Here is a 56,629-nt window from a genome sequence, read left to right on the forward strand (position 1 = left end):
TTTCGGTGCGCGGCGGGCGGGCGGCTTGAGTGTGAATACATCCTCAAATCGAGGGCAGTATGTCTGAAATGTCCGGCCTGACGGCGGCTGACCTGTACTTTTCCGCTGTTCTCGCTGACTCTGGCGGACTTGCCCGCTAGTCTCCGAGCAGTGGGGGCACCTCCCGCGCCTCCGCAGGTAGTGGGGGAGAACGGGCAGCGTGTTGCTCGTGGCTCCCCAGGTGTGGGGCGACTAGGTTCCTCACCGGTCCGTATCCGACAGTTCGACATCCGAGGTGACGTAGGCGTGGCTCTTCCGCCCCTTACCCCTGAACAGCGCGCAGCCGCGCTCGAAAAGGCCGCCGCGGCTCGCCGGGAGCGGGCCGAGGTCAAGAATCGACTCAAGCACTCCGGCGCCTCCCTCCACGAGGTCATCAAGCAGGGCCAGGAGAACGACGTCATCGGCAAGATGAAGGTCTCCGCCCTGCTCGAGTCCCTGCCGGGCGTGGGCAAGGTCCGCGCCAAGCAGATCATGGAGCGTCTGGGCATCTCCGAGAGCCGCCGCGTGCGCGGTCTCGGCTCCAACCAGATCGCCTCCCTGGAGCGTGAGTTCGGCAGCACCGGCTCCTGAGTCCGGCTCCTGAGTCCGGCCCCCGCCGGACCGGGAGTCCCGGGCACTCCGGGATTGCTGGAATAATCGCTGCATGGCTGTAACACCCCGGGGGACGACCCCCGTGCCCCCGGACGCACGTCCGCGGCTGACCGTGCTCTCCGGCCCCTCCGGGGTCGGCAAGAGCACGGTCGTCGCCCATATGCGCAAGGAACATCCCGAGGTCTGGCTCTCGGTGTCCGCGACCACCCGCAAGCCCCGCCCCGGCGAGCAGCACGGAGTCCACTACTTCTTCGTCACCGACGACGAGATGGACAAGCTGATCGCCAACGGCGAGCTGCTGGAGTGGGCCGAGTTCGCCGGCAACCGCTACGGCACGCCCCGCGCGGCCGTGCAGGAGCGGCTGGAGAAGGGTGAGCCCGTGCTGCTGGAGATCGACCTCCAGGGCGCCCGGCAGGTCCGCGAGTCGATGTCCGACGCCCAGCTGGTGTTCCTGGCCCCGCCCTCCTGGGAGGAGCTGGTGCGCAGGCTGACCGGCCGGGGGACCGAGCCGCCCGAGGTCATCGAGCGCCGTCTGGACGCGGCGAAGACCGAGCTGGCGGCCGAGCCGGAGTTCGACGAGACCCTCGTCAACACCTCCGTCGAGGACGTGGCCCGCGAGCTGCTAGCCTTGATGGACGTTGTGTGATCGTGACCGCCGCACCCAGGTGCACGCGGCCCCTCGCACCGACTGATTCTTTCCCATCCATCGGAAGGTAGAGCGTGTCCTCTTCCATCACCGCGCCCGAGGGCATCATCAACCCGCCGATCGACGAGCTGCTCGAGGCCACTGACTCGAAGTACAGCCTCGTGATCTACGCGGCCAAGCGGGCCCGCCAGATCAACGCGTACTACTCGCAGCTCGGTGAGGGCCTGCTCGAGTACGTCGGTCCGCTCGTCGACACCCACGTCCACGAGAAGCCGCTGTCGATCGCCCTGCGTGAGATCAACGCCGGTCTGCTGACCTCCGAGGCCATCGAGGGCCCCGCCCAGTAGAACCGCGCGGTAGTACTTTCAGATCGCGGTTGACTTATCCACAGGCCCGGCAGTCAAGCTGCCGGGCCTGTGGTGTGTGATGGACCCGTACGTTGCCGAGCCCGGGAGAGATGGTGGACAAGCCGAGGGTCGTTCTGGGGGTCAGTGGCGGCATCGCCGCGTACAAGGCCTGTGAGCTGCTGAGAAGGTTCACCGAGTCGGGGCACGACGTGCGCGTGGTACCCACCGCCTCCGCGCTGCACTTCGTCGGCGCGGCCACCTGGTCCGCGCTCTCCGGCAACCCGGTCTCCACGGAGGTCTGGGACCACGTCGACGAGGTGCCGCACGTCCGCATCGGCCAGCACGCCGACCTGGTCGTGGTGGCCCCGGCCACCGCCGACATGCTCGCCAAGGCCGCCCACGGCCTCGCGGACGACCTGCTGACCAACACCCTCCTCACCGCACGCTGCCCGGTCGTCTTCGCGCCGGCCATGCACACGGAGATGTGGGAGCACCCCGCCACCCAGGAGAACGTGGCGACGCTGCGCCGCCGCGGCGCCGTCGTCATCGATCCCGCGGTGGGCAGGCTGACCGGGGTCGACACCGGAAAGGGCCGGCTGCCCGACCCGGTGGAGATCTTCGAGGTGTGCCGCCGGGTCCTGGCCCGGGGTGCCCAGGCGCCCGATCTCGAGGGACGGCACGTCGTGGTCTCGGCCGGCGGCACCCGCGAGCCGCTCGACCCGGTCCGCTTCCTGGGGAACCGTTCCTCCGGCAAGCAGGGCTACGCCCTCGCCCGCACGGCCGCCGCCCGCGGCGCCCGGGTCACGCTGATCGCCGCCAACACCGGGCTGACCGACCCGGCCGGGGTCGACGTCGTCCCGGTGGGCACCGCCGTCCAGCTGCGCGAGGCCGTCCTGAAGGCCGCGGCCGACGCCGACGCCGTGGTCATGGCCGCCGCCGTCGCCGACTTCCGTCCCGCCGTCTACGCGGCCGGGAAGATCAAGAAGAAGGACGACCAGGAGCCCGCCCCCATCACCCTGGTGCGGAATCCGGACATCCTCGCGGAGATCTCGGCCGAGCGCGCCCGGCCCGCGCAGGTCGTCGTCGGCTTCGCCGCGGAGACCGACGACGTGCTCGCCAACGGCCGCGCCAAGCTCGCCCGCAAGGGCTGCGACCTCCTCGTCGTCAACGAGGTGGGGGAGCGCAAGACCTTCGGCTCCGAGGAGAACGAGGCCGTGGTGCTGGGCGCAGACGGCAGCGAGACCCCCGTGCCGCACGGTCCCAAGGAGGCCCTCGCGGACATCGTCTGGGACCTGGTGGCCGCCCGTCTGGGCTGACCCCGCCGTCGTCGTTGCGCCGTCCGGGCACGGCCCGGTTCGGCCGTCCGGGCCGTTTTGACCGGGCCGTACGACGTCGGTTTTTCGCCGCACAATGTCGCATGGCGGGCCTGGCCAAGGGCGCTCGGCATTGTGCAGAATGCCCGTGCCGCAGGTCACAGCGCTCCCGAGTGGCGAGACACGTGGGCCGGCGGCCGAGTGCGACCGATAAACTGTTCTCGGACGACGTCGGGTGCAGCCCCCCGCGTCATCTGCCAATGATCAGCCAGCAGCCGCTGCAACCCCAGGGAGCGTTGTGTCCCGTCGCCTGTTCACCTCGGAGTCCGTGACCGAGGGTCACCCCGACAAGATCGCTGACCAGATCAGCGACACCATTCTCGACGCGCTGCTGCGCGAGGACCCCTCCTCGCGTGTCGCCGTCGAGACGCTGATCACCACCGGCCTGGTGCACGTCGCCGGCGAGGTGACGACCAAGGCCTACGCGGACATCGCGACCCTGGTCCGCAACAAGATCCTCGAAATCGGCTACGACTCCTCGAAGAAGGGCTTCGACGGAGCCTCCTGCGGCGTCTCGGTCTCGATCGGCGCGCAGTCCCCGGACATCGCGCAGGGCGTCGACACGGCCTACGAGTCCCGGGTCGAGGGCGACGAGGACGAGCTCGACAAGCAGGGCGCCGGCGACCAGGGCCTGATGTTCGGCTACGCCTCGGACGAGACACCGACGCTGATGCCGCTGCCGGTGTTCCTGGCGCACCGCCTGTCGAAGCGGCTCTCCGAGGTCCGCAAGAACGGCACCATCCCCTACCTGCGGCCCGACGGCAAGACGCAGGTCACCATCGAGTACGACGGCGACAAGGCCGTCCGCCTCGACACGGTCGTGGTCTCCTCCCAGCACGCCTCGGACATCGACCTCGAGTCGCTGCTCGCACCCGACATCCGCGAGTTCGTCGTCGAGCCCGAGCTGAAGGCCCTGCTGGAGGACGGCATCAAGCTGGACACCGAGGGCTACCGGCTGCTGGTCAACCCGACCGGCCGTTTCGAGATCGGCGGCCCCATGGGCGACGCCGGCCTGACCGGCCGCAAGATCATCATCGACACCTACGGCGGCATGGCCCGCCACGGTGGCGGCGCCTTCTCCGGCAAGGACCCGTCCAAGGTCGACCGCTCCGCCGCATACGCCATGCGCTGGGTCGCCAAGAACGTGGTGGCGGCGGGCCTGGCCTCCCGCTGCGAGGTCCAGGTCGCCTACGCCATCGGCAAGGCCGAGCCGGTGGGCCTGTTCGTGGAGACCTTCGGCACCGCCAAGATCGACCACGAGAAGATCGAGAAGGCGATCGACGAGGTCTTCGACCTCCGTCCGGCCGCCATCATCCGCGACCTCGACCTGCTCCGCCCGATCTACGCCCAGACCGCCGCGTACGGCCACTTCGGCCGTGAGCTGCCCGACTTCACCTGGGAGCGCACGGACCGCGTGGACGCCCTGCGTCAGGCCGCGGGCCTGTAGTCCCGTCCCGGTCGTCCCGCCGAGGCCCGGCTTCCCTTCGGGGGCCGGGCCTCGGCGCGTGTCCGGCGGATCCCGCAACGGCCCCGTCCACGCCTCCCGTCCCCGGGGGGATCCCGCTCGGGGCGCCGGTTGTCGGTGGCGTTTGGTAAGAATGCAAGCGTGAGCAGCGAGAACGGTTCGGGGGGCGGCGGGGCCGAGGGGGCGCCGCCGGAGCAGCTCGCGCTCATCCGGGAGAGCGTGCGGGGGGCCAGGGTGCCCCGGGCCAAGCCGCGTACCTGGCGGGGCGCCGCCCTGGCCGGGGAGCTGCCCGTGGCGCGGGTGCTCGTCGACAAGGGCGTACTCCACCTCGACCGGTACTTCGACTACGCGGTGCCCGAGGAACTGGACGCCGAGGCGCAGCCCGGGGTCAGGGTGCGGGTGCGGTTCGGCGCCGGCCGGGGGCGCGTGCGCGAGGGGCGGCGCGAGGGCGGCGGGCTCATCGACGGGTTCATCGTCGAGCGGCGGGCCGAGTCCGACTACTCGGGGCCGCTGGCCGCCCTCGCCCAGGTGGTCTCCCCGGAGCCCGTGCTCGGCGACGAGCTGCTCGGGCTGGCGCGGGCCGTCGCCGACCGGTACGCGGGAAGCCTCGCCGATGTGCTGCAGCTCGCCGTGCCGCCGCGCAGCGCGCGGGCCGAACGGCGCCCGTCGCCCGCCCCGCTGCCCCCGCCACCGGCGCCGGAGCCCGGCTCCTGGGCGCGGTACGAGCAGGGGGCCGCCTTTGTCGGCTCGCTGGCCGCCGGCGCCGCCCCGCGAGCCGTGTGGAACGCCCTGCCGGGCCCGCTGTGGAGTGACGAGCTGGCCCGGGCCGTCGCCGCCACGCTCGCCTCGGGACGAGGCGCGCTCGTCGTCGTACCGGACGGGCGGGCCGCCGCGCGCGTCGACGCCGCACTGACCGCGCTGCTCGGCGAGGGCCGGCATGTACTGCTCACCGCCGACGCCGGCCCCGAGAAGCGGTACGCGCAGTGGCTCGCGGTGCGGCGCGGGTCCGTGCGCGCCGTCGTCGGCACCCGGGCGGCGATGTTCGCTCCCGTGCGGGATCTCGGGCTCGTCGCCATCTGGGACGACGGGGACGGCAGCCACAGCGAGCAGCACGCCCCGCAGCCGCACGCGCGCGATGTGCTGCTGCTGCGCGCGTCGCTCGACAGGTGCGCGTTTCTGCTCGGCGGCTGGAGCTGCACGGTCGAGGCGGCCCAGCTCGTCGAGAGCGGCTGGGCGCGGCCCCTGGTCGCGGGCCGGGAGCAGGTACGGGGGGCCGCCCCCCTCGTGCGCACGGTCGGGGACGAGGATCTCGCCCGCGACGAGGCCGCCCGTGCCGCCCGGCTGCCCTCGCTCGCCTGGCAGGCGGTCCGGGAGGGGCTGCGGCACGGCCCGGTGCTGGTGCAGGTGCCCCGGCGTGGCTACGTGCCGCGCATGGCCTGTGCGCAGTGCCGGGCGCCCGCCCGGTGCCGGCACTGCGCCGGCCCGCTGGAGGCGCAGGACGCCGGTGCGCTGCGGTGCGGCTGGTGCGGGCGCGAGGAGGGCGCCTGGCACTGCCCGGAGTGCGGGAGCTTCCGGCTGCGGGCCCAGGTCGTGGGGGCGCGTCGGACCGCCGAGGAACTGGGGCGGGCCTTCCCCGCCGTACCGGTGCGCACCTCGGGACGCGAACACGTGCTGGACACGGTGCCGGACGCGCCCGCGCTGGTGGTGAGCACGCCGGGGGCCGAGCCCGTCGCCGAGGGCGGCTACGCGGCGGCCCTACTGCTGGACGGCTGGGCCATGCTCGGGCGGCCCGACCTGCGGGCCGGCGAGGAGGCGCTGCGCCGGTGGATCGCCGCCGGGGCGCTCGTCCGGCCGCAGGGCGAGCGGGGGACCGTGGTCGTGGTGGCCGAGCCGACCCTGCGTCCCGTGCAGGCGCTGGTGCGCTGGGACCCCGTGGGGCACGCGGTGCGGGAGCTGGCCGAGCGGGCCGAGCTGGGCTTCCCCCCGGTGTCCCGGATGGCGGCCGTGTCCGGGACGGCCGTGGCCGTCGCCGAGTTCCTCGGCACCGTCGAACTGCCCGCGGACGCCGAGGTGCTGGGGCCGGTGCCGGTGCCCCCCACGCTGCCGGGCCGGCCCCGCAGGCCCGGCGCGCCGCCACCCGGTGAGCACTGGGAACGGGCGCTGGTGAGGGTGCCGCCGGGCAGCGGGGCCGCCCTGGCGGCCGCCCTGAAGACGGCACAGGCCGCGCGGATGGCGCGGGGGAGCGAGGAACCGGTGCGGGTGCGGATCGATCCACCGGACATCGGCTGAGAGCCCGCCGGCCGCGGCCCGGGCGAGCCCCGCACCGGTCCCGGGCATACGTTTGCCCTCCCGGCGTCTCCCGGGAGGGCAGGGATGAGGCCGGGCCGGGCGGTGCGCTCAGCCGTTGCGCGGGCCCGGGAAGGCCGTCGGCCGGGCGTCGTCGCGGAGTGTCGGACTGCCCGCGGTCGGCTGCGTCGGCATCGAACGGGCGGCGGGCACCGTCGGCACCGCGGGCAGGGGGGAGTTCACGTCGAGCGTGCGGGTGCCGGACGGGTCCGTGGCCCGCTCGTTCTCGGCGGCCGCCTGCGCGGCGGCCCGGCGGGCGCCGTAACGGCGGTGCACCGCCTGCTTGGTGACGCCCAGGGCCGAGCCCACCGCGTCCCAGGAGAAGCCGAGCGAGCGGTCGAAGTCCACGGCGGCGGTGACCAGCGTCTCGACGCTGTCCCGGAGCTCCTGGGCGAGGCGGACCGTGGGGGCCGGGGCGCGTCCGTAGACGACGAAGCCCGTGGACGGGCCGGAACGGCGCGGACGGTAGACGTTGCCCAACTGGGCGGTGAGCGTGCGCAGCGCGTCCACCTGCCGGCGGACCCTCTCGATGTCCCGCACCAGCAAGTGCAGGCTGGCCCGGGCCTGGGCGTCGTGGGTTGCGTGGTCGGCCATGAACAAGCCTCTCGAACCGGCGTTGAAAGGAATTGGGCCGCTGGCGCGGTCCGATGTGGTCAACTCTCTCTTGACCAACGCGTAGACGCGCCGCTGGTCACGGGGTGGGGGCGTACGGGCATATGCGTACGCCGCCCCTAGACTGGTGCGCTGCCCGTCCGACCCCCGCCCGAGAGGCCCGATCCCGCCCATGAAGCTCGTCTTCGCCGGTACCCCCGAGGTCGCCGTTCCCGCCCTGGACGCTCTCCTCGCCTCCGGGCGGCACGAGGTGGCCGCCGTCGTCACACGGCCCGACGCGCCGGCCGGACGGGGGCGCAGGCTGGTCGCGTCCCCCGTGGCCGACCGGGCGGCGGAGGCCGGCATCGAGGTGCTGAAGCCGGCCAGGCCGCGCGACCCCGAGTTCCTGGAGCGGCTGCGGGAGATCGCCCCGGACTGCTGCCCCGTGGTCGCCTACGGCGCCCTGCTGCCCAGGGTCGCCCTGGACATCCCGGCGCACGGCTGGGTCAACCTGCACTTCTCCCTGCTTCCGGCATGGCGCGGGGCCGCACCCGTGCAGCACGCCCTCATGGCGGGCGACGAGATCACCGGGGCCTCCACCTTCCTCATCGAGGAGGGGCTCGACTCGGGACCGGTGTACGGCACCGTCACCGAGCAGGTCCGGCCCACCGACACCAGCGGCGATCTGCTCACCCGGCTCGCGTTCGCCGGCGCCGGGCTGCTGGCCGCGACCATGGACGGCATCGCGGACGGCACCCTGAAGGCCGTACCGCAGCCGGCCGAGGGCATCACCCTGGCACCCAAGATCACCGTCGAGGACGCCCAGGTGGACTGGGCGGCGCCCGCGCTCCGCGTCGACCGGGTGGTGCGCGGCTGCACGCCCGCCCCCGGCGCCTGGACCACGTTCCGCGGCGAGCGGCTCAAGCTCGTCCAGGTCACGCCCGTGCCCGAGCGCACCGGCCTCGCCCCGGGACAGCTCTCGGCCGGCAAGAACAGCGTGCACGTGGGCACCGGGTCGTACGCCGTCGAGCTGCTGTGGGTGCAGGCGCAGGGCAAGAAGCCGATGCGGGCCGCCGACTGGGCGCGCGGGGCGCGCATCGCGGAGGGGGAGACGCTCGGGGGCTGAGCCCCGAGCGGCGGGGGCACGGCCGCGGCGACGTACGCTGGGAACCGCACTCCCTCCATCACATCCGGAGCACCTTTTTCGTGAGCGAGCAGTCCCAGCGGCCGCGCAGGCCCGCCAAGCCGTACCGCCGTCCCCAGAAGGACCCCGTCCGCATCCTGGCCTTCGACGCGCTGCGCGCGGTGGACGAACGGGACGCGTACGCCAACCTGGTCCTGCCGCCGCTGCTGCGCAAGGCCCGCGAGAAGGGCGGCTTCGACGCGCGGGACGCCGCTCTCGCCACCGAGCTGGTGTACGGGACGCTGCGCCGGCAGGGCACCTACGACGCCGTCATCGCCGCCTGTGTCGACCGGCCGCTGCGCGAGGTCGACCCGCCGGTGCTCGACGTGCTCAGCCTGGGCGTGCACCAGCTCCTCGGAACCCGGATCCCGACCCACGCCGCCGTGTCCGCCTCCGTGGAGCTGGCGCGGGTGGTGCTCGGGGACGGGCGCGCCAAGTTCGTCAACGCGGTGCTGAGGAAGGTGGCCCAGAACGATCTCGACGGATGGATCGAGAAGGTCGCGCCTCCCTACGACGAGGACCCCGAGGAGCATCTCGCCGTCGTGCACTCGCATCCCCGCTGGGTCGTCTCCGCGCTGTGGGACTCCCTCGGCGGCGGCCGGGCCGGCATCGAGGAACTGCTGGCGGCCGACAACGAGCGGCCCGAGGTCACGCTCGTCGCGCGGCCGGGCCGGGCGACCACCGAGGAACTGCTGCGCGAGGACGCCGCCGTGCCGGGCCGCTGGTCGCCGTACGCCGTGCGGCTGGCCGAGGGCGGTGAACCGGGCGCGGTGCGGGCCGTGCACGAGGGGCGGGCCGGGGTGCAGGACGAGGGCAGCCAGCTGGTCGCCCTCGCGCTCGCGAACGCCCCGCTCGACGGTCCCGACGCCACCTGGCTCGACGGCTGCGCCGGTCCCGGCGGCAAGGCCGCCCTGCTGGGCGCCCTCGCCGCGGAGCGGGGGGCCGCGCTGCTGGCCGCCGAGAAGCAGCCGCACCGGGCCGGACTGGTGGCCAGGGCCCTCCAGGGCAACCCCGGGCCGTACCAGGTCGTCACCGCCGACGGGACCCGGCCGCCGTGGCGGGCCGGCTCCTTCGACCGGGTCCTGATGGACGTGCCCTGCACCGGGCTCGGCGCCCTGCGCCGCCGCCCCGAGGCACGGTGGCGGCGCCGCCCGGAGGACCTGGACACCTTCGGGCCGCTGCAGCGCTCCCTGCTGCGCACGGCGCTGGACTCGGTGCGGGTCGGCGGGGTCGTCGGCTACGCCACCTGCTCGCCGCATCTCGCAGAGACCCGGGCGGTCGTCACCGACGTGCTCAAGCAGCGCCCGGAGACCGAGCTGATCGACGCCCGTCCCCTGCTGCCCGGCCTCCCGGCGCTCGGTGAGGGACCGGACGTGCAGCTCTGGCCGCACCTGCACGGCACCGACGCGATGTACCTGGCCCTGATCCGCCGCACCGGCTGACACCGGCGCGCGGTTCCCCGGGGGCGCGGGGAACCGCGCGACCGACCCGTACCGGCCCGCGGCCGAGACACAACCGCGACGGACCGCCGTTACAGGCAGGCGCGGCGGCATGGCAGGCTTGGGTCATGGCCGCGCAGATCAACCCCAGCATTCTGTCCGCCGACTTCGCCCGCCTCGCGGACGAGGCCAAGGCGGTCGAGGGAGCCGACTGGCTCCATGTCGACGTCATGGACAACCATTTCGTCCCGAACCTCACGCTCGGTGTGCCGGTCGTGGAATCCCTCGCGCGCGCCACGGGCACCCCGCTGGACTGCCATCTGATGATCGAGGACCCCGACCGCTGGGCGCCGCAGTACGTCGAGGCGGGGGCCTCGTCGGTCACCTTCCACGTCGAGGCGGCCGCCGCGCCGGTGCGGCTCGCGCGCGAGATCCGCGCCAAGGGCGCCCGCGCCTCCATGGCGCTGAAGCCCGCGACGCCGATCGAGCCGTACGAGGACCTGCTGCCTGAACTCGACATGCTGCTGATCATGACCGTCGAGCCGGGCTTCGGCGGGCAGGCCTTCCTGGACATCATGCTCCCGAAGATCCGCCGCACCCGGGAGCTGATCGGCAAGCACGGTCTCCAGCTCTGGCTGCAGGTCGACGGCGGTGTCTCGGCCTCGACCATCGAGCGGTGCGCGGACGCGGGCGCGGACGTCTTCGTGGCCGGCTCGGCCGTGTACGGGGCCGAGGACCCGGCGGAGGCGGTGCGGGCGCTTCGCGCCCAGGCGGATTCCGCGACCGCCAAGGCGTCCTGGGCATGCGGCCACTGAGCCACGGCTGCGTGAACGCTTGAGTGAACGCCGCCCATGTGGGCGGATCAGCCGCGCCGGATCTGCAAGGATGAACGGCGAATCCAGAGTGTGAACAGCAGTGAGGAGATCGCCGTGTCGGGTATGTCGGCGGGCCGGTCAGCCATGCGGATGGGACCCGCTGAGCTGGTGCAGGCGGCGGCCATGGCCCGCCGCTTCTACCTCGAGGGCAAATCCAAGATCCAGATCGCGGAGGAGTTCGGCGTCAGCCGCTTCAAAGTGGCCCGGGTCCTGGAGACGGCCCTCGAACGGGATCTCGTGCGTATCGAGATCCGTGTGCCGGCCGAGCTGGACGCCGAGCGCTCCGACGCGCTCCGCGCCCGCTACGGCCTGAGGCACGCCGTCGTGGTCGAGTCCCCGGCCGAGGCGGAGGAGACCCCCGATCCCGAGAACCTCGGCGAGGTCGCCGCCGATCTGCTCGGTGAGCTCGTCAACGAGGGGGATGTGCTCGGGCTGGCCTGGGGCCGGTCCACCATTCACATGGCGGCCGCGCTCGACCGGCTGCCGCCGTGCACGGTGGTGCAGCTCACGGGCGTGTACGACGCCGGGACCTCCGAGCGCGGCTCGGTGGAGGCCGTGCGCCGCGCCGCCCAGGTGTCGGGCGGTGACGCCCACCCCATCTACGCGCCGATGCTGCTGCCGGACGCGGCCACCGCGGCCGCGCTGCGCAACCAGACGGGGATCGCCCGGGCCTTCGAGTACTTCGACAAGGTCACGGTCGCCTGTGTCTCCATCGGCTCCTGGGAACCCGGTATCTCGACGGTGCACGACATGCTCAGCGACGAGGAGCGCGCGCACTACGCCTCGCTCGGTGTCGCGGCCGAGATGGCCGCCCACCTGTTCGACGCCGAGGGGCGCCGGATCGGGCGGGACCTGGGGGAGCGGTGCATCACGGTCAAGGCCGACCAGCTCCGCCGCATCCCGGAGGTCGTGGCGATCGCCGGCGGGCAGCGCAAGGCGTCCGCGATCGACGCGGTGCTGCGCTCCGGGCTGGTCACCAGCCTGGTCACGGACACCTCGGCCGCCGACTACCTGATGACGGCCGGGCCGGCGCCGAAGCCCGCGCTCAGCCGCGCGGACCCCGACGGACACTGACGGGTCCCGACGGGTCCCGACGGGCCCCGGACGGACATGGACGGGACCTGACGCGTCCTGTCGGCGAACAGACGTGACCCGGCGGGCTCGACGGAGCCCGCCGGGCGCATGCCGGGCTCCGTCGGCGGGTCGCGGTGAGGACGTGACGGGACGGCCGTGACAGCATCGGCGGCATGCTGCTGCCGCGGTTCGTCCCCCATGTGTCCCCGAGGCCCGTCCTCAGCGCCGGGGCGCGGTGTGTGGCCGCCGTGCTCGCGGGTGCGCTGCTGGCGCTGGCGGTCCTGCTGACCGGCTGCTCGGGCACGGGCGGAGCGGCGCCGGCGGACACGAGCGCGTCCGCTCCGGGATGGGCCCGGGGCATGGCCACCGTCCAGGAGTCACGGCTGCCGGCCGAGGCACGCAGGACCCTCGCCCTCATCGACAAGGGCGGCCCCTTCCCGTACGCCAGGGACGGCGCCGTATTCGGGAACTTCGAGGAACACCTGCCGAAGCAGCCGCGCGGTCACTACCACGAGTACACGGTGCCCACCCCGGGTTCTCCGGACCGCGGGGCACGGCGGCTGGTCACCGGGCGGGACGGGGAGATCTACTACACCGATGATCACTACAACTCGTTCCGGGCGGTGCTGAGATGACCGAAGACCTGACCGGCCGGCTCGTGGTCGCCCTCGACCTCGGCGGGGTCACGGACAAGGCGGGCCTGATGGACCGCGCGGCCCGGGCCCTGGCGTTGCCCGGATGGTTCGGCCGCAACTGGGACGCGCTGGTGGACTCCCTGTCCGACCACACCGTCTGGCCCGAGGGCGCCGTCGAACGGGGGCTGCTGGTCGTCGTGCGGGGCTGGCGGGAGTACGCCCGGGCGAACCCCGCGGAGTGGCTGACCGCGCAGGACGTGTTCGAGGAGGCCGCGGACCGTACCCCCGCGCTCGGCGTCGTCCTGGCCCTTGGAGGATCCTCCCAGCCCCCTTCCGGCGGCCCTGGAGGTTCTGTGGGGGCATGACGGGCGGGCCGTCATGGGACACTGAAGTACGTGCTCTTTTCCCCCTGGCGCACCCGTCGGGGGGTCACCTCTGATCGACTGGGATGTGCGGCACGTGCGTTTCCTCAATGACATCCAGCCCGCGTACGACCTGACGTACGACGACGTTTTCATGGTGCCGAGCCGCTCCGCGGTGGGCTCGCGTCAGGGCGTGGACCTCGGCTCGCCGGACGGCACGGGCACCACCATCCCGCTCGTCGTCGCCAACATGACCGCCATCGCCGGCCGCCGCATGGCCGAGACGGTCGCCCGGCGCGGCGGCCTCGTGGTCATCCCGCAGGACATCCCGATCGACGTGGTCACCGACGTCGTCTCCTGGGTCAAGAGCCGCCACCTCGTGCTGGACACCCCGATCGTGCTGGCCCCGCACCAGACCGTCGCCGACGCCCTGGCCCTGCTGCCCAAGCGCGCGCACAACGCCGGTGTGGTCGTCGACGAGGGGCAGCGGCCGGTCGGCGTCGTCACCGACGCGGACCTCAGCGGCGTCGACCGCTTCACCCAGCTCGAAGTGGTCATGTCCAGGGACCTGCTGCTGCTGGACGCCGACATCGATCCGCGCGAGGCCTTCAACACCCTCGACACGCACAACCGCCGCTACGCCCCGGCCGTGGACGAGGACGGCCGGCTCGCCGGAATCCTGACCCGTAAGGGCGCCCTGCGGGCCACTCTGTACACCCCGGCCGTGGACAGGAACGGCAGGCTGCGCGTCGCCGCCGCCGTCGGCATCAACGGTGACGTGGCCGGCAAGGCCAAGCAGCTGCTCGACGCGGGCGTGGACACGCTTGTCATCGACACCGCGCACGGCCACCAGGAGTCGATGATCAGCGCGATCAAGGTGGTGCGCGCCCTCGACCCGCACGTGCCGATCGCGGCCGGCAACATCGTCTCCGCCGAGGGCGTCAAGGACCTGATCGACGCCGGCGCGGACATCATCAAGGTCGGCGTCGGCCCCGGCGCGATGTGCACGACCCGGATGATGACCGGCGTGGGCCGGCCGCAGTTCTCGGCGGTCCTGGAGTGCGCCGCCGAGGCGAGGAAGTACGGCAAGCACGTGTGGGCCGACGGCGGGGTGCGTCACCCGCGCGACGTGGCCATGGCGCTCGCGGCCGGCGCGTCCAACGTGATGGTCGGCTCCTGGTTCGCGGGCACCTACGAGTCCCCGGGCGACCTCCAGCAGGACGCGAACGGCCGCCTCTACAAGGAGTCGTTCGGCATGGCCTCCGCGCGCGCGGTGCGCAACCGCACCTCGGAGGAGTCCGCCTACGACCGCGCCCGCAAGGCACTGTTCGAGGAGGGCATCTCCACCTCCCGTATGTTCCTGGACCCGGCCCGCCCGGGCGTCGAGGACCTGATCGACTCGATCATCGCGGGCGTCCGCTCCTCCTGCACCTACGCCGGCGCCGGCTCCCTGGAGGAGTTCGCCGAGAAGGCAGTCGTCGGCATCCAGAGCGCCGCCGGCTACGCCGAGGGCAAGCCGCTGCACGCCAGCTGGAACTGACACGCCGGCCGCAGCCGGCCCCGGGCACCCCTTCCGTACGGCCCCCGCCGATCCCGCTCCCGGGACGGACGGGGGCCGTCGGCGTCCCGGCGGCGAACGCGCCGGCCGGGTGCGAACCTTCCGCACCCGGCCGGTCGTCAGGGCTTCTTGACTCGAGTCCCTCGCCGGTGGCGGTGACGAGCAGGCGCCGCCTGGGAGGCGCACGCGCGCTGGATCGACACCCAGGCCAAGGCGCACGGGAAGGCCGGGCAGGCCGGCTTCGACGTGGCCGACGAGGCGGAGGCGCGGGCCGTCGCGGGGGAGTCGGAGGAAGCGTGAGAAAAGGGACCGACGGGGCCGCCGCGCAACGGTTCGCGGTCCGGGCGCAACAAAAGGGCACCGGGTCCCGATCAACGCAATGATCATGCGGGTATACGCAACCTTGCTGCATTACGCCCGCGAAGCCGCGCCTCGTAAGGTGCTGCGCTGTAGGTGGCGTGGCGGGGACTCCGCTCGGCGGGTTCCTGCCCTGACGGGCTTCCGCCGGTCCTCGTCCGTCCAGACCGGCAGCGATAAGGAGCCAGCGCGTGCTCGACCAAGGCGCACCCACGCAAGAGCAGAGAACGGCCGCCCCCGCGTCCCCGGGCGTCGCCGCGCGCCTCATGCGTCGCAAGCCAGTGGAACGCTTGGTCGCGGAGGGCGGCCAGGGTGAGGGAGGGACGCTGCGGCGGTCCCTCGGGCTGTGGCAGCTGACCATGATCAGCATCGGTGCCACCCTGGGCACCGGCATCTTCGTCGTCCTCGGCGAGGCCGTCCCGAAGGCGGGTCCGGCCGTCACCCTCGCCTTCGTGATCGCCGGACTCACCGCGCTGTTCTCGGCCCTGTCCTACGCCGAGCTGGCGGGCACCATCCCGGTCTCCGGATCCTCGTACTCGTACGCATACGCAACCATGGGCGAACTGATCGCCTGGGTCTGCGGCTGGTGCCTGCTCCTGGAGTACGGCGTCTCGGTGGCCGCCGTCGCCGTCGGCTGGGGCGAGTACCTCAACGAACTGCTCGACGGCACCATCGGCGTCACCATCCCGGACGCCCTGTCCGCCCCGCCCGGCGACGGCGGCGTCTTCAACCTGCCCGCCCTGATCGTCGTGCTCCTCGCGATGGCGTTCCTGCTCGGCGGCGCCAAGGAGTCCGCGCGAGCCAACACGATCATGGTGTGCGTGAAGATCGCCGCCCTGATCATGTTCTGCGCCATCGGCTTCATGGGCTTCAAGTCCGGCAACTACGCGGACTTCATGCCGCTCGGCATGGGGGGCGTCAGCGCGGCCGGTGCCACGCTGTTCTTCTCGTACATCGGCTTCGACGCCGCTTCCACCGCCGGTGAGGAGGCGAAGAACGCCCAGCGGGACCTGCCGCGCGCGATCATGCTCTCCCTCGTCATCGTGACCACCCTGTACGTGCTGGTCGCGGCCGTGGCCGTCGGCGCGCGGCCCTGGCGGAGTTTCAACGACTCCGAGGCCGCGCTCGCCCAGATCATGAGGGACGTCACCGGACAGGGCTTCTGGGCCACCCTGCTGGCCTTCTGCGCCGTCATCGCCATCGCGAGCGTCGTCCTGACCGTGCTCTACGGCCAGACCCGCATTCTCTTCGCCATGTCCCGCGACGGACTGGTGCCCAAGGTCTTCGCCAGGGTCCACCCGAAGACCGGCGCCCCCCGCGCCAACACGGTGATCGTGTCGCTGTTCTGCGGTGTCCTCGCCGCCGCGATCCCGCTGGGCCAGCTTGCGGACGCCACCAGCATCGGCACGCTGTTCGCCTTCGCTCTGGTCAACGTGGCCGTGGTGGTGCTGCGCCGGACCCGCCCGGACATGAAGCGCACCTTCCGAGTTCCGCTGTCGTGGGTGCTGCCCGCGCTGGGCTTCGTCTGCTGCGCCTGGATGATGATCAGCCTCTCCGCCGTCACCTGGGTGGTCTTCGGTGTCTGGATGGCGGTCGGGCTCGTGTTCTACTTCGGGTACGGCTATCGCCGCTCCCGTCTCGCGACCGCTGAGGACGTCGCGGTGGCGGCGGAGAAGTGACCGACCCGGAGAAATGAACCACCCCTCGTGCTGAACGATCTCGACGAACGCATCGTGCACGCCCTCGCCGAGGACGCACGCCGCTCCTACGCGGACATCGGGCAGCTCGTCGGCCTGTCCGCGCCCGCCGTCAAACGGCGCGTGGACCGGCTGCGGGCCACCGGAGCCATCACCGGGTTCACCGTCCGGGTGGACCCGGCGGCGCTCGGCTGGGAGACCGAGGGGTTCGTCGAGATCTACTGCCGGCGCAACACCTCGCCGGAGACCATCCAGCGGGGCCTGGAGCGCTATCAGGAGGTCGTGGCCGCGTCGACCGTCACGGGTGACGCGGACGCGATCGTCCAGGTCTTCGCCTCCGACATGCGCCACTTCGAACGGGTCCTGGAACGCATCGCCGGTGAGCCGTTCGTGGAGCGGACCAAGTCGGTGCTGGTGCTGTCGCCGCTGCTGCGCAGGTTCTCCTCGGGGGCTCCGGGCTAGAGCCCGGAGTCCCATCGGTGGTCCCCCCCGAAACCGTCCCGGAGGTGACCCGGAGTTACCGCAGGTCACCATTGCGGTCCGGATGACCATCCCGTAGGTTGTGCCGGACTTTCTACTGACTGGTAACACCGGGGTGTAACCCATGCGCTGGCCCGTCGGCCGTCCCACCACCGTCCGTGCGCGGATCGTGGCGCTCGCCCTCGCCCCGGCCGTCGCGCTGATGGGCCTGTGGAGCTTCACCATGGTGTCCGTCACCGCCGAGCTACGCGCCCTCGTCCGGCTCCAAGGGGTGTACGAGGACTTCGGCACTCCGGTGGACACCGCGGTCGGCCAGATCCAGATCGAACGCCGGGTGTCCGCGGCCTACCTGGGCGCCCGCCTCGACACCGCCGTCGCCGGCGACCTGCTCCAGCAGCAGCGCCGTACCGACCGGGCCGTCGAGGCGATGCGGCGGGCGGTCCGCGACGGCGACCGCGGCCGGCTCACCGGCCGGCAGCGGCAGGTGGTGGACGCCATGGTCGCCGCCACCGGGAAGCTGGAGGGCCTGCGCGAACGCGTACTGACCCGGCGGGTCACCTGGGACCGGGCGGTCGAGGAGTACGGCGAGCTCGTCGAGCCCGGCTTCGACGTGCAGTCCACGCTCACCGCCCTCCAGGCCGGGCAGCTCGCCAGGGAGTCGCAGGTCGTCATCGAGCTGGTGCGGGTGCGGGAGTTCGTGTCCCGGGAGGACGCCATGGTGGCCGGGGCGCGGGCGGCGGGCACGCTGACGGACCGGCAGTACGACACCCTGACCGCGACCATCGAGGACCGGCGGGTCTTCGAGCGGACCTACGTACCGGACCTGCCCGCCGACTCGCGGCGCCTGTTCGAGGATTTCCGGAGCGCCGAGCCGCACCGCTCACTGGTGCGCGGGGAGGACGCCCTGCTGCGGGCCGGCGCCGCCGGGGCCGGGCGGGCCGTCGCGGCGGACACCTGGCGGTCGACCACCGACCGGGCCGTCGAGCGCTACATGCTGCTGTGCACCCGCTCCGCCGAGAACTCCGCCGCGCGCGGGCGGGCCTTCGCCTACCACGAGCTGACGAAGGCCGCCGTGGTCGGAGCGGCCGGGCTGGCCGCCGTGGCGCTGTCGCTGTGGCTCGCGGTGCGCGGAGCACGGCGCGTCTCACGCCGTCTGGAGACGCTCCGGGACGCGGCCGACGTCCTCGCCGTGCGGCAACTCCCCGACGTCATGCGGCGACTGAGCGCGGGCGAGGAGGTGGACGCGCTCGCCGAGGCGCCCCCGCTCGCCGCCGACGAGGTCCGCGACGACGAGATCGGCCAGGTCGGCCGGTCCTTCAACACCGCGCGCCTGGCCGCCGTGGAGGCCGCCGTCAGACAGGCCGGCCTGCGCCGGGGGCTGTTCGCGGTGCTGCTCACCATCGCGCGGCGCAACCAGGCACTGGTGCACCGCCAGCTCAAGCTCGTCGACACGCTGGAGCGGCGGACCGACGACCCGGAGATCCTGCGCCAGCTGTTCCGCATCGATCACCTGACCACCCGGATGCGCCGGCACGCGGAGAGCCTGATCATCCTCTCCGGCGCGGCGCCCGGCCGCCGCTGGCGTCGGCCCGTGCCCGTGGCGGACGTGGTCGCCTCGGCGGTGAGCGAGATCGAGGACTACCCGCGCGTGGCGGTGCCGCCGATGCCCGAGGTGGGCATCACGGCCGACGCGGTCGCCGACGTCGTCCACCTCCTCGCCGAGCTGCTGGAGAACGCGACGGTGTTCTCACCGCCGCACACCCAGGTCACGCTGCGGCCCGGGCGGGTCGGCGGTGGCTTCGTGCTGGAGATCGACGACCGCGGGCTCGGACTCGACGCCGAGCAGCGCGCCGAGGCGCACCGCACCCTCACCGACCCCGACGCCTTCGACCCCACCCGTCACGACCGACTCGGCCTGTACGTCGTCGGCCGCCTCGCCGCCCGGCACGGCATCGAGGTGAGCCTCGGGGATTCGCCCTACGGGGGTACGACGGCGGTGGTGCTGCTGCCTCCGGGGGTACTGGCGGACGGTGAACCCGCCGAGCCGCAGGCACGGCGACCGCGGACACCCGCCAGGACGCCGGCACCGGAACTTCCCTCCGGCGCGACCCCGGCACCGGAGCTGCCGTCCCGCACCCGGAGCACCCTCGCGGAAGCGCCCGCCCCGCAGGACACGCCCGCGGCCCCCGAGCCGCCGTCCCGGGCGGGGAGCACGCTCGCGTCGGCGCCCGAACCGCACAGCGCCCCGGTCCCCGGGCTGCCGTCCCGGACACGGAGCACCACCCCGAGGCAGGTGCCCGTGCCGCGGGGCACGCCCGCACGGACCTCCGAGCCGCGGGACGCCCCCGAGCCCGACCAGTTCCCCGCAGCCCCCGCGCCGCACGTCGCCCCCGCGCCCGAGCCGCCGTCCCGGACGGAAAGCGCCCCCGCGCCGGCACCCGAGGCGAACGGCACCCCCGCCCCGGCCCAGCCGCCCGCCCCGGGCCGGCCCCCCGCCCTGCCCACCCGGACCCGCCAGGCCTCCCTCGCTCGGGAGCTGCGGGACGAGCCGCCGGCCCCGGCCCCGGTGCGTGAGGTCGATGCCGAGGAGATGCGGCAGATCTTCGGGGCCTTCCAGCGGGGTCTGGACCGTGGCCGCCGGGAACTGCCCACGGCCGCCGCCCCGGACGCGGCGGCCATCCGTGAACCGGACGCAGCGACCACCCACGTCGACGAAGGGACGGACACCGACGATGCACGGTGACGACCAGACCCCCGCGAACCCGGCCACGCCGGCCGGTGCCCCCGGCACCGACCTCGGCTGGTTGCTGGACGACCTGGTGGCCCGCACCGACCATGTCCGCCAGGTCGTGCTGCTCACGGCCGACGGCCTGCCCCTGAGCTGCTCGGAGGGCATGCGGGCCCGGGACGTCGAGCACCTGGCCGCCGTCTGCTCCGGCTTCCACGGGCTGGCCCGCTCGGTGGGGGAGCGGTTCGAGGCGGGCGAGGTGCGGCAGACGATGGTCATGCTGGAGGACGCCTACCTCTTCGTCACCCCTGCCGGCCACGGCAGCCGGCTCGCCGTGCTGAGCGAGGCGAGCACCGACGTGGGACAGCTCGCCCACGAGATGGCCCTGCTGGTCCGCCGCCTCGGCCGCCACCTGGACGCCGCCGCCCGCTCGGCCACCTGACCCCGCGGTGAGCGACGAGCACTGGTACGAGGACGAGACCGGGTCGATGGTCCGCCCCTACACCGTGACCCGGGGCCGCACCCGCCCTTCGGACCGGCACGCCATCGACCTGATGTCCCGGGTCACCGCGCCGGAGCCGGACGGCGCGCCCCGGCCGGTGCTCGACCACGCCGCGGCTGCCCTGCTCGACCTGGTCCGGCGGGGCCCGCGCCCCGTGGCCGAACTGGCGGCGGACGCCGACCTGCCGCTGACCGTCGTTCGCGTCCTGCTCGGCGATCTGGCCGAGGCCGGCCTGGTCCGTATCGACGAGCCGGGCCGCCACCCCGTCACCGGCCCCGCCGCCGATCCGGGACTGCTCCGGGAGATCGTGGAGCGGCTGCGGGACCTCTAGCCCACCACCCTCCCGGCGGCGTGCCCCTCGGCACGTCGCTCCCGAGTGGCCCATCGCTCCCGAGGCGGCGTCCCGCCTCCCCGGTCCGGCGGGAAAACCCCGCCGTGACCTGCGTCCCAGCCCTCGCCATGACTGCGTACCCGCTCGTACGCGGGCTCGCCCGAGGGGCGCGCAACGAATCGCCGTCCGGCCCCCGCGCCACGCAACGAACCGCGCACCGGCGCGCAACGGCTCCTTCTTGTCCGGCCGAGCGCGCCGACCGTACCTTCTAACTGGCCCCCAAAACCCCTTCCCGGTGAGGACACGCATGCGCACCGCCCTGCTCCAGAGCTCCGGCCGCCCCGGCTCGATCGCCGAGAACCTCAAGGTTCTCGACGAGGCCGCGGGCCGGGCCGCCGCCGGGGGCGCCGCGCTGCTGGCCGCGCCGGAGATGTACCTCACCGGGTACGCGATCGGCGACGGTATCGCCCGCCTCGCCGAGCCCGCCGACGGCGACTCCGCGGACGCGATCGCCGAGATCGCCGGCCGGCACGGTCTGGCGATCGCCTACGGCTACCCCGAGCGCGACGGCGGGACCGTGTACAACTCCGCCCAGCTGATCTCCGCCGACGGCACCCGGCTCGCGAACTACCGCAAGACCCACCTCTTCGGCTGCTTCGAGCGGGACCACTTCGCGCCCGGCGAGCAGCCGGTCGTCCAGGCCGAGCTGAACGGGCTGACCGTGGGCCTGATGATCTGCTACGACGTCGAGTTCCCGGAGAACGTCCGGGCGCACGCCCTGGCCGGCACCGACCTCCTCGTCGTGCCGACGGCGCAGATGCACCCCTTCCAGTTCGTCGCCGAGTCCCTGGTGCCGGTGCGGGCCTGGGAGAACCAGATGTACGTGGCGTACGTCAACCGGGCCGGCCACGAGGGCGAGTTCGAGTTCGTGGGCCTGTCGGTCCTGGCCGGCCCCGACGGCGTCGCCCGCACCCGCGCCGGCCGCGAGGAGCAACTGGTCCTCGCCGACGCCGATCCGGGCTTCCTGGCCGCCTCCCGCGAGGCCAACCCGTACCTGAAGGACCGCCGCCCCGGTCTCTACCGGTCCCTCGTCTGATCCCCCCGAGCTTTCCCGGAACCACCCCCGCGCAAGGAGTCCGTACCCCATGACGTCCACCGTGCCCAACGCCGTCGAGCACGCAGACGAGCAGCAGCCGCCGATCACCATGTTCGGCCCGGACTTCCCCTACGCCTACGACGACTTCCTCGCCCACCCGGCGGGCCTGGGCCAGATCCCGGCGACCGAGCACGGCACCGAGGTCGCCGTCATCGGCGGCGGTCTGTCCGGCGTGGTGGCCGCATACGAGCTGATGAAGATGGGCCTCAAGCCCGTCGTCTACGAGGCCGACCAGCTCGGCGGCCGGCTGCGCACCATCGGGTTCGAGGGCTGCGACGAGTCGCTGACCGCCGAGATGGGCGCGATGCGCTTCCCGCCGTCCTCCACCGCGCTGCAGCACTACATCGACCTCGTGGACCTCGAGACCAGGCCGTTCCCGAACCCGCTCGCCGAGGCCACCCCGTCCACCGTCGTGGACCTCAAGGGCGAGTCGCACTACGCCGAGACCGTCGACGACCTGCCCCAGGTGTACCGGGACGTCGCCGACGCCTGGAACAAGTGCCTGGAGGACGGTGCCGACTTCTCCGACATGAACCGCGCGCTGCGCGAGCGGGACGTCCCGCGCATCCGCGAGATCTGGGCCAGGCTCGTCGAGAAGCTCGACAACCAGACCTTCTACGGCTTCCTCTGCGACTCCGAGGCCTTCAGGTCCTTCCGGCACCGGGAGATCTTCGGCCAGGTCGGCTTCGGCACCGGCGGCTGGGACACCGACTTCCCGAACTCCATCCTGGAGATCCTGCGCGTCGTCTACACCGAGGCCGACGACCACCACCGCGGCATCGTCGGCGGCTCCCAGCAGCTGCCGCTCCGGCTGTGGGAGCGCGAGCCGGAGAAGATCGTCCACTGGCCGTACGGCACCTCGCTGAAGTCGCTGCACGTGGACGGCGAGCCCCGCCCCGCCGTGACCCGGCTGCACCGCACCTCGGGCAACCGGATCACCGTCACCGACGCGAACGGCGACATCCGCACCTACCAGGCGGCCGTCTTCACCGCCCAGTCCTGGATGCTGCTGTCGAAGATCGCCTGCGACGACTCGCTCTTCCCGATCGACCACTGGACGGCGATCGAGCGCACCCACTACATGGAGTCCAGCAAGCTGTTCGTTCCCGTCGACCGGCCGTTCTGGCTGGACAAGGACGAGGAGACCGGCCGGGACGTCATGTCGATGACGCTCACCGACCGCATGACCCGCGGCACCTACCTGCTCGACGAGGGCCCGGACAAGCCCGCCGTCATCTGCCTCTCCTACACCTGGTGCGACGACAGCCTGAAGTGGCTGCCGCTGTCCGCGAACGAGCGGATGGAGGTTATGCTGAAGTCGCTCGGCGAGATCTACCCGAAGGTCGACATCAGGAAGCACATCATCGGCAACCCGGTGACCGTCTCCTGGGAGAACGAGCCCTACTTCATGGGCGCGTTCAAGGCCAACCTGCCCGGCCACTACCGCTACCAGCGGCGCCTGTTCACGCACTTCATGCAGGACCGGCTCCCCGAGGACAAGCGGGGCATCTTCCTCGCCGGTGACGACATCTCCTGGACGGCCGGCTGGGCCGAGGGCGCGATCCAGACCGCGCTGAACGCGGTCTGGGGCGTCATGCACCACTTCGGCGGCGAGACCGACCCGACCAACCCGGGCCCGGGCGACGTCTACGACGACATCGCCCCGGTGGAACTGCCCGAGGACTGACCGGGCCCGAGGGGGAGTGGACCGGGGCGCGGGCGGCTGGGATCAGACCCCGGCCGCCCGCGCCTTCTCGAAGACCTCGGCGGCGACGTCCTTGAACTCCTGGGCGTCGCGCGGGGTGCTCTGCAGGTCCACCAGGATCTCGTCCAGGCCGATCTCGGCGTGCCGGACCAGGTCCTCGACGATCTGGTCGGCGTCACCCTGGAACGGCCGCCGGCCGTCGCCCTCGTAGGGCTTGGCCGAGTGGACCGCGTTGACCCGCAGCACCGTCCGGATCGGTTCCTTGCGGCCGCGCTCGGCGGCCAGATCCTGCAATTCGGCCCACTGGGCGGCGATCTGCTCGACACCCATGCCCACCGGCAGCCAGCCGTCGGCGTGGTCCACCAGACGCCGCTGCGCGCGCCTGCCGCTCGCCGCGAGCAGGATCGGGATCGGCCGGGCCGGCTTGGGGCCGACCACCGCGGAGGAGATCCGGGAGATCCGCCCTTCGTGGACGACCGGATCCGGGCCCCACACCGCCCGGCACACGTCGATCAGCTCGTCCAGCACCTGCCCGCGCTCCTCGAAGGGCCGTACGCCCGTCGCCGCGTACTCGTCGTGGGACCAGCCGGTGCCGAAACCGGCGAGCACCCGGCCTCCGCTCGCCGCGTCCAGCGTGGCGAGGGCCTTGGCGAGCTGGAAGGGCAGGTGCAGCGGCGCGACCAGCACGCTGGAGCCCAGCTCGACCCGTTCGGTGACGGCCGCCGCGAGGGTCAGGGTGACCAGCGGCTCGGCGACGCCGCGGTAGGAGTCGGGCCAGGGGAGCCCCGGGATGCCGTACAGGCCCTGGCCCGCGGGTTCCGGGAAAAGGGCGCGCTCGTACACCCAGAGGCTGTCGTATCCGATCCGCTCCGCCGTGCGTGCCACGTCGGGCACGTCCCTGCCGAGGTCGTACTGCCGGTTCTGCGGGAGGCCGAGGCCGAGCCGAGTAGCCATGTGCCGTGAACTCCTTCGCGGTCGGTTTCGCGTTCAACCTACAGAGATCGCCGTGGAGTTCCAGGAGACCCGGCGGAGGTTGGCCGGAACGCCCCGGTTCACTCGCCGCACGGCGTCAGCAGCATCCGCCCCGCGAAGCCGACCGCCGCGTCCAGCCGTTCGGTGAGCTCCCCGGCGAGGTCGCCGCAGTGGCGCAGCGCCCACAGCGCCCGGGCCGCCGCCCAGGTGGCGTCCCGGGCCCGCTCCAGGCTCCAGGAGCCCAGCAGATGAGTGATCGGGTCGGCGATCTGGAGCAGGTCGGGACCCGGCATCAGATCCTCGCGGATGCGCTCCTCCAGCGAGGCGAGGAGGTCGCCCACGCGGTCGAACTCGTCCTCCAGATCGGCCGGTTCGCAGCCGAGCGTACGGCAGGCGTCCACCACGGCGAGCGCCAGATCGTGCCCGATGTGCGCGTTGATGCCCGCGAGCGCGAACTGCAGCGGGCGTACCCCGGGGTGGCGGCGTAACTGGAACAGGGGCCGCCAGCAGGCGGGCGGACGGCGGTCCCGGTCCGCCGTGTCGACCGCCGCCAGGTACCGCTCGGCGAACCGTACGTCCAGCGTGGCCGCCGCCCGCCGGTCCGCGAAGACGCCCGCGTCCAGGCGCCGGCCGACCTCCTCGGTGACGGCGAGGTAGACGCGGTTGAACACGGCGACCCCGTCCCGTTCGGGCAGCTCCGCGTCGAGGGCGCGCATCCGGGCCAGGACGGCGTCGACGGGAGCGGTGAAGTGTTCCAACTGCGCCATGGGGGAAGGGTCGCAGCCCGGGGACGGCCCGCGTGCCGACCGGCCCGCCGCTTCCCCGGAACGGGGGAACGGCGGGCCGGTCACAGGCCCGCCTACGAGGTGGCGCGCCGGTCGTTCTCGTCGTAGCTGGACGTGCCCTCGTCCAGCAGCGGCTCCTGCGTCTTGAGGTGGGCGGGTGCGAAGGCGCGCAGCGCGTGGTAGCCGGTGATGACGACCAGGGTGCCGAGCGCGATGCCGCTGAGCGAGAAGGTGTCGGTGAACTTCATGGTGACGTTGCCGACGCCGATGATGATGCCCGCGGCGGCCGGCACCAGGTTCAGCGGGTTGCGCAGGTCGACCTTGGCGTTGATCCAGATCTGCGCGCCCAGCAGGCCGATCATGCCGTAGAGGATGACGGTGATGCCGCCGAGCACCCCGCCCGGGATCGCGGCGACGACCGCGCCGAACTTGGGGCAGACGCCGAAGAGCAGGGCGAAGCAGGCCGCGGCCCAGTAGGCGGCGGTGGAGTAGACGCGGGTCGCGGCCATCACGCCGATGTTCTCGGAGTAGGTGGTGGTGGGCGGCCCGCCCACCGCGGTCGACAGCATCGAGCCGACGCCGTCCGCGGAGATCGCCGTGCCGAGCTTGTCGTCCAGCGGATCGCCGGTCATCTCCCCGACCGCCTTGACGTGCCCCGCGTTCTCCGCGATCAGCGCGATGACGACCGGCAGGGCGACCAGGATCGCCGACCACTGGAACGAGGGTCCGTGGAAGGACGGCAGGCCGATCCAGTCGGCCTTGGAGACGCCGGAGAGGTCCAGCCGCCAGTGATCGGTGAGCTTGCCGCTCGCGTCCACCGAGTGGATCTTCCCGAAGATCCGGTCGAAGGCCCAGGAGATCCCGTACCCGAAGACCAGCCCCAGGAAGATCGCGATCCGCGACCAGAAACCGCGCAGACAGACGACCGCCAGTCCGGTGAACAGCATCACCAGCAGGGCCGTCCACTGGTCCTGCGGCCAGTACGTCGACGCGGTCACCGGAGCCAGGTTGAAGCCGATCAGCATCACGACCGCGCCGGTGACGATCGGCGGCATGGCCGCGTGGATGATCCGCGCGCCGAAGCGCTGCACCGCGAGTCCCACCAGGAACAGCACGGCGGCGACCACCAGGACCGCGCCGGTCACGGTGGCGCTCGTGCCGCCCTGTGCCCGGATCACCGCCGCCACGCCGACGAAGGACAGGGAGCAGCCCAGATAGCTCGGGACCCGGCCCTGGGTGGCGAGCAGGAAGATCACGGTAGCCACGCCCGACATCATGATCGCCAGGTTCGGGTTCAGGCCCATGAGCACGGGGGCCACGAAGGAGGCTCCGAACATCGCCACGACGTGCTGGGCGCCCAGGCCCACCGTGCGCGGCCAGGAGAGCCGTTCGTCGGGGCGTACCACCGCTCCGGGTGCGGGCGTGCGCCCGTCACCGTGCAGCTTCCAGCGCACGCCGAGGTCCATGGTGGGGTTTCGCTTTCTCTGTACGTGAAGACTGTTCCAGACCATTGTCGGGGGTACCTGGTGGCTTCACGCGCACCCGACCCCGCTCGTGGACCGCGTTCAGGGGGCTGACCTGCGGTGACCGGCCGACCCTGCTGAGCGGTCGCTTAGTATGGAGTGGTCCACGCCGTCCCCGCACCGTCGCCCAGGAGCACCTCCGTGACCGCCGAAGCCCCGATCGCCCCCGCCGTCGCCCACGGCCGGCTGATCCCCGTCACCGTCCACTTCGACGACCTGGACGCGCTCGGGCTGCTGCACAACGCGCGCTACCCCCTGATGGTCGAGCGCGCCTGGACCGAGCTGTGGAACGAGCACGGCGTCCGCTTCGACGGCGACTGGCACGCCGCCGGCGACGCCTGCAACGCCGTCCGCGAACTGAGCATCGGCTACGAGGCACCCGTGACCCGCCCGGGCACCTACGCCGTCCACCTCTGGCTGGAGCGGCTCGGCACCACGGGCCTCACCTACGGTTTCCGCTTCTGCTCGGCCGACGGCTCCCAGACCTACGCGCGCGGCACCCGGGTCCTGGTCCGGCTGGACGCGACGACGCTGCGCCCGGCGCCGTGGAGCGACGCCTTCAGGGCCGTGGGCCGGGAACTTCTGCGACCCGCGGACTGACCTCGGCGCGGCCGCCGCGCTCGGCGGTGCGCAGCACACCCGCGAACAGCGCGAGACCGCAGGCCAGCACGGTCACCACGCAGAACGAGACCATCAGGCTGGTCGCCTGCGCCACCCCGCCGATCAGACTGGGCGCGATCAGCCCTGAGGTGTACGTGATGGTCGCCACGCCCGCGATGGCCTGACTGGGGTTGGGGCCGGCGTGCCCGGCCGCCGCGAAGCACAGCGGTACGACGACGGCGATGCCGAGACCCATCAGCGCGAACCCGGCCATAGCCAGTGCCGGATGCCCGGCGAGGACGATCAGCACGCCGCCGAGCCCGGCCAGCACTCCGCCGGCCCGCACGGTCCGGACCGCCCCGAAGCGGTTCACCACCGCGTCACCGGCGATCCGGGCCACCGCCATGGTCAGCATGAACCCGGTGGTGCAGGCGGCCGCGACCCCGGCCGAGCTGTCCAGCCGGTCCCGCAGGAACACCGCCGACCAGTCCAGGCTCGCCCCTTCCGCGAACACCGCGCAGAACCCGACCGCACCGATGAGCAGCGCCGAGCGGGGCGGCAGCGCGAACCGCGGGGGCGGCTCCCCGTCCTCGGCGGGCTGCACATCCAGTACCCCCGCGCAGGCCACCAGGCCGAGCACGGTGAGAACGGCCGAGGCCAGGGCGAAGTGCAGGCGCGCGTCGGCACCCAGGTGCGCGGCGAGCGTGCCGGCCGCCGAGCCGGTCAGCGCGCCCGCACTCCACATCCCGTGCAGGCCCGACATGATCGATTTGCCGAGCAGCCGCTCCACCTCGACACCCAGGGCGTTCATCGCGACGTCGGCCATGCCCGCGCTCGCGCCGTAGGCGAACATCGCCAGGCACAGCGTGTACATGTTCGGCGCGAGGGACGGCAGGACCAGCGACAGCGTCCACAGCGCGAGCAGCCCGCGCAGAGCCGTACGGCTGCCGAAGGAGTGGCTGATCCGGCCCGCCAGCGGCATCGCGCACGAGGCGCCGAACGCCGTGAACGCCAGGGCGAAGCCGAGCTGCCCCGCGCTGAGCGAGGCATGCTCCTGCACCCAGGGCACCCGGGTGGCGAAGGAACCGGTCACGGCGCCGTGCACGGTGAACACGGCCGCCACGGCGTACCGGGCGCGCCTCACCTCGTCATCGCTCACGTCACCCATGGTCCAGTCCCTCCCCGGGGTTCCCCGCAGCGCCGTCGCTGCACCGCCGTAAACTATCAGGGACCCTGCCTGATAGATAGTGGAAAACTCGGCCGCGCCCGTCTGGGAGGATGCCCGTCATGCCCGCATCACCGAGCACCGCCCGGGCCATCAACGACCGGCTCGCCCTGCGTCTGCTGCAGCGGGAAGGTCCGTTGACGGCAGGGCAGTTGAAGCAGCTGACCGGACTGTCCCGGCCCACGGTCGCCGACCTCGTCGAGCGGCTCAGCGCCTCGGGTCTGATCACGGTGGTGGGGGAGTCCGGCGAGCAGCGCCGCGGCCCCAACGCCCGGCTGTACGGCATCGTCGCCGACCGCGCCCACCTGGCCGCGCTCGACGTGCGCACCGAGGGTGTCCTCGTGCTGGTCTCCGATCTGGTGGGGCGCGTGCTGGCCGAGGGTTCGGTGCCCATCGGCGGGAACACCGGGACCGGACCCGCCGTGGAGCAGGCGGTGGCCGCGGTGCAGCGGACGGTCGAGGAGGCCGGGGGTCGGCGGCTCCACACCGTCGGGATCGGGGCGCCGGGCCTCGTCGACCCCGCCACCGGCGATCTCCGCGACTCCGGGGGGCTGCCGGCCTGGCACCGCCGGCTCGCCGCGGCCCTGCAGGAACGGCTGCCCGGGGCCCGGGTGACCGTGGAGAACGAGACCAATCTGGCCGCCCTGGCCGAGCAGCGCGAGGGTGCCGCCCGTGACCGGGACACCTTCGTCCTGCTCTGGCTGGGCCATGGCGTCGGCGCCGCGGTCGTCCTCGACGGCGCCCTGCGCCGCGGTGCCTCCGGCGGTACGGGCGAGATCGGCTTCCTGCCGGTCCCGGGCACGCCGTCCCTGCCGTCGGCGACGGACTGCGACGGCGGCTTCCACTCCCTGGCCGGAGCGGCGGCGATCACCCGGCTGGCCGGGGAGCACGGTCTGCCGGGGGCGGAGGCGGCCGACGGGCCGGGCGTGGCGATGGTGGTGCGCGCGGCCGTGGCGCGGGTGACGGCCCCGCCCGGCGAGGCGGCCGGGGCCGGCCCCGCCGAACGCTTCCTCGACGCCCTCGCCGACCGCATCGCCATCGGGGCCGCCTCCGTGGTCTCCATCCTCGACCCGGGCTGCGTGGTCCTCGGCGGGGAGATCGGGCAGGCCGGGGGAGCGGTGCTCGCCGAGCGCGTCGCCGAGCGGCTGCGCCGGATGTCCCCGCTGGTCACCGAGGTCCGGGCCGGCCGCCTCGGCGGCTCCGCGGTCCTGCGCGGCGCCCTGCTGACGGCCCGGGACCGGGCCCAGGACGAACTGTTCGCCCCGGCCGACCGCCAGGACCCGTCCGGGAGGGGCCGGCCCGGCCCTCCTCCCCGGTGACCGGGTCTTCGTCCCTGGCCGACCGCCGGCCCCTCCGGGCGGAGCCGCCCGCCCGGTTACCGCCGGAGCCCCGGCCGCCGTGCCAGGTAGTCCTCGAAGGTGCCCTTGCCCACCGCCTGCTCCGGCGCCAGATGGCCGCCCGCGCGGAAGGCGCGGTACGTGCCGCCGAGCAGCGGTACGTTCACCAGCGCCCGGCGCCGCCCGGCCGCCCCGAGCCAGGCGCGGGCCAGCGACTCGAACGACCGCACCTGCGGGCCGCCCATGTCGGAGACTCGCCCGGCCGGCGGCGCGACGGCCAACCCGGCCAGCCGGTCCGCGACTTCGGCCACCTCGATGGGCTGGTCCGACACCCCCGCCGGGAGCGGCAGGACAGGTGACCTGGACAGTCCCCGCAGCACCGAGGCCACCAGGTCGTGGAACTGCGTCGCCCGCAGCACGGTCCAGCCGAGCCCCGACTCCTCGATCCGCCGCTCCACCGCGAGCTTCGACCTGTAGTAGCCGAGCGGCACCCGGTCGACGCCCACGATGGAGATGTAGAGCAGGTGGCCCACGCCGGCCCGCCGTGCCGCCGCGATCAGGTGGTCCGCCGCCCGTTCGTCCCCGCCGCGCGGGCTGCTCGCGCAGTGCACGACCGTCTCCACGCCCGCTAGGGCCGTGTCCAGGGCGGGCCCGCCCTCGCGCAGGTCGACGGCGTGCGGCCGGGTGTGGCGGCTGAGCACCCGCACCTCGTGCCCGTCCGCCCGCAGCCGTTCGGTGACGAGCCGGCCGAGCGTGCCGGTCCCACCGGTCACCAGGATCGTGGTCATGCTGTCTCCGTCCCTCCGGACACCGGAGCACTCCCGAGTGAAGTGCCCTTCGTCCGCTGGGACAAGGCGGCCCCGTGAAATGTGACAGCCGCGCGGCGGCGGCCGCGTCCGCCCTGGCGGCCCGGCGGCGGGCAAGGGCCGTCGTCACCGCCGCCGGGCCCGCCCGCACCCTAAAAGGACTAGACCAGTGTGGTCAATGGTCCGGACCAATCGGCCGCTCGCGGAAGCCCGGACGGGCCGTCTGTGAGTCACTCCACATCATTCACCCGCATGGACCCCTACCGGCCGTGGCACACTGGCCCTGTACCAGAAGCAGCGCACTCCGGGGTCGGTGAAAGTCCGAACCGGCGGTTACAGTCCGCGACCCGGTCGCTTCCAGCGGCCGGTTGACCAGGTGAAACTCCTGGACCGACGGTTAAAGTCCGGATGGGAGGCAGTGCGCGGCGGGCGGGCATGCTCTCATGCGCGTCGCCGTATCTGGGCTCGTCCGCGGGCGGACGGGTCCCTGTTCGGCGTCGTCCCGGAGCTGTCTTCCCGTTCATTCTGTCGTCTTCGACAGGCCCCGGAGTCCGTGCCCCTTGAGGCAGGAGGACCCGGGAAGTGTTCACCGGAATCGTCGAAGAGCTGGGTGAGGTCACCGCCGTCGAGAATCTCGGCGACGCCTCCCGTTTCCGGCTCCGCGGCCCCATCGTGACCGAGGGCGCGCAGCACGGCGACTCCATCGCCGTGAACGGGGTCTGTCTCACCGTCGTCGACCACGAGGGCGACGAGTTCACCGCCGACGTCATGGCCGAGACGCTGGACCGCTCCAGCCTGGGCGCGCTCGGTGTCGGCTCCCGCGTCAACCTCGAGCGCCCCACCGCCGTGGGCGCGCGCCTCGGCGGGCACATCGTGCAGGGGCACGTGGACGGCACCGGACAGGTCCTGGAGCGCAAGCCGTCCGACAACTGGGAGATCGTGAAGGTCTCGCTGCCCGCGGACCTCGCCCGCTACGTCGTCGAGAAGGGCTCCATCACCGTCGACGGCATCAGCCTCACCGTCGTCGACGCCGGCCCCGACCACTTCACGGTCAGCCTCATCCCGACCACCCTCGCCCTGACCACGCTCGGCCACAAGCAGCCCGGCGACCCGGTCAACCTCGAGGTCGACGTCATCGCCAAGTACGTGGAGCGGCTGCTCGCGGCCGGACAGGGGGACGGCAAGTGAACTGGATGAACTCCGAGGCCTTCACCCTCTTCGGGCAGCACATCATCTGGTCCGACATGACCGGCAACATCCTCGGCCTCATCACCCTGGCCCTCGGCTGGCGCCGCTCGCTGTGGACCTGGCCCGTGCAGTTCCTGTCCGGCCTGGTCCTCTTCGGGGCCTTCTACGGCCACCTGGCCGGCAGCGCCGGCAAGCAGGCCGTCGTCATGGTCGTCGCGCTGTACGGCTGGTGGCAGTGGCAGCGCCGCAAGGACCGGGCCCTGGACGGCCACATCACCCCCCGGTTCGCCAACTGGACCGAGCGGGCGGTGATGCTCGCGGCCGCTGCCGCCGGCACCGTCGCCGTCGCCCTGCTGTTCACGGCGTACCCGAGCCTCTCCTGGGACCCCTGGCCCGACGCCTACATCTTCGTCGGCACCATCGTCGCCATGTACGCCCAGGCCAAGGGCATGGTCGAGTTCTGGATCGCCTGGCTGCTCGTCGACCTCGTCGGCGTGCCCCTCAACTTCGCCAACGGCTACGCCTTCTCCGGCTTCGTCTACGTCATCTACGGCGCGCTCGTCCTGTGGGGCATGCGCGACTGGTGGCTGCGCTCCCGCAAGGACGCGCGGCCCGTTCTGGAAGGAGCGCCGGCATGACCTCGGCACCTCTGCTCCACAGCACCGAACGCATCGAGGACTTCGGGCTCGACCCCGTCGAGCAGGCCATCGCCGACATCGCGGCCGGCCGCCCGATCGTCGTCGTCGACGACGAGGACCGGGAGAACGAGGGCGACCTCGTCATCGCCGCCGAGAAGGCCACCCCCGAGATCGTCGCCTTCATGATGAGCGAGTGCCGGGGCCTGATCTGCGCCCCCATGGAGGGGGAGGAACTGGACCGGCTGCGGCTGCCGCAGATGGTCGAGGACAACACCGAGTCGATGAAGACCGCCTTCACCGTCTCCGTGGACGCCACCGCCGCGCACGGTGTGAGCACCGGCATCTCGGCCGCCGACCGCGCCACCACGCTCCAGCTGCTGGCGAGCGGCACCGCCGAGCCCACCGACCTGGTCCGCCCGGGCCATGTCTTCCCGCTGCGCGCCAGGCCCGGCGGCGTGCTGACCCGCAACGGCCACACCGAGGCCGCCGTGGACCTCGCCCGGCTCGCGGGCCTGCGCCCGGCCGGCGCCATCGTGGAGATCGCCGGCGAGGACGGCCGGATGCTGCGGCTGCCCGAACTGATCCCGTTCGCCCGCAAGCACGGCCTGACGATCATCTCCATCGAGGACCTGATCGCCTACCGCCGCGGCAGCGAGCCCACCGTCCGCCGCGAGGCCGAGACCCGACTGCCCACCAGGCACGGCACCTTCACCGCCTACGGCTACCGCTCCACCGTCGACGGCGTCGAGCACGTCGCCCTCGTCCACGGCGAGATCGGCGACGGCGAGGACGTCCTGGTCCGCGTCCACTCCGAATGCCTCACCGGCGACGTCTTCGCCTCCCTGCGCTGCGACTGCGGGCCCCAGCTCGACGCCGCCCTGGAACGCATCCAGGCCGAGGGCCGGGGTGTCGTGGTCTACCTGCGCGGGCACGAGGGGCGCGGCATCGGCCTGCTGTCCAAGCTGCGCGCCTATCAACTGCAGGAGCAGGGCCACGACACCCTCGACGCCAACCTCGAGCTCGGCCTGCCCGCCGACGCCCGCGACTACGGCGCCGGCGCGCGGATCCTCGCCGACCTCGGCGTGCGCGGCGTCCGCCTGATGACCAACAACCCCGACAAGACCGACGCGTTGCTGCGCCACGGCCTGAAGGTCACCGGCCGCGAGCCGATGCCCGTCCAGGCGGGCGAGCACAACCTCCGGTACCTGCGCACCAAGCGGGACCGGATGGGGCACGACCTGCCCTGGCTGGACACCCCGGCCGTGGCCGCCTCCGCGGCCGCGCCCGGGTCCACCTGCGGCAACCAGTAAGCGAACAGCACTGAGGAGAGATGTGAGCGGCAAGGGTGCACCGGAGCTGTCCGTACGGGGCGCGAGCGACCTCAGGGTCGCCGTCATCGCGGCCCAGTGGCACGAGAAGGTGATGGACGGTCTGGTGAACGGCGCCCTGCGCGCCCTGCACGAACTGGGGATCGACGAGCCGACCCTGATCAGGGTCCCCGGCAGCTTCGAGCTCCCGGTCGCCGCCAAGGTCCTCGCGAGCCGCGGCTACGACGCCGTGGTCGCCCTCGGCGTCGTGATCCGCGGCGGAACCCCCCACTTCGACTATGTGTGCCAGGGGGTCACCCAGGGCCTCACCCAGGTCTCCGTGGAGACCGGCGTCCCGGTCGGCTTCGGCGTGCTCACCTGCGACACCGAGGAACAGGCCCTGGACCGGGCCGGCATCGAGGGCTCCAGCGAGGACAAGGGCCACGAGGCGGTCACCGCCGCGGTCGCCACCGCGGCCACACTCCGCTCGGTATCCGAACCCTGGCACTGAGGAGTCGCCCACACCGCGTAGGGTGGGCATCACCATGTCCAAGAAGACTTTCGAGGAGCTCTTCACCGAGCTCCAGCACAAGGCCGCCCAGGGCGATCCCGCCACTTCCCGCACCGCAGAGCTGGTCGGCAAGGGGGTCCATGCCATCGGCAAGAAGGTCGTCGAGGAGGCCGCCGAGGTGTGGATGGCCGCCGAGTACGAGGGCAAGGAGGCGGCCGCCGAGGAGATCTCGCAGCTGCTGTACCACGTCCAGGTGATGATGGTCGCCCGCGGCATCTCCCTGGACGACGTCTACGCCCACCTCTGAGCCGCGCCGGCTCACGATCCCCCTCTCCCTGAACGCAAAGGAAGCCGACCTCATGCTGCGCATCGCCGTCCCCAACAAGGGTTCCCTGTCCGGCCCTGCGGCGGAGATGCTGCATGAGGCCGGCTACCAGCAGCGCCGGGAGTCCAAGGAGCTGCGGATCGTCGACCCGGTGAACGAGGTCGAGTTCTTCTACCTCCGCCCCCGGGACATCGCGATCTACGTCTCCTCCGGCCGGCTCGACATCGGCATCACCGGCCGCGACCTGCTGGTCGACTCCGGTGCCGACGCCGAGGAGATCCTGCCGCTCGGGTTCGCCCGCTCGACGTTCCGCTTCGCCGCCAAGCCCGGCACCGCGGCGGGCGTGGCGGACCTCAAGGGCCGGACGGTCGCCACCTCCTACGAGGGCATCGTCGCCGGGCACCTCGCCGACAGCGGGGTCGACGCCTCGGTCGTCCACCTCGACGGCGCCGTCGAGACCGCCATCGAGCTGGGCGTCGCCGAGGTCATCGCCGACGTCGTGGAGACCGGCACCAGCCTGCGCAACGCGGGTCTCGAGGTCTTCGGCGAGCCCATCATGAAGTCCGAGGCCGTCGTCATCCGCCGTACCGGCGCCGACGGCGAGGAGCCGAAGGTCCAGCAGTTCCTGCGGCGCCTCCAGGGCGTCCTGGTCGCCCGGACGTACGTGATGATGGACTACGACTGCCGCGTCGAGCAGCTCGAGAAGGCCGTCGCGCTCACCCCCGGCCTGGAGTCGCCGACCGTCTCCCCGCTGCACAACGAGGGCTGGGTCGCCGTCCGCGCCATGGTCCCCGCCAAGGAGGCGCAGCGGATCATGGACGACCTCTACGAGATCGGCGCCCGGGCCATCCTGACCACCGCCATCCACGCCTGCCGCCTGTAAGAGGTACGCGAACAGATGTCCGAGCTTCCCGCCCTCCCCGTGACCTTCCGGCCGGGCCACACGCGGGTGATCCTGCTCACCGCCGGTGTGGCGATCTTCCTGGTCATCTCAGGTGTCGCCATGCTGCTGGACCTGGGTCCGGGTGAGCGGGCCAGCTTCTTCGTCACCGGAGCGCTCATCTTCTGGGCGCTGGCGCAGCTTGCCCGGGTCAAGGTGGTCGCCGACGAGTCCGGCGTCACCGTGGTCAACATCGTGAGCAAACGGCGCCTGGCCTGGGCGGAAATCCTTCAGGTGAACCTCCGTCCGGGCGATCCGTGGGTGTTCCTCAACCTCAGCGACGGCACCAGCCTGCCCGCGCTCGGCATCCAGCCGGGCCTCGCCAAGCAGCGCGCCATCGCCGACGCGCGGGCGCTCCGGGCGCTCACCGAGGCCCGCTCGACGGCCCCGGCCGGCGAAGATCAGGGATGAATCGGTGACGTCCGCCCTGCCGCACCGGGCCGTGTCTTGATTAATCTGGAGGTGGAGGCGTTTTTCGTCGCGCCTCCACCCCTGTGGCACCGCGCCCGGTGCACAGGGGTTCCTGCTACCCGAGGAGTGACCCCCTCCGGCGATGGACGGATCGTCCTGTAGTACCTGCGCCGCCCCCTCCCCCCACCACATGGAGGCGGCGGCATCATGACCACCCCCCTGCTGCTCCTCGCAGCGGCTTTCCTGTTGATCCTGGCCAACGGCTTCTTCGTGGCGGCCGAGTTCGGCCTGGTGACGGTCGAGCGCCCGGACGCCGAGAAGGCCGCCGCCGACGGCGACAAGCGCGCCGGCACGGTCGTGGAGTCGCTGAAGGAGCTCTCCTTCCAGCTCTCCGGCACCCAGCTCGGCATCACCATCACCTCCCTGGTCGTCGGCATGCTCGCCGAACCGGCCCTGGCCGCGCTGCTGCGCGGCCCGTTCACCGCGATCGGCATCCCCAGGGGCGCCGTCTCCGGTGTGGCCGTGGTCACCGGCATGCTGCTGGCCTCGGCGATCCAGATGGTGATCGGCGAACTCGTGCCCAAGAACTGGGCGGTGTCGCGGCCCCTGCAGGTCGCCCGCTTCGTCGCGGGCCCCCAGCACCTCTTCTCCCGGCTGTTCCGCCCGGTGATCTCCGCGCTGAACACGGTCGCCAACCGGCTGGTGCGCGCCCTCGGCGTCGAGCCCGCCGACGAGCTGGCCTCCGCCCGCACCCCGGGCGAACTGGTGTCCCTGGCCCGGCACTCCGCGCAGGCCGGCGCCCTGGAACAGGACACGGCCGACCTGTTCGTACGCACCCTGTCCCTGGGCGACCTGACCGCGCAGCACGTCATGACCCCGCGAGTCAAGGTCAGCGCCCTGCAGGACTCGGCCACCGCCGAGGACGTGGTCAACCTGACCCGGGCCACCGGGCTGTCCCGCTTCCCGGTCTACCGGGAGAAGATCGACGACGTGGTCGGCATGGCCCACCTCAAGGACGCGCTGGCGGTCCCCGTGAACGACCGGCTGCGTACCCCGGTCGGCCGTATCGCGCGCAGGGCGCTGCTCGTGCCCGAGACGCTGCCCGTCCAGCCCCTCCTCGCCCGGCTGCGCAGCGAGCAGCCCATCGCGGTCGTCGTGGACGAGTACGGCGGCACGGCCGGCGTGGTCACCCTGGAGGACATCGTCGAGGAACTCGTCGGCGAGGTCCGCGACGAGCACGACGCCAAGGACGCGCCCGAGCTGGCCCCCGCCCCGCCGGAGGACGGCCGGCCCGCCTGGGACGTGGACGGCGGTTGCCGTGTCGACGTCCTGAAGCGCATAGGCCTCGACGTGCCCGAGGGCCCGTACGAGACCGTCGCCGGACTCGTCGCCGACCTGCTCGGCCGCATCCCGGCCCCCGGCGACCGGGCCGAACTGCCCGGCTGGCGGCTCTCCGTGCGCCAGGTGGGCCACTACCGCGCCGAACGGGTCCGCCTGGTCCGCACGGCCCCGGCCGTGAACGTCATGGAGGCCGTGCGATGAGCGTCCTCCAACTGGTCTTCGCCGCGCTGCTCGTACTCGCCAACGGCTTCTTCGTCGGCGCCGAGTTCGCGCTCGTCTCCGTCCGCCGCAGCCAGATCGAGCCGCTGGGCACGGCCCGGGCCCGGCAGGTGCTGTACGGCCTGGAGCGGCTGCCGCAGATGATGGCCGCCGCCCAGTTCGGCATCACCGTCTGCTCGCTGACCCTCGGCGCGGTCGCCGAGCCCACGGTCGCGCACCTGCTGGAGCCGGTCTTCGAGTGGATCCACCTGCCGGCCGGCATGATCCACCCGCTCGGATACGTCATCGCCCTCGCCGCGGTGGTCTTCTTCCACCTCGTCATCGGTGAGATGGTGCCGAAGAACCTCGCCATGGCGGCCCCCGAGAAGGCCGCGCTGTGGCTCAGCCCGGGGCTGGTCGCCTTCGCCCGGGTGTGCCGGCCGATCACGGTGGCCCTCGGCGCCTGTGCCCAGGGCATCCTGCGGCTCTTCCGGGTCGAGCCCAAGGACGAGGTCGAGGCCGTCGTCACCAGTGAGCAGCTCAACCGCCTGCTGGAGGACTCCGGCCAGGCGGGCCTGCTGGATCCCGAGGAGCAGGAGCGCCTGGAGGACGCGCTGGAACTGGGCTCCCGCCCGGTGACGGACGTCCTGCTGCGGCGCGAGTCCCTGATCACCGTGCCGCCCTCGGTCACCCCGGGCGAGATCGTCCAGCTCACGGCCCGCACGGGCTACTCCCGCTTCCCGGTCGCGGCGGCGGACAAGGGTCCCTTCATGGGATACGTCCATGTGAAGGACGTCCTGGACCTGGAGGACTCCGACCGGGCCGTCCCCCAGCACGTCTGGCGCCCCATGACCACGCTCCGCTCGGAGCTCCCGCTGGACGACGCCCTGACGGTCATGCGTCGGGCGGCCACCCACCTGGCCCAGGTCGCGGATGCGTCGGGCCGGATCCTGGGTCTGGTGGCCCTTGAGGACGTTCTGGAACTCCTGGTCGGCGAGGTCCGCGACCCGGCCCACCGCAGGCTCCCGGACATAAAACTCACCGAACCCAGAGCAACCGAGAACCCGGAACAGGCCATGGCCTGACCGCCGGCCCCCCTCCGCACCACCGCCCACCCAGCCGCGAAGCCGGGTGGGCGGTGCCGCACAGCCGCGGGCACCCTGGCGGCCCGCACGGCGACGGGCATCGAGCCCGCACAGCCGCGGGCCTTGCGACCCCAGGCAGAGCACCCCCGGCAGACGCCAGTCACCGGCGCCTAGAGAGCCGAGGGATCCTGCGGCCCCCGCCCCGACAGCACTTCCCCGTACGCCTGCATCAGATCCGGCAGCCGCAACGTCGCGAGGTCCCCCCGGGACAGCGCCCCGGGATACCCCGACAACCGCAGATCCCGGTAGGCGCAGCTCTTCTCGTACAGCGTCCGCAGGAACCGCCCGTTCCCCAGCTCGTCGATCCACCCCTGGTCGACGACGTGCCCGGCGATGGACCGCAGCTCCTCCAGCGCCTCCTCGTCCCACTGGTCCCCGTTCTCCGCCGCGAGCACCCTGCCGATCTCGGTGAGCTCCAGCGGCCGGTAGGAGGGGAAGTCGACCCGGGAGGTGAAGCGGGAGGAGAGCCCGGGGTTCGCGGTGAGCAGCCGGTCCATGCCCTCCGGATAGCCGGCCAGGATCACGACCAGGTGGTCCCGGTTGTCCTCGGCCCGCTTCAGCAGTACCTGCAGCGCCTCGTCGCCGTACGCGTCCCCCTTGCCGTACCCCGAGTTGGACAGCGAGTACGCCTCATCCACGAACAGCACCCCGCCGATCGCGGAGTCGATCAGCTCGTTGGCCTTCACCGCCGTCTGCCCGAGGTACTCCCCGACCAGGTCGGCCCGCTGTGCCTCCACCAGATGGTCGCCGCCGAGCAGCCCCAGCGCGTAGAACACGCGCCCGAGGATCCGGGCGACCGTGGTCTTCCCGGTCCCCGAGGGCCCGGAGAACACGAAGTGCCGCTTGGGCGGCTGCACCGGCAGCCCCTGCCCGGCCCGCAGCCGCGCCATGTTCAACTGCGCGGACAGCGCCTTGACCTGGCGCTTGACCGGCTCGAGCCCCACCATCCGCTCCAGCTCGGCGAGCGCCTCCTCGAGTAACGCGGGATCCGTCGGCCCGGCCGGCAGGACGGAGGAGGCCACTCCGCTCCTCACGCGCACCAGCGGGTCGGAGCCCGACGGCAGCGGACCGGTCGGCAGGTCCGGCTCGGTCAGCCGCAGATCGCGGCCCTCCGCGCCGAAGAGCGGATCGAGCGTGTCCGGCCCGTCCATGGCGTCCGCCCCGGCACCGGTCAGGGTGATCGCCGCGAGGTCGGCCGGATCGTCGTACCCGTCGCCCTCGGCGATCGCGGCCAGCCGGGCCGAGGTGTCCATGAAGGCCGGATCGATCCGGTGCACCGCCCGGTACAGGGGGAGCGCCGCGGCGCTGCGCCCGGTGCCCTCGTGCGCCCGCGCCAGCCAGTACCGCAGCTCCTTGCGCTGCGGCTGCTCGCTGCGGCAGCGCATCAGGGCCGCCGCGAGCAGCGGCTCGGCCTGGCCGTACATCTCCAGACGCACCCGGGCCATCCCGCCGAAGAGGCCAGCCTCGATGCCGAGGAGGGGATCGTCGAGCAGAGGGTCGGTGTGCCGCACCAGCTGGTCCCAGTCCTTGACCAGATAGGCGCGGCAGGCGTGCAGGAAGCGGACCTGCGGATCGGTGTCCACCGGGGGCAGCCCGGCGAGCGCCCGGTCCAGCTCGGGCACGTGCCGGCCGTCCAGCCAGTGCGAGGCGTGCGCCAGCAGCAGATCGCGCGGGCTCTCCAGCACCGGCTGCACCCACCAGCCGAGCCAGTACCAGGAGTTGAGGGTGCGGCGGTGCCGGGCGCGCTGCTCCCCGAAGCGCTCCCGGTGCCGGAACATCCGCAGCAGCGCGGTGGTCGTGTCGACCCGCAGCGCGTGCAGTCCGAGCCAGGCGTCCGCCATCCCCGGGTCCATCCGGACGGCGACCCGGAACTCCTCCTCCGCCTGGGGATAGGCGCCCATCGTGTAGGCGTCCACACCTCGCAGCCAGGCGAGGTCGGCCGGGGCCTCCGGGCCCTGCGTGCCGAAGTCCATCACGTCCCCCACAGACCGTGCCCCCGTTGGTTCACCGCCGGGCAGTCGCCCGACGGCCGCCGCGGACGAACCGCTGTACCGCGGACCGGAGTTGCAGGTGCGCGAGGCAGTCGCTCGAAGGTCGCACCGAGGGCATCGTACCCGGGGTACGACCGCGTGCCGAAGGGTGCCGCACGGCCCGTTCGGCGAGGTGGGAGCAGACGGGGCGCACACGAAATGGTGACCGACGGTGAGCGTTTCGGTGCGCGAGGCGGCCGGAAGGACGGTCCGCGGGCAGAACGAAGCCCCCGATCACGGGGGAACAACCGGGGGCTTCGCGTCTGTGGGCGGCTCCGAGGCCGCACATTCAGAACGTAAGACCTGCAAGGCTCCCCGGTCAAGCGGACCTGGAGCACTCAAGGAAGTTCCCCCGCACGGGTCTTGGGTGCGCTCACCGCACCGCGGACGGTCCGTCACCGTGAGTGACGTTCTGGTCCGGTCCGGGGATGCCCGCCGGTCCCGTCAGCACCTCGTATCCCTCCCGTGTCTGCCGCACCAGGAGATCCGCATGGGGGCGCGAGGGGTCGGCGGCGAAGTGCGCGTGCTCCGCCTCGACCCACCCGGACCAGAACTCGCGCTGCTCCTCCCCGTCCCGCAGCCGGCCGCGCGCCCAGGACTCCTCGCGCGGCAGTTCCATCCACAGCAGCCGCGCCAGATGCGGCCGCAGTGCCCGGCGTCCGGCGCCGACCCCCTCGACGACGACCACGGGCGCGGGCGGCAGCGGCCGCGGCGGGCCGAACGCCCGGGCACGCCAGTCGTAGGGGGTGTACCGCGCGATCTCGCCCCGGGACAGTGGGCCGATCACCTGGGCCGTGAGCCGCTCGGTCCAGTCGAAGAGCCGCTCGTGGCTGGCGATGTCGTCCAGGTGCAGCACCGGCGCCCCGCCGAGTGCGGCGGCCAGCCGCCCGGCGAAGGTGGACTTCCCGGACCCCGCGTGCCCGTCGACAGCGATCAGACGGACCGGCCCCAGTGAAGGGGGCAGCCCGCGCAGCCGGGCGGCGAGGTCGTGAATGGTGATTCCCGAGGTGTGGTGCGGTGTGGGGTGTTTTCCGGAAACAGTGTAGTAGCGGTGCATAGCGTCAGGTGCCGGTGTGGCGGCGCCGGGACCGGAGTGGCGAGAAAACGTCACTTCTTGAACCACTGGCTGAGCGCCGGTCAATCAAACGGATTATCCATCCAAATCCGTTGACCGATATGTGAAATTCGGCGTTCCAGGCGCGCCGACTGCTGAGTAAGGTGCTTCCTGCGCGAGTGCGGCGCGTCGTAACGGGGACGGACAGGAGAACATGGCCGCGGAGTTATTCGAAGGGCAGTATGTGTGGCATCCGGCGGCCGACGACCGCGTCCTGGCGCGCGTATGCGTCGATGTGCGCGCCGGCCGTTATCGAAGCGCCGGTGAAGCCCTCGCCGAGACGCGTTCCGACTTCGCCCTGCGCGCCCACCGCTCGCTCGTGCTGGCCTCCGAGGCGGCCGGCACCGACCTCGTCGAACGCTGGCTGGCCGAGGATCCGACGCCCGAGGCGGCGCTGCTGTGGGCCCGGGTGGCCGTGCAGCGCGCGATGCGGGCCGCCGACGCGCGCGACGAACGGGCCGAGGCACTGGAGCGGATAGCGCTCACCGCCTGCGACCGGGCCGCCGCGCTGGCCCCCGGCGACCCCACTCCCTGGGTCGCCAAGCTCACCATGGCGCGGCTGCACCGGCTGCGCGATCCCGCCCCGCAGGGGCTGCTCACCGCCCCGCCCGGCCCGTGGCGGCTGTTCGCGCACGTCCTGACCCTGGACCCGTGGAACCGCGAGGGCCACCACCGCTTCCTGTCCTGCTTCTTCACCCGTTACGGCGGTTCGGTCAACGCGGCCTGGGACGTGGCCGCCTTCCTCAGCCAGCGCGCGCCCACGGACTCCGCCCTCCGGCTGCTGCCGCTGGTCGCCCTGGTCGAGAGCTACAACCCCACCCAACTGCTCGCCGACCGGGTCTGGGAGCAGCCCCAGTGGCGCTCCACCGCGCTCGCGGTCTACCACAACTGGCTGCCCGCGGTGGCCGGCTACCGCTTCACCCCGGTGCTCGACCTGGCCTACCTCGCGCACGCGCTGGTCATGGCCCAGTGCGGGTTCGAGGCCCGGGCGGTCTTCACGGCGATGGGCCCGTACGCCTCGCGCATGCCCTGGAGTGCCTTCGGCGAGCCCGCCGAACAGCTCTCCCGGGCCCGGCGCGGCTGCGGCCTGCCCGTCCCGGGACCCGCCTGACCCGTACCTGCTCCGCCCCCCACCAAGAGAAAGGTCGATCTGTGTCGGAACGGATATCGGCTCCACGGGCGAACGCCCGCGGGGGAGAGGACGCGGTCGTGCTCGACGACGACGCGACCCTGCACGCGATGGGTTATCCGCGGAAACTCACCCGGCGCTTCAAGGCGTTCGACAATTTCGCGATCTCCTTCACCATCATCAATATCCTCTCGGGCATTTTCTCGTCCTTCGGATTCGGTATGAACGCGGGTGGTCCCCGTGTTCTCGTGTTCGGCTGGATCGGCGTCTCCGTCATGGTGCTGTTCATCGGCGCAGCGATGGCGGAGGTCGCTTCGGCATATCCGACGAGCGGTGCGCTCTATTTCTCGGCGGGCAAACTCGCCAAGCGGCACAAGGGCGCCTGGTCCTGGTTCACCGGCTGGCTGAACTTCGTGGGCCAGATCGGCGGCACCGCCGCCACCGGGTACGCGGCGGCCACGTTCATCCAGGCCTTCGTCGCCCTGCAGTGGTCCTCGTACCAGCCGACCGCGCACCAGACCGTCCTGATCACGGCAGTGATCATCGTGGCGCAGGGGCTCGCCAACACCTTCACGGTCCAGCTCGTCGCCGTACTGAACCGCGTTTCCGTGTGGTGGCTGCTGATCGGACTCGTGGTGATCGTGACCGCACTCATCGTGATGCCCGACCATCATCAGTCCGCGTCCTTCGTGACGCATTTCGAGAACAACACCGGCTTCACCAACGGACTTTACGGCGGCATGCTCGGCCTGCTGGTCACCAGCTGGACCTTCACCGGCTTCGACGGCAGCTTCCACATGTCCGAGGAAACGGTCCAGGCGACGGTCAACGCGCCGAAGGGCATCACCCGTGCCATCGGCTATTCGGCGATCACCGGTCTGATCCTTATGCTCGCGCTGGTCTACAGCATTAGCGACTACGGCAAGGTGGCCGGTTCGGCCGCGCCGCCCGTCCAGATTCTCATCGACGGCCTCGGCCTCGGCGCCGCCAAGGTGATGCTGCTCATCGTCATCGGCGCCATGCTCTTCTGCGGTCTGGCCAACCTCACCAGCAACACCCGGCAGATCTTCGCCTTCTCCCGGGACGGCGCCATGCCCGGCTCCCGCTGGTGGCACACGGTCTCGCTGCGCACCCGGACGCCGGTCAAGGCGGTGTGGCTCGCGGTGGGCTGCTCGCTCGCCCTGGTGATCCCGGGCTGGTGGTCGCACACGGCGTTCACCGCCATCGTGAGCGTCAACGTGGTGGGGCTGTTCCTCGCCTACGCCGTGCCGGTCTTCCTGCGGCTGCGGCTCGGCGACGAGTTCCAGCCCGGCCCCTGGCACCTGGGCCGCTGGGGCAAGCCGATCGGCTGGGTCGCGGTGACCTGGATCCTGCTCAGCAGCGTGCTGTTCATGCTGCCGCAGGCCTCGCCCATCACCGCCGACTCCTTCAACTACGCGCCGATCGCGCTGGCCGTCGTCCTGCTCGTGGCCACGGTCTGGTGGTTCGCCACCGCTCGCCGCCGCTTCCAGGGACCGGTCAGCTACGGCCGCCCCGACGAGGTCGCCGCGATGGATCTCATCTGACCCGCTCGACGCCACGGCCCCGGCGCACAGCACAACGCCCGCGCGGGGGCCGCGGCGCACTACCCGGCGCGCACTCCCCAGGTCCCATCACTGTTCTAGACCAATATTGGTAGCGCGCCATACGGCGGAAGTGCTGGCAGGGGCATGCCGTCTCCGTTCATAGTTGGCGCACCAACCGCACCAGCCCCGACCCGGACACCTGGGGGTAACCGCGCCCATGAGCAGAGCCCAGCAGCCCTCCCGCAGAACCGTTCTCGCCGCCGCGGTGGTCGCCGCGGTCGCCTCGGGAACCATGCCCGCGGCCGCGGCCACCGCGTCGGCGCCCGCCGGCACGGGCACCGCCGCAGCGCCGGGCCGCCCCGTCGACTACCGCGCCTGGACCTCGTACCGCGACTGGCGCCGCGGTACCGCGGAGGGCGTCCGGGCCGTCCCGGGCCGCCGGCCCGGCGCCGAGATCGGGGCCGCCGCCGGCCGCACCGACTACACCGACCCGCACACCGGCCGTACGGCCACCTGGGAGTACGCGATCTGGACCTCCCCGGTCCACCGGCTCGCCGTGCCCGCGACCGAGGTCATCGCCTCCTGGAACGCGCACACCCCCGAGGGCACCTGGCTCCAGGTCGAGCTGCGCGGCACGTACTCCGACGGTACGGACACCCCCTGGTACGTGATGGGCCGCTGGGCCGCGGGCGACCAGGACATCAAGCGCACCTCGGTGGACGACCAGACCGACGGCAAGAGCACGATCTGGACCGACACCTTCGCCATCGACGACGCGAGCACCGGTCTGCGCCTGGCCTCCTACCGGCTGCGCCTCACCCTCTACCGCACCCCCGGCACGCGTCTCACCCCGACCGTCTGGCGGCTCGGCGCCATGGGTTCCGACATCCCCGACCGCTTCACCGTCCCCGCGTCCGCCCCCGCCCTCTCCGGCGAACTGGCCGTCCCCCGCTACTCGCAGGAGATCCACAAGGGCCAGTACCCGGAGTACGACAACGGCGGCGAGGCCTGGTGCAGCCCGACCTCCTCGCAGATGATCATCGAGTACTGGGGCGGCCGGCTCACCCCCGAGCAGCTTTCCTGGGTCGACCCGTCCTACGCCGACCCGCAGGTGGACCACGCGGCCCGGTACACGTACGACAACCAGTACGAGGGCTGCGGCAACTGGCCGTTCAACGCCGCCTACGCGGCCACGTTCGACGGCATCCAGGGGGTGGTCACCCGGCTCGCCTCGCTCACCGACCTGGAGACCCTGGTCGCGGCCGGCATCCCGGCCATAACGTCCCAGTCCTTCCTCAAGACCGAGCTGACCGGCGCCGGATACGGCACCTCCGGCCACCTCATGACCGTGATCGGCTTCACGGCCGACGGCGACGTGATCGCCAACGACCCGGCCTCGCCGAGCGACGAGGCGGTACGGCGGGTGTACCTGCGGCGGGAGTTCGAGAACATCTGGCTCAGGACCAAGCGGTACGACGCGAACGGCAAGGTCAGAAGCGGCACGGGCGGGGTCTGCTACCTCTACTTCCCGGACCGCCCGACCGCGCGTCAGCGCAAGGCGCTCGCGGCGGTGGGAGTGTGCTGATGCGGACCGTGTGAGCAACGTCTCCGCCGCAAATGCCGTCGCGGGTGGCAAAGTGGACGAACGGGTGGGGGGATTCCGCTTCGTACGTCCGACCTCTGTGAGAACACCATGACCGCACACTCGGCCACCGCCACCCGCGTCGGCACCGGCGGCCCCAAGGAAGACGGCCCGGAGATCCTCGAACACGTCATGGGCTGGGTGCTCGTCGTGGTGGTCGCGATGCTGGTGACCCGGCTCGGTCTGCTCTGAACCGGGCCGGCCCCGCGCCGGGCCGGCATGTTCTGACATACTGCGGATGTCCCGCCGACCTCCTAGACCAGGGTCGAAAGTGAATATGCGTCCACAGCGTGCCGCCGTCCGTCCCCGGACGCGCGGCACCGAGCGTTCCGAGGCGCGTCGCGCCGAACTCATCGCCATCGGACGGAAGTTGTTCGCCGACACGTCCTACGACGCACTGTCCATGGACGACATCGCCCGGCAGGCGCACGTCGCCAAGGGGCTGATCTACTACTACTTCCAGTCCAAGCGCGGCTACTACCTGGCCATCATCCACGCCTCCGTCGCCGACCTGGTCGACTTCGCCGCGAGCGGCCTAGAACTGCCCGCCGTGGACCGTGTCCACCGCACCATCGACACCTACCTGCGCTTCGCCGAGCACCACCAGGCCGCCTACCGCACCATCGTCAGCGGCGGGGTCGGCTTCGACACCGAGGTGCACGCCATCCGGGACGGCGTCCGCGAGGCCATCGTCGCCACGATCGCCGAAGGGGCCTACGGCCGCCGGGACATCGCCCCGCTGGCCCGCATGGGGCTGCTCTCCTGGGTGTGCAGCGTGGAGGGTGCCACCCTCGACTGGATCGACCGCCCCGAACTGCCCCGGGACACCATGCGCGACCTGCTGGTGAAGACCCTCGGCGGGGCGCTGCGCGCCGTCGAGGAACTGGACCCGTCCTACCCCGCACCGCCGCCCGCGCGCCGCGACGCGTAGCGGGCGTGGAGCGGAGGCTCGCGCTCCTCCACACCACGCCCGAACGCCACTTCCCGAAGAGCTAGTTGATCGCCTTGATCAGCTCACCGTTCGCGGTGTCGCCGCTCAGCTCCCAGAAGAACGTACCGCCGAGTCCCTGCTGGTTCTTGTACGCCATCTTCGTGCCGATGGTCGCCGGGGTGTCGTAACTCCACCAGTTGCTGCCGCACTTGGCATAGGCCGTGCCGCCCACGGTGCCGGTGGCCGGGCACTTGGTCTTCAGCACCTTGTAGTCCTCGATGCCCTGCTCGTACGTGCCCGCCGCAGGGCCGGTCGCCGTGCCGCCGGGCGCCGCCTGGGTGACGCCGGTCCAGCCGCGGCCGTAGAAGCCGATGCCGAGCAGCAGCTTCGAGGCCGGGACGCCGAGGCCCCTGAGCTTGGCGATGGTCGCCGAGGTGTGGAAGCCGGCCTTCGGGATGCCCGAGTAGGAGGTCAGGGGGGAGTGCGGGGCGGTCGGGCCGGCCGCGTCCCAGGCGCCGAAGTAGTCGTAGGTCATCGGGTTGTACCAGTCGACGTACTGCGCCGCGCCCGCGTAGTCCGCCGCGTCGATCTTGCCGCCGCTGGTGGCGTCCGCGGTGATGGCCGCGGTGACCAGGCTGCCGGAGCCGAACTTGGACCGCAGTGCGGCCATGACGTTCCTGAAGGCCTCCCGGCCGCTGGTGTCGCAGGTGTTGCCGCAGGCGTTCGGGTACTCCCAGTCGATGTCGATGCCGTCGAAGACACCCGCCCACTTGGAGTTCTTCACCAGGTCGTAGCAGGACTGGGCGAAGGCGGACGGGTTCCTGGCGGCCTCTCCGAAGCCGCCGGACCAGGTCCAGCCGCCGAACGACCACAGCACCTTCAGGCCGGGGTGCTTCTTCTTCAGCTTCAGCAGCTGGTTGAAGTTGCCGCGCAGCGGCTGGTCCCAGGTGTCGGCCACGCCGTCGACGGACTCGGTTGCGGTGTAGGCGCGGTCGGTCGCCGCATAGGAGTCGCCCATCGCGCACTTGCCGCCGGTGACGTTGCCGAAGGCGTAGTTGACGTGGGTGAGCTTGGCGGCGGAGCCCGAGGTCTCGATGTTCTTCACGTAGTACTTGCGGTCGTAGGTGCCCCATTCGGTGAAGTAGCCGACGACCTTGGAACCGGCCTTGACGTGCGGGGCCGCGGGGGTGGCCGGGGCGGCGGCGGTCGCGGTGCCGGCGCCGGCCAGCAGTCCGGCGCCGAGAACGGCGGAACACGCGGCGGCGACCAGCGCCCGGAACCGGGCGCGGGGGCGGTGGGGAGTGTGCATCGGGGTGGCTCCTCGTGGGGGAGAGGGGAACGCGCGCCGATTGGCATGAACGCGGTAAAGCGTTGGTCATGCACAGTAGGAGGACTAGACCAATAGGTCAATGGTTCGGACCAATCTCGAGGGTGGATAACGCTTCGGCTGGATTCTTGGAGTAAGCGGTCGTTAACTGGTGACGGGAGGTCGCTGATCGGGCATACTCACGGCACACAGCCGCTGGTCAGCAGCTTCCGAGACCCGGAGGCGGGTGCCTCGGCCGGACCGGAACGATCAGGCGGAGCCGCCCCACCCAAGGCGCACATCCGCCCCGTGTGCCCGAACAGGGAGGAGAGCGACGCCATGTCCGACCGCGACCCGCAGCCGGTGGAGCGTCAACTGCCGACGGAAGAGGCGAGGGACCTGCTCGCGCTCGTCCGTGAACTGGCGCAGCGCGAGGTCGCGCCCAGGGCGGCCGAGGAGGAGGACGCCGGGCGCTTCCCGCGTGAGGTCTTCACCCTGCTCTCGGAAACGGGCCTGCTGGGCCTGCCGTACGACTCCGAGTACGGCGGCGGAGACCAGCCCTACGAGGTGTACCTCCAGGTCCTGGAGGAGCTGGCCGCGGCCCGCCTGACCGTCGGTCTGGGCGTCAGCGTGCACACGCTCGCCTCCTACGGGCTCGCCGCCTACGGCACCAAGCAGCAGCAGGTCGAGCACCTGCCCGCCATGCTCGGCGGCGGTCTGCTGGGCGCCTACTGCCTCTCCGAGCCGTCCTCCGGCTCCGACGCGGCCTCACTGCGCACCAAGGCCGTCCGCGAGGGCGACGACTGGGTGATCACCGGCACCAAGGCCTGGATCACGCACGGCGGCATCGCCGACTTCTACACCGTGATGGCCCGCACCGGAGAGGAGGGCCCGCGCGGGATCACCGCCTTCCTGGTGCCCGGCGACGCCGAGGGGCTGAGCGGCGCGGTGCCCGAGAAGAAGATGGGCATGAAGGGCAGCCCGACCGCCCAGGTCCACCTCGACGGCGTCCGCGTTCCCGACAGTCGGCGCCTCGGTGAGGAGGGGCAGGGCTTCGCCATCGCGCTGTCCGCCCTGGACTCGGGCCGGCTCGGCATCGCGGCCTGCGCCATCGGCCTGGCCCAGGCGGCGCTGGACGAGGCGGTCGCCTACGCGGCCCAGCGCCGGCAGTTCGGACGGCCCATCGGCGACTTCCAGGGCCTGCGCTTCATGATCGCCGACATGGCGACCCAGATCGAGGCCGGCCGGGCGCTCTACCTCGCCGCGGCCCGGCTGCGCGACGCGGGCAGGCCGTTCGCCAAGCAGGCCGCCATGGCCAAGCTGTACTGCACCGACACGGCCATGAAGGTCACCACCGACGCGGTGCAGATACTCGGCGGCTACGGCTACACCGCCGACTTCCCGGCCGAGCGCTACATGCGCGAGGCCAAGGTCCTGCAGATCGTCGAGGGCACGAACCAGATCCAGCGGATGGTCATCGCCCGTCACGTGGCAGGGCCGGAGGGTCGCTGAACTCGCCGCTGCGCACCGTCGGGGCCGCCAGCCTGATCCACTCCGGATCGTGGCGGCCCGGCAGGGTGCGGCCCCCGTCGGCCCAGGCGCGCATGAGATCGCGGTAGATGGGCGGGTCCTGCGGCGCGGACGGCGGAACCGATCCCGCGGGGCGGGGTACGAAGATCCGGCGCTGACGCCCGGTGGCCGTGTGCAAGGCGGTCATGCCCGGAAGAACGCGGCGCGGGCCGGGCGGGTCACCGCCCGGCGGAATCGAGCTTCAGTTCACCGGCGTCCGCCTCCGCGTGCCGCTGGAACCGCCGTCCCCGGCGAAACCGAGGGCGACTGCTCCGGAGGGGCTGTTTCCCGACGTGCCCGTCCCGCGCCACGGCGGCTCGCGCGGCCGTGGCGCGGATCGGTCATGTCCGTGCGGGGTGAGGTGGCTCAGGCCGCCTGGCGGCCCATCGCCTGCACGCGCATCGGGCGCGAGCCCGGGCCGCCGACGTGCGAGAAGGGCTGCGTCCGCCAGTTCAGACCCTGGGGGAGCGTCAGCAGCAGGGCGGTGTCCTGCTCCTGCGGGGCGAAGGACTCGTCCGCGGGGCGGGCCTCGGTCGCGGCGCGGCCCGTGCCGGCGCAGACCGTGAGGCCGAACGGGTTCCACGGCGAGGCGCACAGCGCGTGCTCCGGCAGGAACTCCTCGTCCGCGAGCAGCGCGATGGGCTGCGCGCAGTCCGGGCAGAGCACCCGGTACATCTCGAAGGTGTCGTAGGCGTCGAGTTCGTCGGCCGGGTCGGCGTCGGGTTCGACGCCCTCCGGCTCGGGCTCGACGACCGGCTGCTGCCGCTTGGACGCGGATCGACCAGGGCGCTTGACACTCTGCATGGGATTCTCCCCCTAAGGCTGGGCCGTGAAGGCACTGCGGCCTCGACCACAGCAAGCACTTCCCGCCACGTCCGGGAGGTAATCACGAGAGCATCACGGAGGACGCCCGTCCGCTGTGGTCTTCGTCACATGCCTCGCGCGGGTGTCCGGTGCGGTGCTTTTGTCCTCCGTCGTCCACCCGGCCCGCACCCCGGTGGCCCGGCCACGGAGTCCACGCACCTGGCGAACCGGGCATGACCAGCGTTGCCCAGGTATCCGAGGAGATCACGCGCACTGTAGGTTTTGGCGCCATGGAGGAGCTGGACCGTCAGATCGTGCAGCTGCTCGTCAAGGACGGGCGGATGAGCTACACAGACCTGGGCAAGGCCACGGGCCTGTCCACGTCGGCCGTGCACCAGCGGGTGCGCCGGCTCGAACAGCGTGGCGTCATCCGCGGCTACGCCGCGGTCGTCGACCCCGAGGCCGTCGGGCTGCCCATGACCGCTTTCATCTCGGTGAAACCGTTCGACCCGAGCGCCCCCGACGACATCGCGGACCGCCTCGCCGGCGTACCCGAGATCGAGGCCTGCCACAGCGTCGCGGGCGACGAGAACTACATCCTCAAGGTGCGCGTGGCCACCCCGCACGAACTGGAGGAACTGCTCGCCCGGCTGCGCAGCCTGGCCGGGGTCTCCACGCGCACCACCGTCGTGCTGTCCACTCCGTACGAGGCGCGGCCCCCGAGGATCTGAACCGCACGCCCCGGTGCCCGGCGTGCGCCACGCGCGCGAGAGACTGTGGGGCATGAGTGAGCAGTCCACCGACCCCCAGACCGTCCTCCTGCGCCGCGGAGAGGTCCACAGCCCCGCCGACCCCTTCGCCACCGCCATGGTGGTGGAGCGGGGCCAGGTCGCCTGGGTCGGCTCCGAGGGTGCCGCCGACGCCTTCGCCGACGGCGTGGACGAGGTGGTCGACCTCGACGGTGCCCTGGTCACCCCCGCGTTCACCGACGCCCATGTGCACACCACCGCCACCGGCCTCGCGCTGACCGGCCTCGACCTGTCCGGCGCCCCCTCACTGGAGGCGGCCCTCGCTCTGGTCCGCGACTTCGCCGCCGCCAGGCCCGACGACCGGGTCCTGCTCGGCCACGGCTGGGACGCCGCCCGCTGGCCCGGCGGCCGTCCGCCGACACGCGCGGAACTGGACGCCGCCACCGGTGGCCGCCCGCTCTACCTCTCCCGCATCGACGTGCACTCGGCGGTCGTCACCACCGCCCTGCTGGACCTGGTCCCCAGGGACGTCACCCGCGCGGACGCGCCGCTCACCGCCGACGCCCACCACGCGGTGCGCGAAGCCGCTCTGGCCGCCGTCACCCCGGCCCAGCGCGCCGAGGCACAGCGCACCGCCCTCGCCCACGCCGCCTCCCTCGGAATCGGCTCGGTGCACGAGTGCGGCGGCCCGCAGATCTCCTCCGAGGACGACTTCACCGCCCTGCTGCGGCTCGCGGCCGAGGTGCCCGGACCGCGCGTGATCGGCTACTGGGCCGAGCAGGACGTCGACAAGGCCCGCGAGCTGGGCGCGCTCGGCGCCGCCGGTGACCTCTTCGTGGACGGCGCCCTCGGCTCGCACACCGCCTGTCTGCACCAGCCGTACGCCGACGCCGGGCACACCGGTACCGCCTACCTGGACGCCGACGCCGTCGCCGACCATGTCGTCGCCTGCACCGAGGCGGCGCTCCAGGCGGGCTTCCACGCCATCGGCGACGCGGCCGTGACGGCGGTCGTGGAGGGCGTGCGCACGGCCGCCGAGAAGGTCGGCCTCGCCCGGGTCCGCGCGGCCCGGCACCGCGTCGAGCACGCCGAGATGCTCACGCCCGAGGCCGTGGCCGCCTTCGCCGAGCTGGGCCTGATCGCCTCCGTGCAGCCGGCCTTCGACGCGCTCTGGGGCGGCGAGGACGGCATGTACGCCCGGCGCCTCGGCGCCGACCGGGCCCGCACCCTCAATCCGTTCGCCGCGCTGCTGCGGGCCGGGGTCCCCCTGGCGTTCGGCTCGGACAGCCCGGTCACCCCGCTCGACCCCTGGGGCACGGTCCGTGCCGCCGCGTTCCACCACACGCCCGAGCACCGGGTGTCCGTCCGTGCCGCGTTCACCGCCCACACCCGCGGCGGCTGGCGGGCCACCGGCCGCGACGACGCCGGCGTCCTGGTGCCCGGCGCACCCGCCGACTACGCCGTCTGGCGCACCGGTGAGCTGGTCGTCCAGGCCCCCGACGACCGGGTGGCCCGCTGGTCCACCGACCCGCGCTCCGGCACCCCCGGCCTGCCCGATCTGAGCCCCGGTGGCGAGCTGCCCCGCTGCCTGCGCACCGTGGTCGGCGGACGGACGGTGTTCGTACGGCCGGGCGAGTGATCTCCCGGGGTGGCGCGACGGCGCTCCTGGGGCGCCGCAGCCTCGCCCTACCTGCGCATCCTCCGGGTTCCTCCCGACGGGCGGTGCGTCCATGCAGGTCAGACGGCTGTTGACAGTCGACGGCCGGGGGCCGGTAGGTTCGGCGGAGTCCACCACCGGACGCCCGACCGTGGAGTGTTCGCGCACTCGTCGCAGCGCCGCTGGGTCAGGGACGGTGTGCCGCACCGGCACCGTCACTGGCAGCCAGGCTCAGCGTCCGCGCCGACGGGGGAACACTCCGGCCGGTCGGCAAGGTGTGACCCGGGTGGGGCCCGGTTGCTCAGTAGACAACGGCTTCAGGTCGACCCGCAGCCGGCGGGTCCCAGGTCGGCCCGAAGGGCGCCGGGCCCCCATCCGCAGCGGAACGCGGATGCGGAAAAGCACATCCTTACCCCACGCTTGAGGAAACAACACCACCGTACGACCGTGCCGTCGCGTCAGCGCAGGCCGCGGCCACTATGGTGGACGCCTGCGTACGACATGAAGGGGCAGCAGTGAACGACGGCGACGGGACCCTCGCGGCCAAGGCCCAGGGGAGGCAGTTCGGTCCGCTCGGCACGGCCTTGGTGATCATCCCGACCTACAACGAGGCGGAGAACATCAAGTCCATCGTCGGCCGGGTGCGCAAGGCCGTCCCCGAGGCGCACGTACTGGTGGCGGACGACAACAGCCCCGACGGCACGGGCAAGCTGGCCGACGAACTGGCCGCCGAGGACGACCACGTCCAGGTGCTGCACCGCAAGGGCAAGGAGGGGCTGGGCGCCGCCTACCTGGCGGGCTTCCGCTGGGGCATGGAACACGGCTACGGCGTGCTGGTCGAGATGGACGCCGACGGCTCCCACCAGCCCGAGGAACTGCCCCGGCTGCTCACCGCCCTCAAGGGCGCCGACCTGGTGCTCGGCTCGCGCTGGGTGCCCGGCGGCCGGGTGGTGAACTGGCCCAAGTCCCGCGAGTTCATCTCCCGCGGCGGCAGCCTCTACTCCCGCCTCGCCCTCGACCTGCCGCTGCGCGACATCACCGGCGGCTACCGCGCCTTCCGCCGCGAGACCCTCGAGGGCCTGGGCCTGGACGACGTCGCCTCACAGGGCTACTGCTTCCAGGTCGACCTGGCCCGGCGCGCGGTGAAGGCCGGCTACCACGTGGTCGAGGTGCCCATCACCTTCGTGGAGCGCGAACTCGGCGACTCCAAGATGAGCCGCAACATCGTGGTCGAGGCGCTGTGGCGGGTCACCGCCTGGGGCGTCGGGGACCGCGTGGGCAAGGTCACCGGCAAGGGCGGGCAGGACCGGTCCCGGACGCACGGCTCCCGCTGACCGCCCGGCCGGCCCGCTTATCCCGTGCTGAGCCGCGTCCAGGCACACTGGGAGCATGACGACTGGCGCTCCCACCTCTCCGTCCACGACCCGGCCCCGCCGTTCCCGGCTGCGCAGGTACCTGCCGCTGGGTGTCGTCGTGTGGCTGGTGCTTGAGGTCTGGCTGCTGACGCGGGTCGCGGGCGCGGCGAGCGGCCCCACCGTGCTCCTGCTGCTGGTGGCGGGAGTCGTCGCCGGCTCGGTGATCATCAAGCGGGCGGGGCGCCGCGCCTTCCAGAACCTCGGCGAAGCGCTGCAGCGAGGCGGCTCGCCGGCCAGCGGCGGCGGCAACGGGCTGCTGATGCTCGGCGGTCTGCTGCTGATGATCCCGGGCCTGATCTCCGACGCGGCCGGACTCCTCCTGTTGCTCCCGCCGGTCCAGAAGGCCGTGAGCCGCTGGACCGAGCGCACCCTCGACCGCAGGCTCCGCCGCGCCGCCCCGGGCAGCCTGGGCGACGCCTTCCAGCAGGCTCGCATGCACCGCCCCGACGGCAAGGTGGTGCAGGGCGAGGTCATCCGGGAGGACACCGCCGGGCCCCGGGAGCAGCACCCTCCGCTGACCCGCTGACCCGCTGACCCGCTGACCCGCTGACCCGCTGACCCGCTGACACCCACGGACACGGCCGCGCGAGGCGGCCATTCCCCGGACAGCCCGGACAGCACGAAACCGCGGGCGCCGTACGTGGATCACGTACGGCGCCCGCGGTATTTCGTGTCTTCTCGCGATTACGCGCTCTTACGGCTGTCCCTGGGGTGAACCGCGATGTTCATCGCCCCCGAGCGCAGAACCGCCAGGCGCTCCTCGAGGACCTCTTCGAGTTCCTCACGGGTGCGCCGCTCCATCAGCATGTCCCAATGGGTACGCGCGGGCTTGGCCTTCTTCTCTTCAGGGCCGTCGCCGTCCACCAGGAGTGCCTGGGCCCCGCAGACCTTGCACTCCCACTCCGGCGGGATCTCCGCCTCGACCGAGAAGGGCATCTCGAAACGATGCCCCTTCTCGCATGCGTACTCCACGGCCTGGCGCGGAGCCAGGTCGATACCGCGGTCCGTCTCGTAGCTGGTCACTACGAGGCGCGTACCGCGAAGAGCTCGCTCACTCATGAATCGTGCCTCCCGGGCTTGTCGCCCACAGGACAGGTGTCGCTGTCGTCGTCATCCGGTCAACGTCCGGTCGGCGGTAAAGATTCCCGTTCCGGGTCATGCGTCGCCGTCGTAGCCGCCCCTTGTTCTACCCACAGGCGCCCGGTTTGTCACATCTGCTGCCAGATGTCACCTAGCGTTCCGGCATCTTTGACGCGCAGTAACGGTACGCCTGGCAGGCCAAACGCGTACACTACCGCCCTTTCGTGTCGAGTGCTAAATCGTGTCCGGAACCGGGTTGCCCGCATCCTCGATCGCACGCCGCACCGGCACCCGGGCGAGCAGGGCGAAACCGATGACGAAGAAGGCCACCAGCGAGATGATCGCCGAGCGGTAGCTCCCGGTGAGCTGGTAGGTCACCCCGAACAGCAGCGGGCCGAGCCAGCTCATCCCGCGGTCGCTCATCTCGTACGCGGAGAAGTACTCCGCCTCCTTGCCGGCCGGCACCAGATGCGAGAAGAGCGACCGGGACAGCGCCTGGCTGCCGCCGAGCACCAGCCCGATCCCGGCGGCCAGCACGAAGAACCACACCGGGGCCCCGGCGGGCAGGAAGTAGCCCGCCCCCAGCGTGACCGTCCAGGCCACCAGTGATCCGAGGATGGTCCGCTTGGCTCCGTGGGCCCGCGCCAGCCGCCCCATCGCGAGCGCCCCCGCCACGGCCAGCACCTGCACCAGCAGCACCGCCGTGATCAGTGTGGACTGCCCGAGTCCCAGCTCCTCGGAGCCGTAGACGGAGGCCTGGGAGATCACCGTCTGGATGCCGTCGTTGTAGACCAGGTACGCCAGCAGGAATGCCAACGTCAGCGGATGCCGGCGCATGTCCCTGAGCGTCGCCGCGAGCTGCCGCAGACCGGGGGCGGCGGCACCCTCCACGCGCGTGTGCCGGTC

General features: G+C 72.4%; 54 protein-coding genes and 1 riboswitch (1 of these 55 running past the window's edge). Of the genes, 41 read left to right on the forward strand and 13 right to left on the reverse strand.

The window, feature by feature from the left end; all coding sequences use genetic code 11:
- Positions 1-285: 285 nt before the first annotated feature.
- From ACZ6B1_RS21880 to ACZ6B1_RS21905, 6 genes are all read left to right on the forward strand, one after another.
- A complete protein-coding gene (locus tag ACZ6B1_RS21880; protein WP_003977346.1) occupies positions 286-609 on the forward strand; it encodes an integration host factor in 324 nt (107 codons plus the stop codon).
- A 73-nt stretch (positions 610-682) separates the two neighbouring features.
- Positions 683-1,276, forward strand: coding sequence for a guanylate kinase (gene gmk, locus ACZ6B1_RS21885; RefSeq protein ID WP_451204098.1), 594 nt, complete (start codon positions 683-685; stop codon positions 1,274-1,276).
- A gap of 74 nt (positions 1,277-1,350) precedes the next feature.
- Positions 1,351-1,623, forward strand: coding sequence for a DNA-directed RNA polymerase subunit omega (gene rpoZ / locus ACZ6B1_RS21890; protein ID WP_005319902.1), 273 nt, complete (start codon positions 1,351-1,353; stop codon positions 1,621-1,623).
- Positions 1,624-1,736: 113 nt separating this feature from the next.
- Positions 1,737-2,939 (forward strand): bifunctional phosphopantothenoylcysteine decarboxylase/phosphopantothenate--cysteine ligase CoaBC, encoded by a 1,203-nt coding sequence (gene coaBC / locus ACZ6B1_RS21895; protein WP_468780731.1) that lies wholly within the window; start codon positions 1,737-1,739, stop codon positions 2,937-2,939.
- Positions 2,940-3,234: 295 nt separating this feature from the next.
- On the forward strand, positions 3,235-4,443 hold the full coding sequence (gene metK, locus ACZ6B1_RS21900) for a methionine adenosyltransferase (RefSeq protein ID WP_351663867.1): 1,209 nt from the start codon (positions 3,235-3,237) through the stop codon (positions 4,441-4,443).
- Between the two features lie 159 nt (positions 4,444-4,602).
- On the forward strand, positions 4,603-6,750 hold the full coding sequence (locus ACZ6B1_RS21905; protein ID WP_468780733.1) for a primosomal protein N': 2,148 nt from the start codon (positions 4,603-4,605) through the stop codon (positions 6,748-6,750).
- Positions 6,751-6,858: 108 nt separating this feature from the next.
- Here the strand turns inward: ACZ6B1_RS21905 and ACZ6B1_RS21910 are convergent, their stop codons facing one another.
- Positions 6,859-7,401 (reverse strand): hypothetical protein, encoded by a 543-nt coding sequence (locus tag ACZ6B1_RS21910; protein ID WP_468780735.1) that lies wholly within the window; start codon positions 7,399-7,401, stop codon positions 6,859-6,861.
- A gap of 190 nt (positions 7,402-7,591) precedes the next feature.
- Between ACZ6B1_RS21910 and fmt the strand changes: the two genes are divergently transcribed.
- The 14 genes from fmt (at position 7,592) to ACZ6B1_RS21980 (ending at position 23,462) form a co-directional block, all read left to right on the forward strand.
- Positions 7,592-8,524: a methionyl-tRNA formyltransferase gene (gene fmt, locus ACZ6B1_RS21915; protein ID WP_468780737.1), complete on the forward strand. Its 933-nt coding sequence runs from the start codon at positions 7,592-7,594 to the stop codon at positions 8,522-8,524.
- An 80-nt stretch (positions 8,525-8,604) separates the two neighbouring features.
- The gene (locus ACZ6B1_RS21920; RefSeq protein ID WP_468780739.1) at positions 8,605-10,023 is read left to right on the forward strand and encodes an RsmB/NOP family class I SAM-dependent RNA methyltransferase; all 1,419 of its coding nucleotides are present in this window, start codon (positions 8,605-8,607) and stop codon (positions 10,021-10,023) included.
- A 125-nt stretch (positions 10,024-10,148) separates the two neighbouring features.
- Complete coding sequence (rpe, locus tag ACZ6B1_RS21925) at positions 10,149-10,835, forward strand: ribulose-phosphate 3-epimerase (protein ID WP_468780741.1); 687 nt, start codon at positions 10,149-10,151, stop codon at positions 10,833-10,835.
- Positions 10,836-10,925: 90 nt separating this feature from the next.
- Positions 10,926-11,969: a sugar-binding transcriptional regulator gene (locus tag ACZ6B1_RS21930; RefSeq protein ID WP_468780743.1), complete on the forward strand. Its 1,044-nt coding sequence runs from the start codon at positions 10,926-10,928 to the stop codon at positions 11,967-11,969.
- A gap of 173 nt (positions 11,970-12,142) precedes the next feature.
- Complete coding sequence (locus tag ACZ6B1_RS21935; RefSeq protein WP_468780746.1) at positions 12,143-12,604, forward strand: guanyl-specific ribonuclease; 462 nt, start codon at positions 12,143-12,145, stop codon at positions 12,602-12,604.
- On the forward strand, positions 12,601-12,969 hold the full coding sequence (locus tag ACZ6B1_RS21940; RefSeq protein ID WP_468780748.1) for a barstar family protein: 369 nt from the start codon (positions 12,601-12,603) through the stop codon (positions 12,967-12,969). The genes ACZ6B1_RS21935 and ACZ6B1_RS21940 overlap by 4 nt, the downstream gene beginning before the upstream one ends.
- Positions 12,970-13,063: 94 nt before the next feature.
- On the forward strand, positions 13,064-14,506 hold the full coding sequence (locus ACZ6B1_RS21945; protein WP_468780750.1) for a GuaB1 family IMP dehydrogenase-related protein: 1,443 nt from the start codon (positions 13,064-13,066) through the stop codon (positions 14,504-14,506).
- Between the two features lie 566 nt (positions 14,507-15,072).
- Positions 15,073-16,560: an amino acid permease gene (locus ACZ6B1_RS21950; protein WP_468780752.1), complete on the forward strand. Its 1,488-nt coding sequence runs from the start codon at positions 15,073-15,075 to the stop codon at positions 16,558-16,560.
- A gap of 27 nt (positions 16,561-16,587) precedes the next feature.
- A complete protein-coding gene (locus ACZ6B1_RS21955) occupies positions 16,588-17,040 on the forward strand; it encodes an Lrp/AsnC family transcriptional regulator (RefSeq protein ID WP_199209773.1) in 453 nt (150 codons plus the stop codon).
- A gap of 142 nt (positions 17,041-17,182) precedes the next feature.
- A complete protein-coding gene (locus ACZ6B1_RS21960) occupies positions 17,183-19,801 on the forward strand; it encodes a sensor histidine kinase (protein WP_468780754.1) in 2,619 nt (872 codons plus the stop codon).
- The gene (locus tag ACZ6B1_RS21965; protein ID WP_468780756.1) at positions 19,791-20,228 is read left to right on the forward strand and encodes a roadblock/LC7 domain-containing protein; all 438 of its coding nucleotides are present in this window, start codon (positions 19,791-19,793) and stop codon (positions 20,226-20,228) included. Before ACZ6B1_RS21960 ends, ACZ6B1_RS21965 begins: the two co-directional genes overlap by 11 nt.
- Positions 20,229-20,235: 7 nt before the next feature.
- Entirely contained in the window at positions 20,236-20,619 is a 384-nt protein-coding gene (locus tag ACZ6B1_RS21970; protein WP_468780758.1) for a DUF742 domain-containing protein, read from the forward strand.
- A gap of 307 nt (positions 20,620-20,926) precedes the next feature.
- Positions 20,927-21,715: a carbon-nitrogen hydrolase family protein gene (locus ACZ6B1_RS21975; protein WP_468780759.1), complete on the forward strand. Its 789-nt coding sequence runs from the start codon at positions 20,927-20,929 to the stop codon at positions 21,713-21,715.
- A gap of 49 nt (positions 21,716-21,764) precedes the next feature.
- Positions 21,765-23,462 (forward strand): flavin monoamine oxidase family protein, encoded by a 1,698-nt coding sequence (locus ACZ6B1_RS21980; protein ID WP_468780761.1) that lies wholly within the window; start codon positions 21,765-21,767, stop codon positions 23,460-23,462.
- A gap of 42 nt (positions 23,463-23,504) precedes the next feature.
- Here the strand turns inward: ACZ6B1_RS21980 and ACZ6B1_RS21985 are convergent, their stop codons facing one another.
- The 3 genes from ACZ6B1_RS21985 to ACZ6B1_RS21995 all read right to left on the reverse strand — a co-directional run bounded on the left by ACZ6B1_RS21985 (position 23,505) and on the right by ACZ6B1_RS21995 (position 26,703).
- A complete protein-coding gene (locus ACZ6B1_RS21985; protein WP_468780762.1) occupies positions 23,505-24,434 on the reverse strand; it encodes an LLM class F420-dependent oxidoreductase in 930 nt (309 codons plus the stop codon).
- A 98-nt stretch (positions 24,435-24,532) separates the two neighbouring features.
- The gene (locus ACZ6B1_RS21990; RefSeq protein ID WP_468780764.1) at positions 24,533-25,219 is read right to left on the reverse strand and encodes a DUF5995 family protein; all 687 of its coding nucleotides are present in this window, start codon (positions 25,217-25,219) and stop codon (positions 24,533-24,535) included.
- Positions 25,220-25,311: 92 nt separating this feature from the next.
- A complete protein-coding gene (locus tag ACZ6B1_RS21995) occupies positions 25,312-26,703 on the reverse strand; it encodes a uracil-xanthine permease family protein (protein ID WP_468780765.1) in 1,392 nt (463 codons plus the stop codon).
- A gap of 198 nt (positions 26,704-26,901) precedes the next feature.
- Between ACZ6B1_RS21995 and ACZ6B1_RS22000 the strand changes: the two genes are divergently transcribed.
- The gene (locus tag ACZ6B1_RS22000; protein WP_468780767.1) at positions 26,902-27,360 is read left to right on the forward strand and encodes an acyl-CoA thioesterase; all 459 of its coding nucleotides are present in this window, start codon (positions 26,902-26,904) and stop codon (positions 27,358-27,360) included.
- On the opposite strand, the gene ACZ6B1_RS22005 is transcribed toward ACZ6B1_RS22000, so the two are convergent.
- Complete coding sequence (locus tag ACZ6B1_RS22005) at positions 27,320-28,528, reverse strand: MFS transporter (RefSeq protein ID WP_468780768.1); 1,209 nt, start codon at positions 28,526-28,528, stop codon at positions 27,320-27,322. The genes ACZ6B1_RS22000 and ACZ6B1_RS22005 overlap by 41 nt on opposite strands.
- A gap of 119 nt (positions 28,529-28,647) precedes the next feature.
- Between ACZ6B1_RS22005 and ACZ6B1_RS22010 the strand changes: the two genes are divergently transcribed.
- Complete coding sequence (locus ACZ6B1_RS22010; protein ID WP_468780770.1) at positions 28,648-29,904, forward strand: ROK family transcriptional regulator; 1,257 nt, start codon at positions 28,648-28,650, stop codon at positions 29,902-29,904.
- Between the two features lie 56 nt (positions 29,905-29,960).
- On the opposite strand, the gene ACZ6B1_RS22015 is transcribed toward ACZ6B1_RS22010, so the two are convergent.
- Complete coding sequence (locus ACZ6B1_RS22015) at positions 29,961-30,710, reverse strand: SDR family oxidoreductase (RefSeq protein ID WP_468780772.1); 750 nt, start codon at positions 30,708-30,710, stop codon at positions 29,961-29,963.
- A 313-nt stretch (positions 30,711-31,023) separates the two neighbouring features.
- Positions 31,024-31,154: riboswitch (FMN riboswitch) on the forward strand.
- Positions 31,155-31,310: 156 nt separating this feature from the next.
- On the opposite strand from ACZ6B1_RS22015, the gene ACZ6B1_RS22020 reads away from it, so the two are divergent.
- The 9 genes from ACZ6B1_RS22020 (at position 31,311) to ACZ6B1_RS22060 (ending at position 38,672) form a co-directional block, all read left to right on the forward strand.
- Positions 31,311-31,916 carry a riboflavin synthase gene (locus tag ACZ6B1_RS22020; RefSeq protein WP_468780774.1) on the forward strand — a complete coding sequence of 202 codons (606 nt, stop codon included), beginning with the start codon at positions 31,311-31,313 and terminating at the stop codon, positions 31,914-31,916.
- A complete protein-coding gene (locus tag ACZ6B1_RS22025; protein WP_468780776.1) occupies positions 31,913-32,554 on the forward strand; it encodes a nicotinamide mononucleotide transporter family protein in 642 nt (213 codons plus the stop codon). The genes ACZ6B1_RS22020 and ACZ6B1_RS22025 overlap by 4 nt, the downstream gene beginning before the upstream one ends.
- Entirely contained in the window at positions 32,551-33,864 is a 1,314-nt protein-coding gene (locus tag ACZ6B1_RS22030; protein ID WP_468780778.1) for a bifunctional 3,4-dihydroxy-2-butanone-4-phosphate synthase/GTP cyclohydrolase II, read from the forward strand. The genes ACZ6B1_RS22025 and ACZ6B1_RS22030 overlap by 4 nt, the downstream gene beginning before the upstream one ends.
- Before the next feature lie 22 nt (positions 33,865-33,886).
- Positions 33,887-34,372 carry a 6,7-dimethyl-8-ribityllumazine synthase gene (ribH, locus tag ACZ6B1_RS22035; protein WP_468780780.1) on the forward strand — a complete coding sequence of 162 codons (486 nt, stop codon included), beginning with the start codon at positions 33,887-33,889 and terminating at the stop codon, positions 34,370-34,372.
- A 34-nt stretch (positions 34,373-34,406) separates the two neighbouring features.
- Positions 34,407-34,679, forward strand: a complete 273-nt coding sequence (locus ACZ6B1_RS22040) for a phosphoribosyl-ATP diphosphatase (protein WP_019983911.1) — start codon at positions 34,407-34,409, stop codon at positions 34,677-34,679.
- Between the two features lie 52 nt (positions 34,680-34,731).
- Positions 34,732-35,580, forward strand: coding sequence for an ATP phosphoribosyltransferase (gene hisG / locus ACZ6B1_RS22045; protein WP_468780783.1), 849 nt, complete (start codon positions 34,732-34,734; stop codon positions 35,578-35,580).
- Positions 35,581-35,595: 15 nt separating this feature from the next.
- A complete protein-coding gene (locus ACZ6B1_RS22050) occupies positions 35,596-36,048 on the forward strand; it encodes a PH domain-containing protein (RefSeq protein ID WP_468780785.1) in 453 nt (150 codons plus the stop codon).
- 207 nt (positions 36,049-36,255) lie between these two features.
- Positions 36,256-37,590, forward strand: coding sequence for a hemolysin family protein (locus tag ACZ6B1_RS22055; protein WP_468780787.1), 1,335 nt, complete (start codon positions 36,256-36,258; stop codon positions 37,588-37,590).
- Positions 37,587-38,672: a hemolysin family protein gene (locus ACZ6B1_RS22060; RefSeq protein WP_468780789.1), complete on the forward strand. Its 1,086-nt coding sequence runs from the start codon at positions 37,587-37,589 to the stop codon at positions 38,670-38,672. Before ACZ6B1_RS22055 ends, ACZ6B1_RS22060 begins: the two co-directional genes overlap by 4 nt.
- Before the next feature lie 170 nt (positions 38,673-38,842).
- Here ACZ6B1_RS22060 and ACZ6B1_RS22065 read toward each other — a convergent pair whose 3' ends face one another.
- Positions 38,843-40,705: an AAA family ATPase gene (locus ACZ6B1_RS22065; RefSeq protein ID WP_468780790.1), complete on the reverse strand. Its 1,863-nt coding sequence runs from the start codon at positions 40,703-40,705 to the stop codon at positions 38,843-38,845.
- Between the two features lie 430 nt (positions 40,706-41,135).
- On the reverse strand, positions 41,136-41,819 hold the full coding sequence (locus ACZ6B1_RS22070; RefSeq protein ID WP_468780792.1) for a hypothetical protein: 684 nt from the start codon (positions 41,817-41,819) through the stop codon (positions 41,136-41,138).
- Positions 41,820-42,030: 211 nt separating this feature from the next.
- Between ACZ6B1_RS22070 and ACZ6B1_RS22075 the strand changes: the two genes are divergently transcribed.
- From ACZ6B1_RS22075 to ACZ6B1_RS22095, 5 genes are all read left to right on the forward strand, one after another.
- Positions 42,031-42,987, forward strand: a complete 957-nt coding sequence (locus tag ACZ6B1_RS22075; protein ID WP_468780794.1) for a hypothetical protein — start codon at positions 42,031-42,033, stop codon at positions 42,985-42,987.
- 41 nt (positions 42,988-43,028) lie between these two features.
- The gene (locus ACZ6B1_RS22080) at positions 43,029-44,570 is read left to right on the forward strand and encodes an amino acid permease (protein ID WP_468780796.1); all 1,542 of its coding nucleotides are present in this window, start codon (positions 43,029-43,031) and stop codon (positions 44,568-44,570) included.
- A gap of 217 nt (positions 44,571-44,787) precedes the next feature.
- Positions 44,788-46,155, forward strand: coding sequence for a peptidase C39 family protein (locus ACZ6B1_RS22085; protein ID WP_468780797.1), 1,368 nt, complete (start codon positions 44,788-44,790; stop codon positions 46,153-46,155).
- Positions 46,156-46,263: 108 nt separating this feature from the next.
- Entirely contained in the window at positions 46,264-46,404 is a 141-nt protein-coding gene (locus ACZ6B1_RS22090; RefSeq protein ID WP_468780799.1) for an SCO1431 family membrane protein, read from the forward strand.
- 85 nt (positions 46,405-46,489) lie between these two features.
- A complete protein-coding gene (locus tag ACZ6B1_RS22095; protein WP_468780801.1) occupies positions 46,490-47,143 on the forward strand; it encodes a TetR/AcrR family transcriptional regulator in 654 nt (217 codons plus the stop codon).
- A gap of 61 nt (positions 47,144-47,204) precedes the next feature.
- On the opposite strand, the gene ACZ6B1_RS22100 is transcribed toward ACZ6B1_RS22095, so the two are convergent.
- The gene (locus ACZ6B1_RS22100; RefSeq protein ID WP_468780803.1) at positions 47,205-48,452 is read right to left on the reverse strand and encodes a glycoside hydrolase family 18 protein; all 1,248 of its coding nucleotides are present in this window, start codon (positions 48,450-48,452) and stop codon (positions 47,205-47,207) included.
- A 336-nt stretch (positions 48,453-48,788) separates the two neighbouring features.
- On the opposite strand from ACZ6B1_RS22100, the gene ACZ6B1_RS22105 reads away from it, so the two are divergent.
- Positions 48,789-49,961: an acyl-CoA dehydrogenase gene (locus ACZ6B1_RS22105; protein ID WP_468780805.1), complete on the forward strand. Its 1,173-nt coding sequence runs from the start codon at positions 48,789-48,791 to the stop codon at positions 49,959-49,961.
- Here ACZ6B1_RS22105 and ACZ6B1_RS22110 read toward each other — a convergent pair.
- Positions 49,924-50,166 carry a hypothetical protein gene (locus ACZ6B1_RS22110; RefSeq protein ID WP_468780807.1) on the reverse strand — a complete coding sequence of 81 codons (243 nt, stop codon included), beginning with the start codon at positions 50,164-50,166 and terminating at the stop codon, positions 49,924-49,926. The genes ACZ6B1_RS22105 and ACZ6B1_RS22110 overlap by 38 nt on opposite strands.
- Before the next feature lie 218 nt (positions 50,167-50,384).
- Positions 50,385-50,822 carry a hypothetical protein gene (locus ACZ6B1_RS22115; protein WP_468780808.1) on the reverse strand — a complete coding sequence of 146 codons (438 nt, stop codon included), beginning with the start codon at positions 50,820-50,822 and terminating at the stop codon, positions 50,385-50,387.
- Positions 50,823-51,112: 290 nt separating this feature from the next.
- Between ACZ6B1_RS22115 and ACZ6B1_RS22120 the strand changes: the two genes are divergently transcribed.
- The 4 genes from ACZ6B1_RS22120 to fxsA all read left to right on the forward strand — a co-directional run bounded on the left by ACZ6B1_RS22120 (position 51,113) and on the right by fxsA (position 55,169).
- Positions 51,113-51,553 carry an Lrp/AsnC family transcriptional regulator gene (locus tag ACZ6B1_RS22120; RefSeq protein ID WP_004002750.1) on the forward strand — a complete coding sequence of 147 codons (441 nt, stop codon included), beginning with the start codon at positions 51,113-51,115 and terminating at the stop codon, positions 51,551-51,553.
- A gap of 52 nt (positions 51,554-51,605) precedes the next feature.
- Positions 51,606-53,210, forward strand: coding sequence for an amidohydrolase (locus ACZ6B1_RS22125; RefSeq protein ID WP_468780810.1), 1,605 nt, complete (start codon positions 51,606-51,608; stop codon positions 53,208-53,210).
- 533 nt (positions 53,211-53,743) lie between these two features.
- Positions 53,744-54,562, forward strand: coding sequence for a polyprenol monophosphomannose synthase (locus ACZ6B1_RS22130; protein WP_468780812.1), 819 nt, complete (start codon positions 53,744-53,746; stop codon positions 54,560-54,562).
- A gap of 55 nt (positions 54,563-54,617) precedes the next feature.
- On the forward strand, positions 54,618-55,169 hold the full coding sequence (gene fxsA / locus ACZ6B1_RS22135; protein WP_468780814.1) for an FxsA family membrane protein: 552 nt from the start codon (positions 54,618-54,620) through the stop codon (positions 55,167-55,169).
- Between the two features lie 158 nt (positions 55,170-55,327).
- Here fxsA and ACZ6B1_RS22140 read toward each other — a convergent pair whose 3' ends face one another.
- Both ACZ6B1_RS22140 and ACZ6B1_RS22145 read right to left on the reverse strand, forming a co-directional pair.
- A complete protein-coding gene (locus ACZ6B1_RS22140; RefSeq protein WP_003977404.1) occupies positions 55,328-55,702 on the reverse strand; it encodes an RNA polymerase-binding protein RbpA in 375 nt (124 codons plus the stop codon).
- Between the two features lie 255 nt (positions 55,703-55,957).
- A protein-coding gene (locus ACZ6B1_RS22145; protein ID WP_468780816.1) for an MFS transporter crosses the window boundary here: on the reverse strand, positions 55,958-56,629 show its 3' end. 675 nt of this gene lie beyond the right edge of the window; only the last 672 of its 1,347 coding nucleotides appear in the window; its start codon lies beyond the right edge, outside the window; it ends in the stop codon at positions 55,958-55,960.

Source organism: Streptomyces sp. NPDC041129, assembly GCF_055592265.1.

Coding starts and splice junctions, on each gene's coding strand:
- gmk (WP_451204098.1), top strand. CDS start 683: ATGGCTGTAACACCCCGGGGGACGACCCCCGTGCCCCCGGACGCACGT.
- ACZ6B1_RS21910 (WP_468780735.1), bottom strand. CDS start 7,401: ATGGCCGACCACGCAACCCACGACGCCCAGGCCCGGGCCAGCCTGCAC.
- fmt (WP_468780737.1), top strand. CDS start 7,592: ATGAAGCTCGTCTTCGCCGGTACCCCCGAGGTCGCCGTTCCCGCCCTG.
- rpe (WP_468780741.1), top strand. CDS start 10,149: ATGGCCGCGCAGATCAACCCCAGCATTCTGTCCGCCGACTTCGCCCGC.
- ACZ6B1_RS21935 (WP_468780746.1), top strand. CDS start 12,143: ATGCTGCTGCCGCGGTTCGTCCCCCATGTGTCCCCGAGGCCCGTCCTC.
- ACZ6B1_RS21940 (WP_468780748.1), top strand. CDS start 12,601: ATGACCGAAGACCTGACCGGCCGGCTCGTGGTCGCCCTCGACCTCGGC.
- ACZ6B1_RS21960 (WP_468780754.1), top strand. CDS start 17,183: ATGCGCTGGCCCGTCGGCCGTCCCACCACCGTCCGTGCGCGGATCGTG.
- ACZ6B1_RS21965 (WP_468780756.1), top strand. CDS start 19,791: ATGCACGGTGACGACCAGACCCCCGCGAACCCGGCCACGCCGGCCGGT.
- ACZ6B1_RS21975 (WP_468780759.1), top strand. CDS start 20,927: ATGCGCACCGCCCTGCTCCAGAGCTCCGGCCGCCCCGGCTCGATCGCC.
- ACZ6B1_RS21980 (WP_468780761.1), top strand. CDS start 21,765: ATGACGTCCACCGTGCCCAACGCCGTCGAGCACGCAGACGAGCAGCAG.
- ACZ6B1_RS21985 (WP_468780762.1), bottom strand. CDS start 24,434: ATGGCTACTCGGCTCGGCCTCGGCCTCCCGCAGAACCGGCAGTACGAC.
- ACZ6B1_RS21990 (WP_468780764.1), bottom strand. CDS start 25,219: ATGGCGCAGTTGGAACACTTCACCGCTCCCGTCGACGCCGTCCTGGCC.
- ACZ6B1_RS21995 (WP_468780765.1), bottom strand. CDS start 26,703: ATGGACCTCGGCGTGCGCTGGAAGCTGCACGGTGACGGGCGCACGCCC.
- ACZ6B1_RS22005 (WP_468780768.1), bottom strand. CDS start 28,528: ATGGGTGACGTGAGCGATGACGAGGTGAGGCGCGCCCGGTACGCCGTG.
- ACZ6B1_RS22010 (WP_468780770.1), top strand. CDS start 28,648: ATGCCCGCATCACCGAGCACCGCCCGGGCCATCAACGACCGGCTCGCC.
- ACZ6B1_RS22015 (WP_468780772.1), bottom strand. CDS start 30,710: ATGACCACGATCCTGGTGACCGGTGGGACCGGCACGCTCGGCCGGCTC.
- ACZ6B1_RS22030 (WP_468780778.1), top strand. CDS start 32,551: ATGACCTCGGCACCTCTGCTCCACAGCACCGAACGCATCGAGGACTTC.
- ACZ6B1_RS22040 (WP_019983911.1), top strand. CDS start 34,407: ATGTCCAAGAAGACTTTCGAGGAGCTCTTCACCGAGCTCCAGCACAAG.
- hisG (WP_468780783.1), top strand. CDS start 34,732: ATGCTGCGCATCGCCGTCCCCAACAAGGGTTCCCTGTCCGGCCCTGCG.
- ACZ6B1_RS22050 (WP_468780785.1), top strand. CDS start 35,596: ATGTCCGAGCTTCCCGCCCTCCCCGTGACCTTCCGGCCGGGCCACACG.
- ACZ6B1_RS22055 (WP_468780787.1), top strand. CDS start 36,256: ATGACCACCCCCCTGCTGCTCCTCGCAGCGGCTTTCCTGTTGATCCTG.
- ACZ6B1_RS22060 (WP_468780789.1), top strand. CDS start 37,587: ATGAGCGTCCTCCAACTGGTCTTCGCCGCGCTGCTCGTACTCGCCAAC.
- ACZ6B1_RS22065 (WP_468780790.1), bottom strand. CDS start 40,705: ATGGACTTCGGCACGCAGGGCCCGGAGGCCCCGGCCGACCTCGCCTGG.
- ACZ6B1_RS22070 (WP_468780792.1), bottom strand. CDS start 41,819: ATGCACCGCTACTACACTGTTTCCGGAAAACACCCCACACCGCACCAC.
- ACZ6B1_RS22075 (WP_468780794.1), top strand. CDS start 42,031: ATGGCCGCGGAGTTATTCGAAGGGCAGTATGTGTGGCATCCGGCGGCC.
- ACZ6B1_RS22085 (WP_468780797.1), top strand. CDS start 44,788: ATGAGCAGAGCCCAGCAGCCCTCCCGCAGAACCGTTCTCGCCGCCGCG.
- ACZ6B1_RS22090 (WP_468780799.1), top strand. CDS start 46,264: ATGACCGCACACTCGGCCACCGCCACCCGCGTCGGCACCGGCGGCCCC.
- ACZ6B1_RS22095 (WP_468780801.1), top strand. CDS start 46,490: ATGCGTCCACAGCGTGCCGCCGTCCGTCCCCGGACGCGCGGCACCGAG.
- ACZ6B1_RS22100 (WP_468780803.1), bottom strand. CDS start 48,452: ATGCACACTCCCCACCGCCCCCGCGCCCGGTTCCGGGCGCTGGTCGCC.
- ACZ6B1_RS22105 (WP_468780805.1), top strand. CDS start 48,789: ATGTCCGACCGCGACCCGCAGCCGGTGGAGCGTCAACTGCCGACGGAA.
- ACZ6B1_RS22110 (WP_468780807.1), bottom strand. CDS start 50,166: ATGACCGCCTTGCACACGGCCACCGGGCGTCAGCGCCGGATCTTCGTA.
- ACZ6B1_RS22115 (WP_468780808.1), bottom strand. CDS start 50,822: ATGCAGAGTGTCAAGCGCCCTGGTCGATCCGCGTCCAAGCGGCAGCAG.
- ACZ6B1_RS22120 (WP_004002750.1), top strand. CDS start 51,113: ATGGAGGAGCTGGACCGTCAGATCGTGCAGCTGCTCGTCAAGGACGGG.
- ACZ6B1_RS22125 (WP_468780810.1), top strand. CDS start 51,606: ATGAGTGAGCAGTCCACCGACCCCCAGACCGTCCTCCTGCGCCGCGGA.
- fxsA (WP_468780814.1), top strand. CDS start 54,618: ATGACGACTGGCGCTCCCACCTCTCCGTCCACGACCCGGCCCCGCCGT.
- ACZ6B1_RS22140 (WP_003977404.1), bottom strand. CDS start 55,702: ATGAGTGAGCGAGCTCTTCGCGGTACGCGCCTCGTAGTGACCAGCTAC.